Annotated in this window: 53 protein-coding genes and 1 pseudogene (1 of these 54 only partly in view); 27 read left to right on the top strand and 27 right to left on the bottom strand. The window is 63.8% G+C overall.

The features are described 5' to 3' along the window. Positions 1–58: 58 nt before the first annotated feature. From ABE456_RS05345 to pilM, 10 genes are all read right to left on the bottom strand, one after another. A complete protein-coding gene (locus tag ABE456_RS05345) occupies positions 59–1,477 on the bottom strand; it encodes an FAD-dependent oxidoreductase (RefSeq protein ID WP_003249156.1) in 1,419 nt (472 codons plus the stop codon). 106 nt (positions 1,478–1,583) lie between these two features. Further along, on the bottom strand, positions 1,584–6,029 hold the full coding sequence (gene gltB / locus ABE456_RS05350) for a glutamate synthase large subunit (RefSeq protein ID WP_346643029.1): 4,446 nt from the start codon (positions 6,027–6,029) through the stop codon (positions 1,584–1,586). 19 nt (positions 6,030–6,048) lie between these two features. Further along, complete coding sequence (locus ABE456_RS05355) at positions 6,049–6,273, bottom strand: hypothetical protein (RefSeq protein WP_141729057.1); 225 nt, start codon at positions 6,271–6,273, stop codon at positions 6,049–6,051. 128 nt (positions 6,274–6,401) lie between these two features. Further along, positions 6,402–8,015, bottom strand: a complete 1,614-nt coding sequence (locus tag ABE456_RS05360) for an AAA family ATPase (protein WP_346643030.1) — start codon at positions 8,013–8,015, stop codon at positions 6,402–6,404. A gap of 15 nt (positions 8,016–8,030) precedes the next feature. Next, positions 8,031–9,128 carry a 3-dehydroquinate synthase gene (gene aroB, locus ABE456_RS05365; protein ID WP_346643031.1) on the bottom strand — a complete coding sequence of 366 codons (1,098 nt, stop codon included), beginning with the start codon at positions 9,126–9,128 and terminating at the stop codon, positions 8,031–8,033. Between the two features lie 97 nt (positions 9,129–9,225). Then, on the bottom strand, positions 9,226–9,744 hold the full coding sequence (gene aroK / locus ABE456_RS05370) for a shikimate kinase AroK (RefSeq protein ID WP_346643032.1): 519 nt from the start codon (positions 9,742–9,744) through the stop codon (positions 9,226–9,228). A gap of 4 nt (positions 9,745–9,748) precedes the next feature. Continuing rightward, positions 9,749–11,017 carry a type IV pilus secretin PilQ family protein gene (locus ABE456_RS05375; RefSeq protein WP_346643033.1) on the bottom strand — a complete coding sequence of 423 codons (1,269 nt, stop codon included), beginning with the start codon at positions 11,015–11,017 and terminating at the stop codon, positions 9,749–9,751. Further along, positions 10,941–11,942: a pilus assembly protein PilP gene (locus ABE456_RS05380; protein ID WP_346643111.1), complete on the bottom strand. Its 1,002-nt coding sequence runs from the start codon at positions 11,940–11,942 to the stop codon at positions 10,941–10,943. Before ABE456_RS05380 ends, ABE456_RS05375 begins: the two co-directional genes overlap by 77 nt. Before the next feature lie 11 nt (positions 11,943–11,953). Further along, positions 11,954–12,490 (bottom strand): PilN domain-containing protein, encoded by a 537-nt coding sequence (locus ABE456_RS05385; protein ID WP_346643034.1) that lies wholly within the window; start codon positions 12,488–12,490, stop codon positions 11,954–11,956. Next, positions 12,487–13,368: a pilus assembly protein PilM gene (pilM, locus tag ABE456_RS05390; protein WP_346643035.1), complete on the bottom strand. Its 882-nt coding sequence runs from the start codon at positions 13,366–13,368 to the stop codon at positions 12,487–12,489. The genes ABE456_RS05385 and pilM overlap by 4 nt, the downstream gene beginning before the upstream one ends. Positions 13,369–13,522: 154 nt before the next feature. Between pilM and ABE456_RS05395 the strand changes: the two genes are divergently transcribed. After that, the gene (locus ABE456_RS05395) at positions 13,523–15,976 is read left to right on the top strand and encodes a penicillin-binding protein 1A (RefSeq protein ID WP_346643036.1); all 2,454 of its coding nucleotides are present in this window, start codon (positions 13,523–13,525) and stop codon (positions 15,974–15,976) included. Positions 15,977–16,125: 149 nt separating this feature from the next. Here the strand turns inward: ABE456_RS05395 and ABE456_RS05400 are convergent, their stop codons facing one another. The 3 genes from ABE456_RS05400 to rpmE form a co-directional block, all read right to left on the bottom strand. Beyond that, positions 16,126–17,394 (bottom strand): malic enzyme-like NAD(P)-binding protein, encoded by a 1,269-nt coding sequence (locus ABE456_RS05400; RefSeq protein WP_346643037.1) that lies wholly within the window; start codon positions 17,392–17,394, stop codon positions 16,126–16,128. 178 nt (positions 17,395–17,572) lie between these two features. Then, positions 17,573–18,394: a thermonuclease family protein gene (locus tag ABE456_RS05405; protein ID WP_346643038.1), complete on the bottom strand. Its 822-nt coding sequence runs from the start codon at positions 18,392–18,394 to the stop codon at positions 17,573–17,575. Positions 18,395–18,396: 2 nt separating this feature from the next. Next, complete coding sequence (gene rpmE / locus ABE456_RS05410; protein WP_027920990.1) at positions 18,397–18,612, bottom strand: 50S ribosomal protein L31; 216 nt, start codon at positions 18,610–18,612, stop codon at positions 18,397–18,399. 167 nt (positions 18,613–18,779) lie between these two features. On the opposite strand from rpmE, the gene ABE456_RS05415 reads away from it, so the two are divergent. From ABE456_RS05415 to ABE456_RS05425, 3 genes are all read left to right on the top strand, one after another. Next, the gene (locus ABE456_RS05415) at positions 18,780–20,999 is read left to right on the top strand and encodes a primosomal protein N' (protein ID WP_346643039.1); all 2,220 of its coding nucleotides are present in this window, start codon (positions 18,780–18,782) and stop codon (positions 20,997–20,999) included. A 187-nt stretch (positions 21,000–21,186) separates the two neighbouring features. Further along, the gene (gene argS / locus ABE456_RS05420; protein WP_346643040.1) at positions 21,187–22,923 is read left to right on the top strand and encodes an arginine--tRNA ligase; all 1,737 of its coding nucleotides are present in this window, start codon (positions 21,187–21,189) and stop codon (positions 22,921–22,923) included. 1 nt (position 22,924) lies between these two features. After that, a complete protein-coding gene (locus ABE456_RS05425; protein ID WP_346643041.1) occupies positions 22,925–23,623 on the top strand; it encodes an SPOR domain-containing protein in 699 nt (232 codons plus the stop codon). A gap of 88 nt (positions 23,624–23,711) precedes the next feature. Here the strand turns inward: ABE456_RS05425 and ABE456_RS05430 are convergent, their stop codons facing one another. After that, positions 23,712–24,128, bottom strand: coding sequence for a TM2 domain-containing protein (locus ABE456_RS05430; protein ID WP_346643042.1), 417 nt, complete (start codon positions 24,126–24,128; stop codon positions 23,712–23,714). A 166-nt stretch (positions 24,129–24,294) separates the two neighbouring features. Here ABE456_RS05430 and ABE456_RS05435 point away from each other — a divergent pair, with 166 nt between their 5' ends. After that, positions 24,295–24,924 (top strand): C40 family peptidase, encoded by a 630-nt coding sequence (locus ABE456_RS05435; protein WP_346643043.1) that lies wholly within the window; start codon positions 24,295–24,297, stop codon positions 24,922–24,924. A 127-nt stretch (positions 24,925–25,051) separates the two neighbouring features. Here the strand turns inward: ABE456_RS05435 and ABE456_RS05440 are convergent, their stop codons facing one another. Further along, entirely contained in the window at positions 25,052–26,050 is a 999-nt protein-coding gene (locus ABE456_RS05440; protein ID WP_346643044.1) for a PilT/PilU family type 4a pilus ATPase, read from the bottom strand. 65 nt (positions 26,051–26,115) lie between these two features. On the opposite strand from ABE456_RS05440, the gene ABE456_RS05445 reads away from it, so the two are divergent. From ABE456_RS05445 to ABE456_RS05485, 9 genes are all read left to right on the top strand, one after another. Beyond that, on the top strand, positions 26,116–26,802 hold the full coding sequence (locus tag ABE456_RS05445; protein WP_346643045.1) for a YggS family pyridoxal phosphate-dependent enzyme: 687 nt from the start codon (positions 26,116–26,118) through the stop codon (positions 26,800–26,802). 38 nt (positions 26,803–26,840) lie between these two features. Next, entirely contained in the window at positions 26,841–27,659 is an 819-nt protein-coding gene (gene proC / locus ABE456_RS05450) for a pyrroline-5-carboxylate reductase (RefSeq protein WP_346643046.1), read from the top strand. A 10-nt stretch (positions 27,660–27,669) separates the two neighbouring features. Continuing rightward, positions 27,670–28,260 carry a YggT family protein gene (locus tag ABE456_RS05455; RefSeq protein WP_346643047.1) on the top strand — a complete coding sequence of 197 codons (591 nt, stop codon included), beginning with the start codon at positions 27,670–27,672 and terminating at the stop codon, positions 28,258–28,260. 99 nt (positions 28,261–28,359) lie between these two features. Then, entirely contained in the window at positions 28,360–29,499 is a 1,140-nt protein-coding gene (locus ABE456_RS05460; protein WP_306381475.1) for a homoserine O-acetyltransferase, read from the top strand. 7 nt (positions 29,500–29,506) lie between these two features. Next, entirely contained in the window at positions 29,507–30,127 is a 621-nt protein-coding gene (gene metW / locus ABE456_RS05465) for a methionine biosynthesis protein MetW (protein ID WP_346643048.1), read from the top strand. A gap of 22 nt (positions 30,128–30,149) precedes the next feature. Continuing rightward, positions 30,150–30,584, top strand: coding sequence for a DUF4426 domain-containing protein (locus tag ABE456_RS05470; protein ID WP_346643049.1), 435 nt, complete (start codon positions 30,150–30,152; stop codon positions 30,582–30,584). Next, positions 30,581–31,177, top strand: coding sequence for an RdgB/HAM1 family non-canonical purine NTP pyrophosphatase (rdgB, locus tag ABE456_RS05475; RefSeq protein ID WP_046613545.1), 597 nt, complete (start codon positions 30,581–30,583; stop codon positions 31,175–31,177). Before ABE456_RS05470 ends, rdgB begins: the two co-directional genes overlap by 4 nt. Continuing rightward, positions 31,174–32,349: a radical SAM family heme chaperone HemW gene (hemW, locus tag ABE456_RS05480; RefSeq protein WP_346643050.1), complete on the top strand. Its 1,176-nt coding sequence runs from the start codon at positions 31,174–31,176 to the stop codon at positions 32,347–32,349. Before rdgB ends, hemW begins: the two co-directional genes overlap by 4 nt. Positions 32,350–32,358: 9 nt before the next feature. After that, complete coding sequence (locus tag ABE456_RS05485) at positions 32,359–32,685, top strand: DUF3392 family protein (protein WP_346643051.1); 327 nt, start codon at positions 32,359–32,361, stop codon at positions 32,683–32,685. A 624-nt stretch (positions 32,686–33,309) separates the two neighbouring features. Here the strand turns inward: ABE456_RS05485 and trmB are convergent. The 4 genes from trmB to ABE456_RS05505 all read right to left on the bottom strand — a co-directional run bounded on the left by trmB (position 33,310) and on the right by ABE456_RS05505 (position 35,583). Next, positions 33,310–34,032: a tRNA (guanosine(46)-N7)-methyltransferase TrmB gene (gene trmB / locus ABE456_RS05490; RefSeq protein ID WP_346643052.1), complete on the bottom strand. Its 723-nt coding sequence runs from the start codon at positions 34,030–34,032 to the stop codon at positions 33,310–33,312. A 9-nt stretch (positions 34,033–34,041) separates the two neighbouring features. Then, complete coding sequence (locus ABE456_RS05495) at positions 34,042–34,854, bottom strand: thiazole synthase (RefSeq protein ID WP_201201348.1); 813 nt, start codon at positions 34,852–34,854, stop codon at positions 34,042–34,044. A gap of 54 nt (positions 34,855–34,908) precedes the next feature. Continuing rightward, the gene (gene thiS / locus ABE456_RS05500) at positions 34,909–35,109 is read right to left on the bottom strand and encodes a sulfur carrier protein ThiS (RefSeq protein WP_346643053.1); all 201 of its coding nucleotides are present in this window, start codon (positions 35,107–35,109) and stop codon (positions 34,909–34,911) included. Between the two features lie 102 nt (positions 35,110–35,211). Beyond that, positions 35,212–35,583 carry a DUF423 domain-containing protein gene (locus tag ABE456_RS05505; RefSeq protein ID WP_060498067.1) on the bottom strand — a complete coding sequence of 124 codons (372 nt, stop codon included), beginning with the start codon at positions 35,581–35,583 and terminating at the stop codon, positions 35,212–35,214. A gap of 64 nt (positions 35,584–35,647) precedes the next feature. On the opposite strand from ABE456_RS05505, the gene mtgA reads away from it, so the two are divergent. Beyond that, entirely contained in the window at positions 35,648–36,358 is a 711-nt protein-coding gene (mtgA, locus tag ABE456_RS05510) for a monofunctional biosynthetic peptidoglycan transglycosylase (RefSeq protein WP_346643112.1), read from the top strand. Positions 36,359–36,445: 87 nt separating this feature from the next. On the opposite strand, the gene rpoH is transcribed toward mtgA, so the two are convergent. The 4 genes from rpoH to ftsY form a co-directional block, all read right to left on the bottom strand. Continuing rightward, a complete protein-coding gene (gene rpoH / locus ABE456_RS05515; RefSeq protein WP_016502070.1) occupies positions 36,446–37,300 on the bottom strand; it encodes an RNA polymerase sigma factor RpoH in 855 nt (284 codons plus the stop codon). Positions 37,301–37,411: 111 nt separating this feature from the next. Next, positions 37,412–38,437 carry a permease-like cell division protein FtsX gene (gene ftsX, locus ABE456_RS05520; protein ID WP_346643054.1) on the bottom strand — a complete coding sequence of 342 codons (1,026 nt, stop codon included), beginning with the start codon at positions 38,435–38,437 and terminating at the stop codon, positions 37,412–37,414. After that, the gene (ftsE, locus tag ABE456_RS05525) at positions 38,434–39,105 is read right to left on the bottom strand and encodes a cell division ATP-binding protein FtsE (RefSeq protein WP_056794328.1); all 672 of its coding nucleotides are present in this window, start codon (positions 39,103–39,105) and stop codon (positions 38,434–38,436) included. The genes ftsX and ftsE overlap by 4 nt, the downstream gene beginning before the upstream one ends. A 2-nt stretch (positions 39,106–39,107) precedes the next feature. After that, entirely contained in the window at positions 39,108–40,637 is a 1,530-nt protein-coding gene (gene ftsY, locus ABE456_RS05530; protein ID WP_346643055.1) for a signal recognition particle-docking protein FtsY, read from the bottom strand. 231 nt (positions 40,638–40,868) lie between these two features. Here ftsY and ABE456_RS05535 point away from each other — a divergent pair, with 231 nt between their 5' ends. The 5 genes and pseudogenes from ABE456_RS05535 (at position 40,869) to ABE456_RS05555 (ending at position 45,974) form a co-directional block, all read left to right on the top strand. Next, positions 40,869–42,224, top strand: a complete 1,356-nt coding sequence (locus ABE456_RS05535) for a pitrilysin family protein (protein WP_346643056.1) — start codon at positions 40,869–40,871, stop codon at positions 42,222–42,224. After that, positions 42,217–43,707 (top strand): pitrilysin family protein, encoded by a 1,491-nt coding sequence (locus ABE456_RS05540; protein WP_346643057.1) that lies wholly within the window; start codon positions 42,217–42,219, stop codon positions 43,705–43,707. Before ABE456_RS05535 ends, ABE456_RS05540 begins: the two co-directional genes overlap by 8 nt. After that, positions 43,707–44,309 carry a 16S rRNA (guanine(966)-N(2))-methyltransferase RsmD gene (gene rsmD / locus ABE456_RS05545; RefSeq protein WP_346643058.1) on the top strand — a complete coding sequence of 201 codons (603 nt, stop codon included), beginning with the start codon at positions 43,707–43,709 and terminating at the stop codon, positions 44,307–44,309. The genes ABE456_RS05540 and rsmD overlap by 1 nt, the downstream gene beginning before the upstream one ends. A 93-nt stretch (positions 44,310–44,402) precedes the next feature. Next, positions 44,403–44,837, top strand: a pseudogene (locus ABE456_RS05550) (insulinase family protein); the annotation flags it as partial. Between the two features lie 144 nt (positions 44,838–44,981). Then, entirely contained in the window at positions 44,982–45,974 is a 993-nt protein-coding gene (locus ABE456_RS05555) for a hydrolase (protein ID WP_346643059.1), read from the top strand. 134 nt (positions 45,975–46,108) lie between these two features. Here ABE456_RS05555 and ABE456_RS05560 read toward each other — a convergent pair whose 3' ends face one another. Together ABE456_RS05560 and ABE456_RS05565 are read right to left on the bottom strand one after the other, a co-directional pair. Beyond that, positions 46,109–46,963, bottom strand: coding sequence for a sulfurtransferase (locus ABE456_RS05560; RefSeq protein WP_346643060.1), 855 nt, complete (start codon positions 46,961–46,963; stop codon positions 46,109–46,111). 35 nt (positions 46,964–46,998) lie between these two features. Next, the gene (locus tag ABE456_RS05565) at positions 46,999–47,664 is read right to left on the bottom strand and encodes a TetR/AcrR family transcriptional regulator (RefSeq protein ID WP_346643061.1); all 666 of its coding nucleotides are present in this window, start codon (positions 47,662–47,664) and stop codon (positions 46,999–47,001) included. Positions 47,665–47,815: 151 nt separating this feature from the next. Here ABE456_RS05565 and ABE456_RS05570 point away from each other — a divergent pair, with 151 nt between their 5' ends. The 5 genes from ABE456_RS05570 (at position 47,816) to ABE456_RS05590 (ending at position 52,312) form a co-directional block, all read left to right on the top strand. After that, on the top strand, positions 47,816–49,246 hold the full coding sequence (locus ABE456_RS05570) for a coniferyl aldehyde dehydrogenase (RefSeq protein WP_346643062.1): 1,431 nt from the start codon (positions 47,816–47,818) through the stop codon (positions 49,244–49,246). A 10-nt stretch (positions 49,247–49,256) separates the two neighbouring features. After that, positions 49,257–49,742: a twin-arginine translocation pathway signal protein gene (locus tag ABE456_RS05575; protein WP_346643063.1), complete on the top strand. Its 486-nt coding sequence runs from the start codon at positions 49,257–49,259 to the stop codon at positions 49,740–49,742. 20 nt (positions 49,743–49,762) lie between these two features. Further along, positions 49,763–51,361 (top strand): GMC family oxidoreductase, encoded by a 1,599-nt coding sequence (locus tag ABE456_RS05580; RefSeq protein WP_346643064.1) that lies wholly within the window; start codon positions 49,763–49,765, stop codon positions 51,359–51,361. 112 nt (positions 51,362–51,473) lie between these two features. Then, positions 51,474–51,953 (top strand): pantetheine-phosphate adenylyltransferase, encoded by a 480-nt coding sequence (coaD, locus tag ABE456_RS05585; protein ID WP_014861498.1) that lies wholly within the window; start codon positions 51,474–51,476, stop codon positions 51,951–51,953. A 107-nt stretch (positions 51,954–52,060) separates the two neighbouring features. Next, the gene (locus tag ABE456_RS05590; protein ID WP_085621653.1) at positions 52,061–52,312 is read left to right on the top strand and encodes a YfhL family 4Fe-4S dicluster ferredoxin; all 252 of its coding nucleotides are present in this window, start codon (positions 52,061–52,063) and stop codon (positions 52,310–52,312) included. 94 nt (positions 52,313–52,406) lie between these two features. On the opposite strand, the gene mutM is transcribed toward ABE456_RS05590, so the two are convergent. Together mutM and ABE456_RS05600 are read right to left on the bottom strand one after the other, a co-directional pair. Continuing rightward, positions 52,407–53,219 carry a bifunctional DNA-formamidopyrimidine glycosylase/DNA-(apurinic or apyrimidinic site) lyase gene (gene mutM / locus ABE456_RS05595; protein ID WP_346643065.1) on the bottom strand — a complete coding sequence of 271 codons (813 nt, stop codon included), beginning with the start codon at positions 53,217–53,219 and terminating at the stop codon, positions 52,407–52,409. Positions 53,220–53,222: 3 nt separating this feature from the next. Then, complete coding sequence (locus ABE456_RS05600) at positions 53,223–54,041, bottom strand: HDOD domain-containing protein (RefSeq protein ID WP_346643113.1); 819 nt, start codon at positions 54,039–54,041, stop codon at positions 53,223–53,225. A gap of 258 nt (positions 54,042–54,299) precedes the next feature. Between ABE456_RS05600 and ABE456_RS05605 the strand changes: the two genes are divergently transcribed. Beyond that, a complete protein-coding gene (locus ABE456_RS05605; RefSeq protein ID WP_346643066.1) occupies positions 54,300–55,496 on the top strand; it encodes a class I SAM-dependent rRNA methyltransferase in 1,197 nt (398 codons plus the stop codon). Positions 55,497–55,767: 271 nt separating this feature from the next. Continuing rightward, a protein-coding gene (gene ilvD, locus ABE456_RS05610; protein ID WP_346643067.1) for a dihydroxy-acid dehydratase crosses the window boundary here: on the top strand, positions 55,768–57,174 show its 5' portion. 435 nt of this gene lie beyond the right edge of the window; 1,407 of the gene's 1,842 nt are visible here — the first part of the coding sequence; it begins with the start codon at positions 55,768–55,770; its stop codon lies off the right edge, out of view.

Raw genomic sequence — 57,174 nt, forward strand, 5'->3', positions numbered from 1 at the left:
GCTCCCACCGGTTCCGCGCGATTCCTGTAGGAGCGGGCTTGCCCGCGAATGCGAACTATCAGACTTCGAGATAGTCGAGGATACCCTCGGCAGCCGTACGGCCCTCGAAGATAGCCGTCACCACCAGGTCCGAACCGCGCACCATATCGCCACCGGCAAACACTTTCGGGTTGCTGGTCTGGTGCTTGAACTTGCCCTTCTCCGGCGCCACTACACGGCCCTGGCTGTCCAGCTGGATACCATGCTGCTCGAACCACGGTGCCGGGCTCGGGCGGAAGCCGAAGGCGATCACCACGGCATCGGCCGGCAGGATCTCTTCGGAACCCGGGATCGGCTCGGGGCTACGGCGGCCACGGGCATCCGGCTCACCCAGGCGGGTCTCCACCACTTTGACGCCTTCGACCTTGTCCTCGCCGACAATGGCGATAGGCTGGCGGTTGTAGAGGAACTTCACGCCCTCTTCCTTGGCGTTCTTCACCTCTTTGCGCGAACCCGGCATGTTGGCTTCGTCACGGCGATAAGCACAGGTCACGGCTTTGGCGCCCTGGCGGATCGAGGTGCGGTTGCAGTCCATCGCAGTGTCGCCACCGCCCAGTACCACGACCTTCTTGCCCTGCATGTCGACGAAGTCTTCCGGCGACTTCTCGAAGCCCAGGTTGCGGTTGACGTTGGCGATCAGGAAGTCCAGCGCGTCATGCACGCCCGGCAGGTCCTCGCCCGGGAAGCCGCCCTTCATGTAGGTGTAGGTACCCATGCCCATGAACACTGCGTCGTACTCGGCGAGCAGTTGTTCCATGGTCACGTCCTTGCCCACCTCGGTGTTCAGGCGGAACTCGATGCCCATGCCGGTGAACACTTCGCGGCGGTTGCTGAGCACGGTCTTTTCCAGCTTGAACTCGGGGATGCCAAAGGTCAGCAGGCCGCCGATTTCCGGGTTCTTGTCGAACACCACCGGGGTCACACCTGCGCGCACCAGCACATCAGCGCAGCCCAAGCCGGCCGGGCCGGCGCCGATGATGGCGACGCGCTTGCCGGTTGGCTTGACCTTGGACATGTCCGGGCGCCAGCCCATGGCAAAGGCAGTGTCAGTGATGTACTTCTCCACCGAGCCGATGGTCACCGCGCCGAAGCCGTCGTTCAGGGTGCAGGCACCCTCGCACAGGCGGTCCTGCGGGCACACGCGGCCGCACACTTCCGGCAGGGTGTTGGTCTGGTGCGACAGCTCCGCCGCGGCCAGGATGTTGCCTTCGGAAACCAGCTTCAACCAGTTGGGGATGAAGTTGTGTACCGGGCACTTCCACTCGCAATACGGGTTACCGCAGCCCAGGCAGCGGTGTGCCTGCTCCACGGACTGCTGCGGCTTGAACGGCTCGTAGATTTCCACGAACTCCTTCTTGCGCTGGCGCAGCAGCTTTTTCTTCGGGTCCTTGCGGCCCACTTCGATGAACTGGAAGTCGTTGTTCAGACGTTCAGCCATTTTTCAAAACCTCTTTACCGCAGTTGCCAGCCTCAGGCTGCAAGCTGCAAGACGATCACTTGAGCACGACGGGCCCCGCGCACGGGGCCGTCACTTGCAGCTGTACTTACTGCGGGTTGGCACGGGTGCTGGACAACAGTTGCTTCAGGTTGGCCGCCTTCGGCTTGACCAGCCAGAAGCGCCGCACATAGTCGTCCAGGTTCTCCGAGAGCTCACGCCCCCACTCGCTGCCGGTCTCTTCCACATACTCGGCAAGGACCCGCGCCAAGTGGCTGCGGTAGGCCTCCATCGCTTCACCACTGATACGCTGGATTTCCACCAGTTCGTGGTTGAGCTTGTCGACGAAGCTGTTGTCCATGTCGAGCACGTAGGCGAAGCCGCCAGTCATGCCAGAGCCGAAGTTGTAACCGGTCTTGCCCAGCACGCAGACAAAGCCGCCGGTCATGTATTCACAGCAGTGATCGCCAGTGCCCTCGACAACAGCGTGGGCGCCGGAGTTACGCACAGCGAAGCGCTCGCCCGCAGTACCCGCGGCAAACAGCTTGCCGCCAGTGGCACCGTACAGGCAGGTGTTGCCGACGATGGCGCTGTGCTGGGTGGCGAACGGGCTGCCGGCTGGCGGCACGATGGTGACCTTGCCACCGGTCATGCCCTTGCCGACGTAGTCGTTGGCGTCGCCTTCCAGGTGCAGGTTCAGGCCTCCGGCGTTCCACACGCCGAAGCTCTGGCCAGCAGTGCCTTTGAAGCGGAAGGTGATTGGCGCCGCGGCCATACCCTGGTTGCCGTGCAGGCGAGCGATTTCACCCGACACGCGCGCACCGATGGAACGGTCGCAGTTGCAGATGTCGAGGCTGAACTCGCCACCGGCCTGGTCGCGAATGGCCGGCATGGCCATGTCCACCATCTTCTCGGCCAGCTCGCCCTGGTCGAACGGCGGGTTCTTGTCGACTTCGCAGAACTGCGGCTTGTCGGCCGGAATGTGCGAGCTGCCCAGCAGCGGCGACAGGTCCAGGTACTGCTGGCGCTCGGTGTCGCCTGGCAGCACGTCGAGCAGGTCAGTGCGGCCGATCAGCTCGCCGAGGCTGCGCACGCCCAGCTTGGCCAGCCACTCACGGGTCTCTTCGGCGACGAAGGTGAAGAAGTTGATCACCATGTCGACGGTGCCGATGTAGTGGTCCTTGCGCAGCTTGTCGTTCTGCGTGGCCACGCCGGTGGCGCAGTTGTTCAGGTGGCAGATGCGCAGGTACTTGCAGCCCAGGGCGATCATGGGTGCGGTGCCGAAGCCGAAGCTTTCGGCGCCGAGGATGGCCGCCTTGATCACGTCCAGGCCGGTTTTCAGGCCGCCGTCGGTCTGTACCCGTACCTTGCCACGCAGGTCGTTGCCGCGCAGGGTCTGGTGGGTTTCAGCCAGGCCCAGTTCCCACGGGGCGCCGGCGTACTTGATCGAGGTCAGCGGCGAAGCGCCGGTACCACCGTCGTAACCAGAGATGGTGATCAGGTCGGCATAGGCCTTGGCCACGCCAGCGGCGATGGTGCCCACGCCGGCTTCTGCCACCAGCTTGACCGATACCAGCGCCTGCGGGTTGACCTGCTTGAGGTCGTAGATCAGCTGGGCCAGGTCTTCGATCGAGTAGATGTCGTGGTGCGGCGGTGGCGAGATCAGGGTCACACCCGGCACGGCGTAGCGCAGCTTGGCGATCAGGCCGTTGACCTTGCCGCCCGGCAGCTGGCCGCCTTCGCCAGGCTTGGCGCCCTGGGCAACCTTGATCTGCAGCACTTCGGCGTTGACCAGGTACTCCGGGGTCACGCCAAAGCGACCGGTGGCCACCTGCTTGATCTTCGAGCTACGGATGGTGCCGTAGCGCGACGGGTCTTCACCGCCCTCACCGGAGTTGGAGCGTGCGCCCAGGCGGTTCATGGCCTCGGCCAGTGCTTCATGGGCCTCTGGCGATAGCGCGCCCAGCGAGATACCGGCGGAGTCGAAGCGCTTGAGGATCGCTTCCAGCGGTTCGATCTGATCCAGCGGCAGGGCCTCATCGGCCACTTTCACCTTCAGCAGGTCACGGATCATCGACACCGGGCGCTGGTCGACCAGCGTGGTGTATTCCTTGAACTTGGCATAGTCGCCCTGCTGCACGGCGGCTTGCAGGGTGTTGACCACGTCCGGGTTGTAAGCGTGGTACTCGCCACCGTGGACGAACTTCAGCAAGCCACCTTGCTGGATCGGCTTGCGTGCGCTCCAGGCCTCGGCTGCCAGCAGCTTCTGGTCGCTTTCCAGGTCTTCGAAACGCGCACCCTTGATACGGCTGGACACACCCTTGAAGCTCAAGCCGACCACTTCCTCGGCCAGGCCGATGGCTTCGAACAGCTGCGCACCACGGTACGAGGCAATGGTGGAGATACCCATCTTCGACAGGATCTTCAGCAGGCCCTTGGAGATGCCTTTGCGGTAGTACTTGAAGACTTCATCCAGGTCGCCCAGTACTTCGCCGGTGCGGATCAGGTCTGCCAGTACTTCATAAGCCAGGTACGGGTAAACGGCCGAGGCGCCGAAGCCCAGCAGCACAGCGAAGTGGTGCGGGTCACGGGCGGTGGCGGTTTCCACCAGGATGTTGCTGTCGCAACGCAGGCCCTGCTCGGTCAGGCGGTGGTGCACTGCACCAACGGCCAGCGAAGCGTGCACCGGCAGCTTGCCCGGGGCGATGTAGCGGTCGCTCAGCACCAACTGGGTCTTGCCCGCACGCACGGCTTCTTCAGCCTGGTCGGCGATGTTGCGGATGGCCGCTTCCAGGCCGACGCTCTGCTCATAGTTGAGGTCGATCAGCTGGCGGTCGAAGCCTTCGCGCTCCAGGTTCATCAGCGAACGCCACTTGGCGGGCGAGATCACCGGCGAACTGAGGATTACCCGCGAAGCGTGCTCCGGGGACTCCTGGAAGATGTTGCGCTCGGCACCCAGGCAGATTTCCAGCGACATGACGATCGCTTCGCGCAGCGGGTCGATCGGCGGGTTGGTCACCTGGGCGAACTGCTGGCGGAAGAAGTCGTACGGCGAACGCACGCGCTGCGACAGCACAGCCATCGGCGTGTCGTCACCCATCGAACCAACGGCTTCCTGGCCCTGCTCACCCAGTGGGCGCAGCACCTGGTCACGCTCTTCGAAGGTGACCTGGAACATCTTCATGTATTGCTTGAGCTGGTCAGCATCGTAGCTGGCCACACCCTGGTCGTCGGTCAGCGTCGCCTGGATGCGCGTGGCGTGCTGACGTAGCCAGCGCTTGTACGGGTGGCGCGACTTCAGGCGGTTGTCGATGGCGTCGGTGTCGAGGATCTGCCCGGTTTCGGTGTCCACGGCAAGGATCTGGCCCGGGCCGACACGGCCCTTGGCCAGTACTTCCTCAGGCTGGTAGCCCCATACGCCGATTTCCGAGGCGATGGTGATGTAGCCGTTGGTGGTAGTCACCCAGCGCGCCGGGCGCAGGCCGTTGCGGTCGAGCAGGCACACCGCGTGGCGGCCTTCGGTCATGACGATACCGGCCGGGCCGTCCCACGGCTCCATGTGCATGGAGTTGTATTCGTAGAAGGCACGCAGGTCGGCATCCATGGTCTCGACGTTCTGCCAGGCTGGCGGTACCAGCATGCGCACGCCACGGAACAGGTCGATGCCGCCGGTAACCATCAGCTCCAGCATGTTGTCCATGCTCGAGGAGTCGGAACCGACGCGGTTGACCAGCGGGCCGAGCTCTTCGAGGTCGGGGATCTGGTCGTTGGCGAACTTGGTGCGACGGGCCATGGCCCAGTTGCGGTTGCCGGTGATGGTGTTGATCTCGCCGTTGTGGGCGAGGAAGCGGAACGGCTGCGCCAGCGGCCATTTCGGCAGGGTGTTGGTGGAGAAGCGCTGGTGGAACACGCAGATAGCGGTTTGCAGGCGCTCGTCACCCAGGTCTGGGTAGAACGCCGCGAGATCGCGCGGCATCATCAGGCCTTTGTAGATGATGGTCTTGTGCGAGAAGCTGCAGATGTAGTGGTCGGCGTCGTGGGCGTTGGCCACGGACGAACGGCGACGGGCACTGAACAGCTTGATGGCGAATTCCTGGTCGCTCAGGCCTTCACCGCCGATGAACACCTGCTCGATCTGCGGCAGGCGCTCCAGGGCCAGGCGGCCGAGCACGCTGGTGTCGATCGGCACCTTGCGCCAGCCGACCAGCTTCAGGCCAGCGGCGAGGATCTCGCGGTCCATGTTGGCGCGGGCGGCTTCGGCTTTGACCGGGTCCTGGTTGAAGAACACCATGCCGACGGCGTACTGCTTGGGCAGCTCGACGGCGAAGTGCTCCTGGGCCACGGCACGCAGGAATTGATCGGGCTTCTGCATGAGCAGACCGCAACCGTCACCGGTCTTGCCGTCGGCGTTGATGCCGCCGCGGTGGGTCATGCAAGTCAACGCCTGCATGGCGGTTTGCAGAAGGTGGTGGCTCGGTTCACCCGTCATATGGGCGATCAGGCCAAAACCACAGTTGTCCTTGAATTCTTCGGGATGGTACAGACCTGTTTTCATAGACACATTCTCACCAGGTTCACCTCTCAACGGAGGCAAATCTCTTTTTTAACAACCACTTACCATCCACGCCGATCAAACGCCAGCTTTTTTGCGGTGGCCATGGAAAACCATTGTTGCACAGCGACAGCGATGCCCACAAATTTTCATGTCTCACCATTGAAAATTTATGTCGCAATTTTGAATGTTTTTGCGCCATGCGCCGTGATAGCGGCTTGGCTTGAGTCTGAAGCGTTTCAGCCATGACTGCAACTAGGGGCTTGTGGCCGGCAGTCTGGGACAGAAAAGCCTGCCGCGCTCAGGCGCAGCAGGCTAGTCGAATGTCGTTATCGCTCAGCAACTGGGCGGCGGGGTGGTGCCGCCCGGCAGGTATCAGCGGGCCGAGGCCAGCTCTTGTTGGACGCTGGCGACGGTACGTGGCCAAGGTTTACCAGCCTGGACCTTCGCTGGCAAGTTCTTGATTGCCGCAACCGCTGCATCGCGGCTGGCGAAGCTACCGTAAGTGACTACGTACAGCGGCTTGCCCTGCAAGTTTTTCTTGAAGTAGCGATAGTCGCCACCCTGGGCCTTGACGAACGCCTGGGCCGAAGCTTCGGAGCTGGTACCGAGGATCTGCACCACGTAATTGCCCGGCTTTTGCCCAGAGTACCAGCCACCATTACCGCTGCCAGCAGCCGCAGGCTTCTCGGCAGGCTTGGCTACCGGCTTGGCCACCGCGACTTGAGTCGGCGCTGGTGCAGGCTTGGCTGGCGCAACCGGTTTGGCTGGCTGGGTTGCGACAGGTTTTGGCGCAGGCGCAACCGGCTGCACTGGCTGAGCAGGTGCACTGGCTACTGGCTGGGCCGGCGCAGGTGCCGGGCCAGCCGGCACGCCTTGCGGCGGCGCGATGGTGGTCACGGTTGGCGGCGGGTTGCCAGGCTGCAGTGCGGTGTCGCCCGCCGGGCTGCCTTCTTCACCCTCGCCCATGCCTGCGGCCTGGGCCAACGGTTCGCGCATCACCGGCTGCGACTGGCCAACCAGTGGCAACGGCATCGGCTGCGACGAGCCAGAGAACTCGATGTTAGCCCCCTGCTTGCCCTCGCCAAGCGGCAGCTGGGCCTGGGCAGCTGGCGCCTCAGCCGGTGCCTTGTCGCCTTTCTTGGGCATCAACACCGCAGCCGCAACGGCGACCACGACCACAGCGGACAGCGCGAGCACATGTTTTTTAGGCATCTTGAACCCCATGGATGGTCGCTTGGCCGTTGTACGGCTGGCGATCATGGCTTCGATCAAAGTGTCACGGGCGACCTGGTTGATGTTGCCAGGCCAGCCGTCGGAGTTTTCATGGATATCGGCGATCTGTTCACGGCTGAACACCTCGATGCCCCGGCCAGCCCCTTCCAGGCGCTGCTCCAGGTACTCGCGGGTTTCTTCTTCACTGTAGGGGGCAAGTTCGATGATGTGGAAGCGTTCTTCCTCGACATTGAGCTCATCCAGCCCGGCAATCAGCGAAGGCTCACCAAACAGGAACACATGCGGGCGCCCTTCCGGTACCCCCGCCGCCAACTCCAGCAACGCTTGGAGTGCCGACTCGTCGAGTTGTTCCGCATCGTCCACCAGCAAATACACTTCCTGCCCGGTCAGTGCCAGCTGCACCACCCTGGACAGGATCGCCTGCATTTCAGCCTGGGCGACGTCCAGCTCCTGCGCAACCTGGGCAAGCATACTGGAAGCATCGCTGGCACTGCGGGCAGACACCACCACGCTTTGCACAGCCTGCTTGTTGGTGCTGGCTACCAGGGCCTGGCGCAGCAGCGACTTGCCACTGCCCAACGGCCCGCTGACAACCAGCATCAACTGGCTGTAGCGCGCCAGGTGGTGCAGCTGGCCAAGCACGGGCTTGCGCTGGGCCGGGAAGAACTTGAAGCCGGGCACGCGGGGCGCGAACGGATCGTGGCTCAACTGGTAATGGTCGAGAAAGGCCTCATCGGCATGCAAACTGGTCATTGCGCTGTCACAACCTCAAAGCTGGGCCACGATCGCGCGGTAATCCGCCGACAGCGTGGCCTGTAGAATCTCTTTCGGATAGTCGTCGGTCACCACGGCCTCGCCCATCTGGCGCAGCAGCACCAGACGCAGACGACCGTCGAGCACCTTCTTGTCGACCGCCATGTGCTCCATGAAATGCGCCGGGGTCATTTCCTGTGGTGGCACCACCGGCAAACCTGCGTCCTGCAACAGGCGGATTCCGCGATCGCGCTCGACCTGGTCGATCCAGCCAAGGCGCATGGACATTTCCAGGGCCATTACCGTGCCCGCCGCCACGGCTTCGCCGTGCAGCCACACGCCATAGCCCATGTGGGTCTCGATGGCATGCCCAAAGGTATGCCCCAGGTTCAGCGTGGCCCGTACGCCAGACTCGCGCTCGTCGGCACCCACCACGGCAGCCTTGGCTGCGCAGGAGCGGCGGATAGCTTCGGTCAGGGCCACCGAGTCGAGGGCACGCAGGGCCTGCATATTGTCTTCGAGCCAGGCGAGGAACGGTTTGTCGCAGATCAGGCCGTACTTGATCACTTCGGCCAGGCCAGCCGACAGCTCGCGCGCAGGCAAGGTCTTCAGGCTGGTGGTGTCGATCAGCACCGCATTGGGCTGGTAGAAGGCACCGACCATGTTCTTGCCCAACGGGTGGTTGATGCCGGTTTTGCCGCCCACCGAGGAATCGACCTGCGACAACAAGGTGGTCGGCACCTGGATGAAGTCGACACCGCGCTGGTAGCAGGCGGCGGCGAAGCCGGCCATGTCACCGATCACGCCGCCGCCCAGGGCAACCACGGTGGTGCGACGGTCATGCCGGGCCGTCAGCAGGCCATCGAAGATCAGTTGCAGGGTTTCCCAGTTCTTGTGGGCTTCGCCATCGGGCAATACCACCGGCAGCACCGAGTAGGCCCCGAGGGTCTTGCTCAGGCGCTCGAGATACAGGGGCGCGACGGTCTCGTTGGAAACGATGGCGACCTGCCGCCCGGCAATGTGCGGCGCCAGCAGCTCGGGCTGGTCCAGCAGGCCTTCGCCAATGTAGATCGGGTAGCTACGCTCGCCCAGGTCGACCTTTAGTGTCTGCATGTATCCCCACAATGTACTTGGGCGCGGCGCCGTTCGGGCGACCTGCGCGGTAACGTTGAACCTCGCCTCGGCGCTGGTGGCCGAGAATAGTCCCGGGTTAACGGGGCGGCAACTGCTGCAGGCGCTCGAGAATATCGATCACCACCATGCGTGGCGGCCGCTCGTCGGTTTCCACCACTACGTCGGCGATCTCGCGGTAGAGCGGGTCGCGGGTTTCCAGCAGGGCGCGCAGGGTCGCCTCGGGGTTGGCGGTGCGCAGCAGCGGGCGATTGCGGTCGCGCGCGGTACGGCCAACCTGCTGTTCCACCGAGGCATGCAGGTAAATCACCCGGCCACCCTGGTGCAGCGCCTGACGGTTGGCTTCGCGCATGACCGCGCCACCACCGGTGGCCAGGACCACGCCATCAAGTGCGCACAGCTCGGCAATCATCGCCTGCTCGCGATCACGGAAACCCGGCTCGCCTTCCTTGTCGAAAATCCACGGGATGTTGGCGCCGCATCGCAGTTCGATTTCCTTGTCGGAATCCTTGAACAGCAGGCGCAGCTCTTTGGCCAATAGGCGTCCAATGGTGCTTTTTCCAGCGCCCATGGGCCCCACAAGTATCAAATTTCGCACAGAATCAACGACTCACAGCAATCGCCTGGTCACTCATGATACGCGGAGTCAGGAAGACCAGCAGCTCGGATTTTTTCTCTTGTAATGCATCGCGTCGAAACAGCCGCCCAACATACGGCAGATCGCCGAAAAATGGCACCTTGTCGACCACATTGTTTTGCGAAGTCGAGTAGACGCCACCGATCACGATCGTTTCGCCGTCAGCCACGCGAACCTTGGCATTGACCTCGTTCTTGCGGATCGGCGGTACGTTGTTCAAGGCATTGACGTAGTCCGGCTCGTCCTTGGTCACCCTGACGGCCATGATTACCTTGTTGTCCGGGGTGATCTGCGGGGTTACCTCCAGCGACAGCGAGGCTTCGCGGAAAGCAACCGACGTGGCGCCGCTCTGGCTGGTTTCCTGGTATGGCACCTCGGTGCCCTTGAGGATCCTGGCCGTTTCCTTGTCCGCTGTAACCACCTTGGGCTGCGAGATGATCTCGCCATTGCCGCTTTTTTCCATGGCACTGAGCTCAAGGTCGAGCAGCACGTCCCCGCGCAGCAGGCCCAGGCCGATGCTGCTAGCAGCGCGCTCCACCCCGAGGTCGACGAACAGCTCCTTGCCCAGGCGCGGACTCTCCCCGTACAAAGGCCCGCCCCAGCGGACCCCCAGGCTCCTCTCGTAATCGACGTTGGCCTCGACAATACGCGCCTCGATCGCCACCTGGCGTACAGGCACATCCAGCTGTGCCACCAACTGCCGCAACTCGGCAAGCCGGTCGGCAGGCTGGTACACCACCAGGGTATTGGTGCGCTCATCGACACTCAGGCTGCCCCGCCCGGCCAGGGTGCCGTCATCCGCCAGGCTCGCCCGCAACAACTCCGCCAGCTCGGCGGCCTTGGCGTGGTGGATGGGCAGCAGTTCCCGACGCAACGGTTGCAGCTGCGCGCCCAGCGCCTGGCCCACGCGGGTATCGAACGGCTGCGCGGCAAACTCCGCTGCAGGTGCCACCAGCAGCACATTGCCGTCCTGGCGACGGGCCAAGCCCTTGCTGTGCAGCACCAGGTCAAGGGCCTGGTCCCACGGCACATCCTGCAAGCGCAAGGTGACACGACCCTGTACCGCATCACTGGCAACCAGGTTGACGCCAGCATAGTCGGCCAGCACCTGCAGCACCGAACGCACCTCCACATCCTGGAAGTTCAGCGACAGGGGCTCACCCTGATAGGGCGTCGCCGAGGCCAACGGGATCGACAGCAGCGCTGCCAGCGCCCACTTCATCAATGTTTTCATCCTGCTCCAGGGCCTCCTTGCCCAAGCGCTTTGCAAGGTTGATGAACGCCGTGCGTTCATGCCACAACCCCGCCATGAACAGCCGTTCGCGTACTTCGACCTGGCGTTGATCAACCCGCACCACCACACCCTGGTCGCGCCCGACCCGATCGCCCGGGCGCACACGATGGAGCCTGCCAGCCGCCATCAGCAGTGCTTCATGCACTGCCCCACGCGACAGGCTGCCGACCATTTCCAGCTGCACCAACGGCACACTGGCCAGCCCGGAGTTCGCCAATCGGGCCGCCCCAGGCGCAAATGGGTCGACCGCAGGCGCTGCCGTTGCGGCCCTGGCCGGCATCCGTGCAAGCACAGCCGGTGCCGGCATGGGCGCAGATGCCTGGAAGGCATCGACATGCAACTGCAGGCGCAGCAGCCCCGGCTGGGCATCGGCGGCAGTCAGGCTCATGTCACCGCTTTGCAGTACACGCACCTGGCCCAACCAGTCGTCCAGCCACTGGCGCAAGGCTGCATAACGCCCTACCACCTGCAGCTGCAGCGGCACTTTGCGAAAACCGGCCTGTTGCTGCTCTTCATGCACATCGAGCCGCTCTATCAGCAAGCCATGGGCATGCCCAGAGGCTGCCAGGCGGTCGAGCAAGTCACTCATGCCCTCCCCGGCCGCCAGTTGCCACTGCGCTTCCTGCAACCGCTGCTCAGCAGCAGCCAGCACCCCCTGAAGCTCCTGCAGCTCGGCCAGTTTCCTCATGCCAGCTGAATGCTGTTCGCCCAAGTCGGCGTGCCTGGCATCCGCCTGCGCCTGCTGCTGAAACACTGCCGGCAAGCGCATGGCGCAGCCCAGGCCGAACACCACCATGGCCAACAGCACTGGCGCCAGCCGCCTGAAACGACTGGAATGCTCGGCAACTGCCAGCCAGGTGAGGATCGCCGCTACATTCACGACCAGAACGCCGAAACACGCGCGCTCAGCAAAAACTCATCGCCGCCCGGCAGGCTCCTGATGCGCTTGAGTTCCAGGCCAAGCAAAGCACTCGATCGATCCAGGTCACGCATGAACTGAGCAACCAGTGCGCCGGACTCGGCCAACCCAGTCACTTGCAGACGGCCGCTATCAAGGGTGAGGTCAAGCAGCTGAATCCCCACTGGCAATGCCCCCTCAAGGTCAGCGAACACACCCGGCAGAACGCCCTGATGGGCCTGCAAGGCCTCCAACTCCTTCGCGCGGGTGAGCAACGCTTCATGCTGCGCACGCACATCGGCCAGCGGCTGCAATTGGGCGCTCAGCTGTTCGAGGGCTGCCTGGTACTGGGTATTGGCCAATGCCTGCTGCTGCCCGCGCTGGCGGGCCAACTGGTCGACCAGCGTCACAGCGCACAGCGCCAGCAGCGCACTGGCAACCAACTGGCGACGAAAACGCCGCAGCGCCGCCTGACGTTGCCGCTCACGCCAGGGCAGAAGGTTGAGCCGTATCATGGGCGCAACCCTCCAATTGCCAGGGCGCAAGCCAGAAGCATCGAGCCATCGGCGTGCTCAAGGCCCGCCACGCCGGGCAGTTGCCGACACGGCACGTTCAAGCGGGTGCCAAGGTTTTGCAACCAGCCCAGGTCGATCGACGAACTGCTGGCAATCCACAGGCCCGAAGGCAAGTGCTGGTCGGCCAGCAACGCGTGCAGGCGCTCTGGCAACTGCGCTGTCAAATTCAACCCCTGCAGCTGCAGTTCACGGCGCTGGTACGGCCGGCCCGGTTGCCAATCATAGAGGGTCGCGCCGTGGGCTTCGACACGCAACAGTGCCGACCCCTGAAGGCCACCCTGCGGCAACATGCGGCACAGGGCAATGTTGTCGACCTCGACCGCCTCCAGCTGCAAGCCGGCTTGCTCGACGACTGTTTCCAGCAACGCCAGCGCACTCTGTCGACAGGCAGCGACCATTACCTCGGAGCAACCCGGTTGAACGCTTGAAGCCCCCATGACCTGAAAATCCAGGGCCAGGTCTTCCAGCGGGAATGGAAACAACCGTTCAGCATCGGCCAGCAACTGCGCCTCCATTTCCGCCCCGCCCTGTGCCACTGGCAGGTGGCACAGCTTGCAGATCACCTGGTTGGCCGGCAGTGCCAGCGCTACCCGACGCTGCCTGAGGCCGCTGCGCCGATAGGCGCGCTGCAATGCAGCCGCCACCAAGGCAGGCTCATTTACCCAGTCATTGCCAGCTGGCGGCTCGAAGGGTTCTTGTGCCGAACCAAGCACCCTGCAGCGTCGGTTGCGCCGCTGCAGTTGCACAATTCGAACGGCATCAGGGGCGATTTCCACCCCCACGAGTGAACCGGCATCCTTGCCGAAGCGTCCTAACATCGCGGCTTCCTTGTTGTCTGTCGCAGCTGCCCATCAAGGCGACGGGCAGCCTGGCCGGTAACCCGGAGAGGCGAAAAAATGCTTATAATGCCCAGCGTTTTTTGGTCCGCCGGACCTGCGTGCAATCCACTCCCAACCTGGACACCGAAAAGCCTTGATACGTCTGCTGAAGTTCTTCTGGTGGTCTTCCGTCGCAGTCATTTGCGCGCTCGTACTCGGTGTGAGCGGTGCGTTTCTGTATCTTAGCCCCAGCCTTCCCTCGGTCGAGTCGCTCAGAAGCATCCAGTTGCAGATCCCCCTCAGGGTGTACAGCAGCGACGGCAAGCTGATTGCCGAATTCGGCGAAATGCGCCGCTCGCCGATCCGTTTCGCGGAAATTCCGCCACAGTTCATTCAGGCGCTTCTGTCAGCCGAGGACGACAATTTCCTCAACCACTACGGTGTTGACCCCAGCAGCCTGATGCGCGCCGCGACCCAGCTGGTGAAAACCGGGCACATCCAGACCGGCGGCAGCACCATCACCATGCAGGTGGCGAAGAACTTCTTCCTCACCAGCGAGCGCAGCTTCTCGCGCAAGACCAACGAAATCTTGCTGGCCCTGCAGATCGAACGTGAGCTGACCAAGGACGAAATCCTCGAGCTGTACGTAAACAAGATCTACCTGGGCAACCGCGCCTATGGCATCGATGCCGCCGCGCAGGTGTACTACGGCAAGTCGATCCGCGATGTAAGCCTGGCGCAGATGGCGATGATCGCTGGCCTGCCCAAGGCACCGTCGCGCTTCAACCCGCTGGCCAACCCGGTGCGCGCCAAAGAGCGCCGCGACTGGATCCTCGGTCGCATGTACAAGTTGGGCAAGATCGACCAGGCCAGCTACGAGGCCGCCCTGGCCGAGCCGCTCAATGCCAGCTACCACGTGCCGACGCCTGAGGTGAATGCGCCTTACATCGCCGAAATGGCCCGTGCCGAAATGGTCGGCCGCTACGGCAGCGATGCCTACACCGAAGGCTTCCGCGTCACTACCACAGTGCCCAGCGACATGCAGGAGATGGCCAACAAGGCTGTCCTCAACGGGCTGTCCGACTACGACGAACGCCACGGCTACCGTGGCCCCGAAGCACGCTTCCCGGGGCGCACCCAGGCAGCCTGGCTGCAGGAGCTGGGCAAGCAGCGCACCCTTGGCGGCCTGGAACCCGCCATCGTCACCCAGGTTGAAAAAACCGGCCTCAAGGTGCTGACCCGTAGCGGCCAGCAAGAACTGGTCGCCTGGGACACGATGAAATGGGCCCGCCCGTTCATCAACAGCAACTCCCAGGGCCGCGCCCCACAATCGCCGGCAGATGTGGCACAGGTCGGCGACCTGGTGCGCCTGCAGCGCCTGGAGGATGGCAAGCTCAAGTTCAGCCAGGTGCCGGGGGCGCAAAGCGCGCTGGTTACCCTCGACCCCTATAACGGCGCCATTCGTGCACTGGTCGGCGGCTTCTCGTTCGAACAGAGCAATTACAACCGCGCCATGCAGGCCAAGCGCCAGCCGGGTTCGAGCTTCAAGCCGTTCATCTACAGCGCCGCCCTGGACAGCGGCTACACCGCGTCCAGCCTGGTCAACGATGCGCCGATCGTGTTCGTCGACGAGTACCTGGACAAGGTCTGGCGGCCGAAGAACGACACCAACACCTTCCTGGGCCCGATCCGCATGCGCGAGGCGCTGTACAAGTCGCGCAACCTGGTGTCGATCCGCCTGCTACAGGCCATGGGCGTGGACCGCACCATCGACTACATCGCCAAGTTCGGCTTCAACAAGCAAGACTTGCCACGCAACCTGTCGCTGGCCCTGGGCACCGCCACCCTGACCCCAATGGAAATCGCCACTGGCTGGAGCACCTTTGCCAACGGCGGCTACAAGATCAACCCGTACCTGATCGACCGTATCGAAAGCCGCAGCGGCGAAACGCTGTTCACCGCCAACCCGGCTCGCGTACCGCAAGGTGCCCAGGACCAGGCTGGCCTGGCCGCCCCTGAGCAGCCGATCAGCACTGCAGCCATGCCAGGCGAGGCACCCTCTGCCTTCAGCGAGGTAGCAGCCGCACCGCAGGCGCCGGCAGTGGCCGAACAGATCATCGACGGGCGCACCACCTACATCCTCACCAGCATGCTGCAGGACGTAATCAAGCGTGGTACCGGCCGCCGGGCACTGGCCCTGGGCCGTACCGACCTGGCGGGCAAGACCGGTACCACCAACGAGTCCAAGGACGCCTGGTTCTCCGGCTACAACGCCGATTACGTGACCACTGTGTGGGTTGGCTTCGACCAGCCGGAAACCCTCGGCCGTCGCGAGTACGGCGGCACTGTGGCGCTGCCGATCTGGATGACTTTCATGGGCGCTGCGCTCAAGGACAAGCCTGCGCATGCACCTGCAGAGCCAGAAGGCATCCTCAGCCTGCGCGTCGACCCGGTTAGCGGCCGCGCCGCCTCGCCGAGCACGCCGAATGCCTACTTCGAGCTGTTCAAGGCCGAAGACTCGCCGCCATCGGTGGATGAGCTGGGCAACGGCGCGGCACCGGGCAGCCCGCTGCCAGCCGACGAAGCAGCGCCGATGGATCTGTTCTGAGGCAGGGTGCCTGGTTCGGATTTTGCGTGGGCGCGTAAATCGAGCGCCGCCCGCGCGGCGCTCGATCTCACAGGCGCTGGCACTCCATCGGCAAACAAAAAGCCCCGGCTCTTGCGAGCCGGGGCTTTTTTATGTCGCTACAGCGGCAATCAGCCGTTGAAAACGTCATCCACGCTGGTCAGCGGGTAGTGCTTCGGATACGGCAGGGTAGCCACGCCGGATTCGATGGCGGCCTTGGCCACAGCGTCGGAAACGACAGTGATCAGGCGTGCGTCCAGCGGCTTCGGAATGATGTACTCACGGCCAAACTCGAGGCCTTCGACGCCGTAGGCATCGCAGACTTCCTTCGGCACTGGCAGCTTGGCCAGGTCTTTCAGGGCGACGGCGGCGGCAATCTTCATTTCTTCGTTGATGCGCTTGGCGCGAACGTCCAGGGCACCACGGAAGATGAACGGGAAGCCCAGTACGTTGTTGACCTGGTTCGGGTAGTCGGAACGACCGGTAGCCATGATCACGTCGCTGCGAGTGGCGTGAGCCAGCTCTGGCGAAATTTCCGGGTCCGGGTTCGAGCAGGCGAACACGATCGGGTTGGCAGCCATCGACTTCAGGCCTTCCGGGCTCAGCAGGTTCGGGCCAGACAGGCCTACGAACACGTCAGCGCCGTCGAGGGCGTCAGCCAGGGTGCGCTTGTCGGTAGCGTGGGCGAACTGCGCCTTGTACTGGTTCAGGTCGTCACGGCCAGCGTGAATCACGCCGCTACGGTCGATCATGTAGATGTTCTCGACCTTGGCACCCATGCTCACCAGCAGCTTCATGCAGGAGATGGCAGCAGCGCCGGCACCCAGGCAGACGATCTTGGCGTCTTCGAGCTTTTTGCCAGCGATTTCCAGGGCGTTGATCATGCCGGCCGCGGTCACGATAGCGGTGCCGTGCTGGTCATCGTGGAATACCGGGATGTCGCACTGTTCGATCAGGGTGCGCTCGATTTCAAAGCACTCTGGCGCCTTGATGTCTTCAAGGTTGATGCCACCGAAGGTAATCGAGATGCGGCGAACGGTGTCGATGAAGGCTTGCGGGCTTTCCGATTCGACTTCGATGTCGAACACGTCGATACCGGCGAAACGCTTGAACAGAACACCCTTGCCTTCCATGACCGGCTTGGAAGCCAGTGGGCCGAGGTCACCCAGACCGAGGATGGCGGTGCCATCGGAAATCACCGCAACCAGGTTGCCTTTGCCGGTGTACTTGTAAGCCAGCTCTGGATCACGGCCGATTTCACGCACGGGCTCAGCAACACCTGGGCTGTAGGCCAGGGCGAGGTCACGGGCGGTGGCAGTGGGCTTGGAAAGTTCGACGCTCAGTTTCCCCGGACGAGGTTGAGCGTGGTATTCGAGAGCGGCGGTTTTCAGGTCTGACATGGTGGGCATTCCGCTATTTACTGTTCTGACGGACCGCCGAGGATACGCAAAGAGCCGGGGAGTCACAAGACTGGTCGGTCACTTGTGTCAAGGCCTTTAGCCTACGACTTTACGCTATAACCCACGGGGGCATACGGCTCACAGTGTGTACAATCTAATAGCGGAATGTCTACATCTTTTAGCCTGAAATGCGCTCCAACATGCTCGGATCGGTCAACGGCAACACCCAGCGTCGCTGCCCGGGCTTGAGCCCACCCTTGCGGGAACGATCCAGCACCCAGCCACGCGCTTCGACCTGGCGTCCCTTGAGGTTATCGAAGAAGCTGGCGGGGAAGTTGCGTTGCAGACGAGCGGGAACCTGCAGCACCACGGCATTTTCCAGGGTGAGCCAGACCCCACCACGATTGCGCTCGATGCCTTCTATGCGGCCACCGACAACAGCAAAACCCGACTGCCTTACATCAGCCGCACGCACCACCGGCGAACGGTGCCACAAGCCGGCACCGGCCTTGCGCGCCGCCTGTTCGGCAAGCTGCTGGCAACCGCTGAGGCGCACATTGGGGGCCACCGCAACGCGGTAGCCCAAGCCCTCGCTGAGCAGTTGTGCTTCTAGATTGTCGCCATTACGGCCATAGATATGCGCCAGTGTGCGGCCGTATTTGTCTTTGGCCTCGATACCCGGCACCAGCCCGACACGCCCGTCACTGGTCTTGACCAACGCCTGCAGGCGCTGCTTGGCCGCCTCGGCATAGGGTTCGCTGGTGCGCCCGTTGCGGCCAATTTCCGGGGCATTGATGCCAATCAGCCGCACGCTGCGGCCATCGACCAGGCGCAAGGTATCGCCATCCACCACCTGGCGCACCGCCACCTGCTGCGGCTGCTCCGGCAGCGGGCAAAACGCCAGGGCCGGGAAATTCCAGATGACGCCCATAAAAAAAGCGCCCACAAGGGGCGCCTTTTTTTGCAGCAATGCGAAACCCGAGGGGTTCGCCATGCGCATGATTACTTCTTGGTACCGAACATGCCGAAGCGATCGGCGAACTTCTGTACGCGACCACCGGTGTCCAGGACTTTCTGCTTACCGGTGTAGAACGGGTGGCACAGGTTGCAAACGTCGATCGCCAGGGTGTTGCCCAGGGTCGAACGAGTTTCGAACTTGTTGCCGCAGCTGCAGGTGACTGCAACTACTTCGTAGTTCGGGTGGATACCTTCTTTCATGGTCACTTCCTCGAGCTGCGTGCCGCCACCCAACACCAATTGTTGAATACCGCACGTAATTAGGCGGCGAATAATACCAGAGCGCCGCGCCAGTGCAAGTTGTCGCTTGCACCGACCGTCGTCTGCTAGGCTCGCCAGTTCTTGTAATACCCTCCGAGACTTTCCGCGTGTCCGACGTCATCCTGCGCCTTGCCCTACCCTCCCCGCTGCGCCGCCTGTTCGACTACAAGGCGCCGGCGAGCATGGCGCGCCAGGCCTTGACCCCAGGCATGCGCATTCGCGTGCCATTCGGCCGCCGCGAAATGATTGGTGTGCTGGTGGAGGTTTGCGCACAAAGCGAAGTACCCGCCGACAAGCTCAAACCGGCCAGCGTCCTGCTCGACCCGGTGTCGCCAATCCCTGCGTCGCTGTTCAAGCTCTGCTTGTGGACCGCCCAGTACTACCAGCACAGCTTGGGCGACACCCTGAGCTGGGCCTTGCCAACGCTGCTGCGCCAGGGCGAACCCGCCGAAATGCGCCAGGAGCGCTTCTGGCACATGGCCCCCGGCGCCCGCCTGGAAGACCCGCGCATCGCCCGTGCGCCGCGCCAGCGCGACGCCCTCAAGACCCTGGCCCAGCACCCGCACGGCGTGGCCCACAGCTTGCTGGCCAAGCTCAACCTGAACAAGGACAGCCTCGACCTGCTGCTGGCCAAGGACCTGGTGCAGATCGAGGTCCGCCGCCAACTGCCGGCGATACGCCATGAACACTGGCTGGCGCAGCCGGAACTGCCGCTGAACGAGGAGCAACGCGACGCTTTCGACGCCGTACGCGAAGGCTTTGGCGGCTTCGGCGCGTTTCTGCTGGCCGGCGTTACCGGCAGCGGCAAGACCGAGGTTTACCTGCAGCTGATCCGCGAAACCCTGGAAGCCGGCAAGCAGGCGCTGGTACTGATCCCCGAGATCAACCTCGGCCCGCAAACCCTGGCGCGCTTCGAACAACGCTTCAACGCCCGCATCGCCCTGCTGCATTCAGCAGTCAACGACCGCGAGCGCCTGGACGCCTGGCTGGCGGCGCGGGACGGCGAAGCCGACATCATCATCGGCACCCGCTCGGCCTTGTTCACGCCGATGAAAAACCCTGGCCTGATCATCATCGACGAAGAGCACGACGGCTCCTACAAGCAGCAGGAAGGCCTGCGCTATCACGCCCGCGACCTGGCGCTGGTGCGCGCCCACCAGGAGAACATCCCGATCCTGCTCGGCTCCGCCACGCCGTCACTGGAGACCTTGCACAACGCCCTCACCGGCCGCTACCGCCTGTTGCGCATGAACCAGCGCGCCGGCGGTGCGCGCCCGCCGCGCATGCTGCGCCTGGATGTGAAAAGCCTGCCGCTGGACAGCGGCATCAGCGGCCCGCTGCAGCAGGCCATTCGGCAGACCCTGGAAGCCGGCCAGCAAGTGCTGGTGTTCCTCAACCGCCGCGGTTTCGCGCCAACCTTGCTGTGCCACGATTGCGGCTGGCTGTCCGAATGCCCGCGCTGCGATGCGCGCATGACCGTACACCAGCGCTCCGGCGTGCTGCGCTGCCACCACTGCGGCTATGACGAGCGCCTGCCGCACCAGTGCCCGCAATGCAACCACGTTGACCTGCGCCCGGTCGGCGCAGGTACCGAGCGCGCTGAAGAGCGCCTGAAAGTGCTGTTTCCGGATTACCCGATCCTGCGCGTGGACCGCGACAGCACGGCGCGCAAGGACGCCATGCACAACCTGTTCAACACCATCCAGCGCGGCCAGCCAAGCATCCTTGTCGGCACCCAGATGCTCGCCAAGGGCCACCACTTCCCGCGGGTGACCCTGGTGGCCATCCTCGATGCCGATGGCGGGTTGTTCTCCGGTGATTTCCGCGCCAGCGAACGCATGGCGCAGCTGATCGTGCAGGTGGCCGGGCGTGCCGGGCGTGCCGAAGAGCCTGGCAAGGTGATTATCCAGACCCACCTGGCCGACCACCCGCTGCTGGTACAGCTCACCGAGCAGGGCTACTTCGCCTTTGCCGAACAGGCCCTGGACGAACGCCGCGCCGCCGGGCTGCCACCTTACTCGCACCTGGCCTTGCTGCGCGCCGAAGCGCACAAGCCGGGGCAGGCTGAAGGCTTCCTTGACGAAGCCTGTGCCGCCGCCGAGCGCCTGCTGGCCGAACAGCGCCTGCCGGGCATCGAGCTGCTGGGCCCGGTACCGGCGCCCATGGAACGCCGTGCCGGGCGCTTCCGCGCACAACTATTGATACAGGCCAACACCCGGGCGCCTTTGCATCGACTGATCAGCGCCTGGTTGCTAGTGTTGGAACAGATACCGAGCGGGCGCCAGGTGCGCTGGTCGCTGGATGTCGACCCGGTCGACCTTTATTGATTTCAGCAGACGCATACCTCCTGCGGGAGCGGCCTTGCGTCGCGAAAGGGCCGCAGGCCGGCCCCGGCATTCTGAAGCCAGGCAAGCCCCAAAGGTTGGCAACCCGCTCCCAGCCACGGATAATGCCCAGTTTTTCCACCTGCGCATCCAAGCGCTCCACCGCGCTTGCGGTCGAAAAGAGATCCCCATGAAAGACACCATTCGCCAGCTGATCCAGCAAGCCCTCACCCAACTCGTCACCGACGGTGTGCTGCCTGAAGGGCTGTCGCCGGCGATCCAGGTGGAAAACGCCCGGGACAAGACCCACGGCGACTTCGCCAGCAACATCGCCATGATGCTGGCCAAGCCGGCCGGCATGAAGCCGCGCGACCTGGCCGAAAAACTGATCAACGCCCTGCCGGCCAGCGCCGACATCAGCAAGGTCGAAATCGCCGGCCCCGGCTTCCTGAACTTCTTCCAGAACACCGATGCCCTGGCCAACCGCCTGGATGCCGCCCTGGCCGACGCCCACCTGGGTGCGCGCAAGGCCGGCCCTGCGCAAAAGGTGGTGATCGACATGTCGGCACCCAACCTGGCCAAGGAGATGCACGTCGGCCACCTGCGCTCGACCATCATTGGCGACAGCGTGGCGCGCGTGTTGGAGTTCCTCGGCGACAACGTGATCCGCCAGAACCACGTGGGCGACTGGGGCACCCAGTTCGGCATGCTGATGGCCTACCTGCAGGAAAACCCGATCACCAGCGACGAACTGTCGGACCTGGAGAACTTCTACCGCGCCGCCAAGAAGCGTTTCGACGAGTCCGAAGAGTTCGCTACCCGTGCACGTGGCCTGGTGGTCAAGCTGCAGGCTGGCGACCCTGATTGCCTGGCCCTGTGGACGCGCTTCAAGGACATCTCGCTGTCGCACTGCCAGAAGACCTACGAACTGCTCAACGTCAAGCTGACCATGGCCGACGTGATGGGTGAAAGCGCCTACAACGACGACCTGGCCAACGTGGTGGCCGACCTTAAGGCCAAGGGCCTGCTGGTCGAAGACCAGGGTGCCCAATGCGTGTTCCTCGAAGAGTTCAAGAACAGCGACGGCGACCCGCTGCCGGTGATCGTGCAAAAGGCCGACGGCGGCTACCTGTACGCCACCACCGACCTGGCTGCGGTGCGCTACCGCAGCAACGTGCTCAAGGCCGACCGCGCCCTGTACTTCGTTGACCAGCGCCAGGCGCTGCACTTCAACCAGGTGTTCGAAGTAGCACGCCGCGCCGGCTTCGTCGGCCACCCGATGCAGATGGAACACATGGGCTTCGGCACCATGAATGGCGCCGACGGCCGCCCATTCAAGACCCGTGACGGCGGCACCGTGAAGCTGATCGACCTGCTCACCGAAGCCAAGGAACGCGCTTATGCACTGGTCAAGGAAAAGAACCCGAGCCTGGCCGACGAAGACCTGCGCCACATTGGCGAAGTGGTGGGCATTGGCGCGGTGAAATACGCCGACCTGTCCAAGCACCGCACCAGCGACTACAGCTTCAACTTCGAACTGATGCTCAACTTCGAAGGCAACACCGCACCGTACCTGCTGTACGCCTACACCCGCGTGGCCGGCGTGTTCCGCAAGCTGGGCAAGGGCTTTGACGAAGTCGACGGCAAAATCGTGCTGCAGGCTGCCCACGAGCAGGACCTGGCTGCGCGCCTGGCGCAGTTTGGCGAAATCCTCAACAACGTCGCCGAGAAGGGCACGCCACACGTGCTGTGCAGCTACCTGTACGACCTGGCCGGCCTGTTCTCCAGCTTCTACGAGAACTGCCCGATCCTCGCCGCCGAAACCCCAGAGCAGCAGCAGAGCCGCCTGCGCCTGGCTGCCCTGACTGGCCGCACCCTCAAGCAAGGTCTGGAACTGCTCGGCCTGGAAACCCTGGAGCGCATGTAAGTTGGCTGCCAAGAAAAAACCTGCCCCCAAACGCGGCGCCAGCCGCCAGACGGCGCCGGCCAAGCAGCCGATACCCGGTTGGGTATGGCTGGCGGTCGGCCTGACCGTAGGCGCGTTCATCGTCTTCCTGATGAAGCTCGAACCAGGCAGCGAAGACATCAAGCGCGCCAATCCCGAGCAGCAGAAGCCGGAGAAAGTGGCCGAAGCCAGCAAGCCTGCGCAGGCTACCGCGCAGCAGCCGGTGAAGCCGAAATACGACTTCTACACCCTGCTGCCGGAGTCCGAGGTCATCGTGCCGCCAGAGGCCGTGCCCGAGAAGACGCCACCGGTACCGGCCCAGCCGGTTACCCCGGTGACGCCGGCAGAAGCGGCGAAAATCGACACGGCGCGGGCCCAGGCAGCGCTGCTGGGCCAAACCCCGCCACCGGCGCCACCAGTGATCAAGCCGGCGGCGACCACCCAGTTCTTCCTGCAGGCCGGCTCGTTCCGCAAGCAGGCCGATGCCGACAAAGTGCGCGCGCAGATCATCCTGCTGGGCCAGTCGGTTAAGGTGGAGTCGGGCACGGTCAAGGATGAGACCTGGTACCGCGTACTGGTCGGGCCGTTCAGCAACCGTGAACAGCTGACCGGGGCACAGAAGCAGCTGGCCGGGGCAGGTTTCAGCAACCTGTTGCTGCAACAGCGGCAGACCCGTCAGTAACAAATAAGGCCTTGCCGCTTCGGTGCGACAAGGCCTTTTTCATGGGCGCTTCTAGCCTATTTGCGGCGGTTCGACGCCTCGAAGCATTTCAACGCAAGGCATTGCGCTCGGAAACCTGGGTGTTCAGCGTCCAGAAGTCATACAGCACCCCCACCAGGAACAGCCCGCCGGTAAAGAAGTAGATGATCGCCGTCACCCACTTGCCCTGATACAGCCTGTGCAGGCCAAACACCCCCAGGAAGGTCAGCAGAATCCAGGCAATGTTGTAGTCGATGCGCCCGGGCTGGAACCTCAGGTCGGCTTCACGGTCCATGGACGGGATCAGAAACAGGTCGATCAGCCAACCGATGCCCAGCAGGCCGAAGGTGAAGAACCAGATCGTGCCGGTAACCGGCTTGCCGTAATAGAAACGATGCGACCCGGTGAAGCCGAAAATCCATAGCAGGTAACCAATGGTCTTGCTGTGCGTGTCATGCAAGGGCGCCCCCTGTTGATAACTGTTCATTCATAGCCCCTTTGGGTTATCCAAAAATTTTCTAAAAAAAAATGTGACTTTCTTGTCGCAGGCCGACGTACGGCGCTAGGGCAATCGACCAACGGATCAAAGATTGATCAAAAAGCTGTTATAAAGTTGCGCGCCCAACACATAACTATTCATAAGAGCTTCATCTATGCCGCCTTTGTTCAAGACATGGCTGACCCTCTGCCTATTATTGCCCCTGGCCGCCCACGCCACCAATCGTGAGCAACGTCTTCCTAACGGTTTCACTGGCTACACCACCAACGCCTCGGTGAAACACGCACCGCTAAAGCAGGCCGCGCTACGCGCCCGCCCGAGCAATGCCGCCAGCAGCAGCCGCGGCATGCCGGTCGCCGCCATGTCGCCGAAGCAGAGCAGCGATGTGCTCAGCCGTGCGGTGAATGTGCTCGGCACCCCATACGTGTGGGGTGGCAGTAGCCCGAAGAAGGGCTTCGATTGCAGCGGGCTGGTCAAGTACGCCTTCAACGATGTCGCCGACGTCGACCTGCCGCGCACCTCCAACGCCATGGCCCAGGGCCACGGTGTCAAGGTGGCCAAGGATGACCTGAAGCCTGGCGACCTGATCTTCTTCAACATCAAGAGCCGCCGGGTGAATCACGTTGCCATCTACCTGGGCAACGACCGCTTCATACACGCCCCACGGCGTGGCAAGCGGGTGAGCATCGACACCCTGAGCAAGCCTTACTGGCAGAAGCATTACGTAGTGGCCAAGCGCGTGCTGCCCAAAGAACAGCAGCAGCTGAGCCTGGCCAAGCGCTGATCTGATCGGCGCTCTCCTGTGCCGGCCTCTTCGCGGGTAAACCCGCTCCCACAGATACGGCGTCGCTCTCGCGGGCAACGCTATACCTGTGGGAGCGGGTTCACCCGCGAAGAGGCCGGCACAGGCACTAAAGATCCCTGATCAGCCCTTTCTCTCGCAAACCCCGCAAAGCCCCCTCCATCGTCCGCATCCCGTCCCCACCACCCGCCTGCATCACCGAACACAACTGCGCCAGCCGCCCTTCGCGAATCAGGTTTCGCACCGCCGGCGTCGCCACCAGCACTTCCCGCGCCGCAACCCGCCCACCGCCCACACGTTTGACCAGCACCTGTGCCACCACCAGCCGCAACGACTCGGCCAGCATCGCCCGCACCAGCGGCTTTTCCTCGGCAGCGAACACTTCCACCAAGCGGTCAATGCTGCTGGCCGCTGAACGTGTATGCACGGTCGCCAGCACCAAGTGCCCGGTTTCGGCCGCGCGCAACGCCAGGCGAATGGTTTCCAGGTCGCGCAACTCGCCAATCATGATCACATCCGGGTCCTGGCGCAGCGCGCTGCGCAGCCCCTGAGCGAAACCGCTGCTATGGCGACCGACTTCACGCTGGTTGACCAGGCTGCGCTGGCTGCTGTGGATAACTTCAACAGGGTCTTCCAGGGTAATGATGTGCAACGCCCGCTCGCGGTTGAGCTGGTCGAGCAGCGTCGCCAGCGTGCTGGACTTGCCACTGCCGGTTGGCCCACCCACCAGGATCAAGCCTTCACGGCACTGCGCAACAGCTTGAAACACATCCGCCAGGTCGAGCTCATCCAGCGTGGCGATCCGCCCCGGGATCAGGCGAAAGGTGACTGCAGGGCCATTCAACTGGCGAAACAGGTTCAAGCGAAAGCGCCCAAGCACAGGCAACGCCAAGGCCAGGTCCAGTTCATCACCCTGTAGCCACTGCCCGCACTGCTCGCCTTCCAGCACGGTCGCCATGCTTTCGATCAAGGCATCCGCCACCAAGGGTGGCAAAGCCATGCGCTGCAACTCGCCATCCAGGCGCAACAATGGTTTCTGGCCCGCCGCCAGGTGCAGGTCCGAAGCCCCCGCCTCCACAGCCCGGGCCAACAGGTCGGTCACATCCATGAGACTCCCCAAAGGCCTTCAAGTAGGTAAAATGCCGAAAACCCTACAGCTGCCGGCATCCGTCCATGTCCACCCTAGCAGACAACCTTTCCGCGATTTCCGCCCGTATCGCCAGTGCTGCCCAGGCCGCCGGGCGCGAGCCGGCCAGCGTCCAGCTGCTGGCCGTGAGCAAGACCAAGCCCGCCAGCGCCATCCGCGAGATCCACGCCGCTGGCGTGTCCGATTTTGGGGAAAACTACCTACAGGAAGCGCTGACAAAGCAGCAAGCGCTTGGCGACTTGCCCTTGATCTGGCACTTCATCGGCCCCATTCAGTCGAACAAGACCAAAGCCATCGCCGAGCATTTCGACTGGGTACATTCCGTGGACCGCCTGAAAATTGCCCAACGCCTGTCGGAGCAGCGCCCTGCCGGGCTGGCGCCGTTGAACATCTGCCTGCAGGTGAACGTCAGCGGCGAAGACAGCAAGTCCGGCTGCGCCCCCGCCGACCTGCCAGCCCTGGCCAAGGCCGTGGCCGCATTACCCAACCTGCGCCTGCGCGGGCTGATGGCCATCCCGGAACCCACCGATGATCGCGCCGCCCAGGAAGCCGCCTTTGCCAGCCTGCGCCAGTTGCAGGAAGGCCTTGGCCTTGGCCTGGACACGCTGTCCATGGGCATGAGCCACGACCTGGAAGCAGCCATTGCTCAGGGTGCGACCTGGGTGCGTATCGGTACCGCCCTGTTCGGTGCCCGCGACTACGGGCAGCACTGATTGCATGCTTTACTCACTCTTTCCCACAAGGACCTGACATGAGCAAGACTCGTATTGCCTTTATCGGCGCCGGCAACATGGCCGCCAGCCTTATCGGTGGTCTGCGTGCCCAGGGCCTGGACGCCTCGCAGATCCGCGCCAGCGACCCGGGCGCCGAGACCCGCAGCCGCATCCAGGCCGAACACGGCATCGAAGCCTTTGAGAACAACGCCCAGGCCATCGACGGCGCCGACGTGATCGTGCTGGCGGTCAAGCCGCAGGTCATGAAAGCCGTGTGCCAAGCCCTGCAACCCGACCTGCAGGATGGCCAGCTGATCGTCTCGATCGCCGCTGGCATCACCTGCGCCAGCCTGCAGAGCTGGGTCGGCGCTCGCCCGGTGGTGCGCTGCATGCCCAACACGCCGGCGCTGCTGCGCCAGGGCGTGAGCGGCCTGTACGCCACCGCTGAAGTGTCCAGCGCACAGCGCCAGCAGGCCGAGCAACTGCTGTCGGCTGTGGGCACCGCCCTATGGCTGGAGCAAGAGCAACAACTGGACGCCGTAACTGCCGTGTCCGGCAGCGGCCCGGCCTATTTCTTCCTGCTGATCGAAGCCATGACCGCAGCCGGTGAAAAACTTGGCCTGCCACGTGAAACCGCCTCCCAGCTGACCTTGCAGACAGCCCTGGGCGCCGCGCGCATGGCGGTTGCCAGCGATGTCGATGCCGCCGAGCTGCGCCGCCGCGTCACCTCGCCTGCCGGTACCACGGAGGCTGCGATCAAGTCGTTCCAGGCCAGCGGCTTCGAAGCCATCGTCGAGCAGGCACTGCAGGCTGCGGCCACGCGCTCCGCCGAGCTGGCCGAACAACTGGGCAAATAAGGAGCTCTAGATGAATGCAATGTCCGGTGCCGCGATCTTCGTGGTGCAAACCTTGGTCAGCCTGTACCTGGTGATCGTCCTGCTGCGCTTCGTGCTGCAGCTGGTCAAGGCCAACTTCTACAACCCGCTGTGCCAATTCGCGGTGCGTGCCACCCAGCCACTGCTCAAGCCGATCCGCCGGGTAATACCCAGCATCGGCGGGCTGGACACCTCGTCGCTGCTGCTGGCGGTGGTCATCCAGGCGCTGCTGATGGGCTTTGTGCTGATGGTCACCTACGGCACCTTCGGTGACATCCTGCACCTGCTGATGTGGGCGATCATCGGCATCACCGCGCTGTTCCTGAAGATTTTCTGGGTAGCGATGATCGTCATGGTGATCGTCTCCTGGGTTGCACCCAACAGCCACAACCCGGCCGCCGAGCTGGCCTACCAGATCAGCGAACCGGTGCTGGCACCGTTCCGCCGCATCGTGCCCAACCTGGGCGGCATGGACATTTCGCCGATCTTCGCCTTCCTGGCGATCCAGGTGATCCAGTCGTTCGTCATGCCCCCGCTGGCCGCTTACGCCGGTATGCCACAAGAGCTGTGGCGGATGATCTAGACCTCGCCAGAGCCTGCTTGCAACCAGCGGCAAGCCTTTGCTTGCCGCTGGGGGTAGCGCTCTTTAGACTTACGCCTCCGTCAAGCGTGAGCAGGGTCGATGTCCACTGTCTTTCCCGAAGATTCCGTCGGTCTGGTAGTACCGCAAACCGCCCGGTTCGATGAACCGCTGGCACTGGCCTGTGGCCGCTCCCTGGCCAGTTATGAACTGGTCTACGAGACCTATGGCACCCTGAACGCCAGCGCGAGCAATGCCGTGCTGATCTGCCATGCCCTGTCTGGCCACCACCATGCCGCTGGCTACCATGCCGCCACCGACCGCAAGCCGGGCTGGTGGGATAGCTGCATTGGCCCGGGCAAGCCGATCGACACCAACCGCTTCTTCGTGGTCAGCCTGAACAACCTCGGCGGCTGCAACGGCAGCACCGGCCCCAGCAGCGTCAACCCGGCCACCGGCAAGCCATATGGCGCCGACTTCCCGGTGCTGACCGTGGAAGACTGGGTACACAGCCAGGTGCGCCTGGGCGAGCGCCTGGGCATCCAGCAATGGGCCGCAGTGGTCGGCGGCAGCCTGGGCGGCATGCAGGCACTGCAATGGACCATCAGCTACCCCGAGCGCGTGCGCCACTGCGTCGACATTGCCTCGGCACCCAAGCTGTCGGCGCAGAACATCGCCTTCAACGAAGTGGCACGCCAGGCCATCCTCACCGACCCCGAATTCCACGGTGGTTCGTTCCAGGACCAGGGCGTGATCCCCAAGCGTGGCCTGATGCTGGCGCGCATGGTCGGCCACATCACCTACCTGTCCGACGACTCGATGGGTGAAAAATTCGGCCGCGAGCTGAAGAGCGACAAGCTCAACTACGACTTCCACAGCGTCGAATTCCAGGTCGAAAGCTACCTGCGCTACCAGGGCGAGGAGTTTTCCGGCCGTTTCGATGCCAACACCTACCTGCTGATGACCAAGGCGCTGGACTACTTCGACCCGGCCGCAGCCCAAGGCGGCGACCTGGCGGCGACCCTGGCCCACGTCAAGGCGGACTACTGCATCATGTCGTTCACCACCGACTGGCGCTTCTCGCCGGCCCGTTCGCGCGAGATCGTCGACGCCCTGATGGCCGCGCGCAAGAACGTCTGCTACCTGGAGATCGACTCGCCTTATGGGCACGATGCCTTCCTGATCCCCACACCTCGCTACATGCAGGGTTTTTCGAACTACATGAACCGCATTGCCATCTGAGGACAGCATGAGAGCCGATCTGGAAATCATCCACGACTGGATCCCCGCCGGCAGCCGGGTACTCGACCTGGGCTGCGGCAGCGGCGAACTGCTGGCCTCGCTGCGTGACCGCAAGCAGGTCACCGGCTATGGCCTGGAAATCGACGCCGACAACATCGCCGCCTGTGTGGCCAAAGGCGTCAACGTCATCGAGCAGGACCTGGATAAAGGCCTGGGCAACTTCGCCAGCAACAGTTTCGACGTGGTGATCATGACCCAGGCCCTGCAGGCCGTGGAGTACCCCGACCGCATCCTCGACGAGATGCTGCGCGTGGGCCGCCAGTGCATCATCACCTTCCCCAACTTCGGACACTGGCGCTGCCGCTGGTACCTGGCGACCAAAGGCCGCATGCCGGTATCGGACTTCATGCCGTATACCTGGTACAACACGCCGAACATCCACTTCTGCACCTTCGCCGACTTTGAAGAGCTGGTGCACGAGCGGCGCGCCAAGGTGCTCGACCGCCTGGCCGTCGACCACTTGCACCGCAACGGGTGGGGTGGCCGGCTTTGGCCTAATCTTCTAGGTGAAATCGGCATCTACCGCGTCAGCAGCCCAGGCCTGCAAGAGCACCGCCTCGCGGTCTGACGCCCACCGGAGGAATCGCCCCATGCGTCGCCTAGCCCTGTTCCTGATCAGCCTGTGCCTGGCCCTGCCAGTATTGGCTGCCGATGCCGCCCGCCCCGAGCGCAAGGAAGTGTTTGGCGACGTGACGGTGCACTACAGCGCTTTCACTTCGAGCATGCTCACACCCGAGGTGGCCGCGGCCACCGGCCTGGTGCGCAGCAAGAACCAGGGCGTGCTCAACATTGCCGTGCTCAAGGCCAACAAGCCCACCACGGCGCTGGTCAGCGGCACGGTCAAGGACCTGACCGGGCGTAGCAGCCCGCTGTCGTTCAAGCAGATCACCGAACAAGGCGCGGTGTACTACATCGCCCAGTTCAAGATCGACCAGCCAGATACCGTCACCTTCGACCTGAATATCGAAACCGGCGGCATCAGCAATTCCCTCAGTTTCAACCAGGAAGTTTTCCCCGGCGAATGATGAATTTCCAGCAACTCGTATTGGCCAGCCACAACGCTGGCAAACTCAAGGAACTCCAGGCCATGCTCGGCGCGTCCGTGCAACTGCGCTCGATCGGCGAGTTCAGCCAGGTCGAGCCGGAAGAAACCGGCCTGTCGTTCGTCGAGAACGCCATCCTCAAGGCGCGCAATGCCGCTCGCATTTCCGGCCTGCCGGCCCTGGCCGACGATTCCGGCCTGGCGGTGGACTTCCTCGGTGGCGCGCCGGGCATCTACTCGGCACGTTATGCCGACGGCAAGGGTGACGCGGCGAACAACGCCAAGCTGCTTGAAGCCCTGAAAGACGTACCTGAAGCCGAGCGTGGCGCGCAGTTCGTCTGCGTACTGGCGCTGGTGCGCCATGCCGACGACCCGCTGCCGATCCTGTGCGAAGGCCTGTGGCACGGGCGCATCATGTTCGAAGCCAGCGGCGAGCACGGTTTTGGCTACGACCCGCTGTTCTGGGTACCGGAGCGCAACTGCTCCAGCGCCGACCTGGCGCCGGTGGACAAGAACCAGCTCAGCCACCGCGCCCGCGCCATGGCCCTGCTGCGCCAACGTCTGGGCCTGGCATGATCGCAACGCTGTCTACCCCCGGCGCGGCGGGCTTTACCAGCCTGCCGCCGCTGGCGCTGTACATCCACATTCCGTGGTGCGTACGCAAATGCCCTTACTGCGACTTCAACTCCCATGCTGCCGGGCCTGAACTGCCGGAAGACGCCTACGTCGCCGCCCTGCTGACCGACCTCGACCAGGAACTGGCCGCCGTGCAAGGCCGGCCGATCAGCTCGATCTTCTTCGGTGGCGGTACGCCCAGCCTGTTCAGTGCCGACGCCCTTGGCCGGCTGCTGCGCGGCGTGGAGCAGCGCATCCCGTTCGCGCCAGATATCGAGATCACCCTGGAAGCCAACCCGGGCACCTTCGAGCAGGACAAGTTCAAGGCCTACCGGCAAACCGGCATCAACCGGCTGTCAATCGGCGTACAGAGCTTCCAGCCGGCCAAACTGCAGGCGCTGGGGCGTATCCACAATGGCGATGAAGCGGTCCGCGCCGCCGGCATGGCGCGCGCAGCCGGCTTCGACAACTTCAACATGGACCTGATGCACGGCCTGCCCGACCAGTCACTGGACGACGCGCTGGGCGACCTGCGCCAGGCCATCGACCTGGGGCCGACCCACCTGTCGTGGTACCAGCTGACCGTGGAACCGAACACGGTGTTCTGGAACCAGCCGCCAGAGCTGCCCGAGGACGACATCCTCTGGGATATCCAGGAAGCCGGCCAGGCACTGATGGCCGAGCACGGCTTCCGCCAGTACGAGGTCTCGGCCTACGCCCAGGCGGGCCGTGCCGCTCAGCACAACCTCAACTACTGGCGCTTTGGCGACTTCATCGGCATAGGCGCTGGCGCCCACGGCAAGCTGACCTTCGCCGACGGGCGCATCCTGCGCACCTGGAAGACCCGCCTGCCCAAGGATTACCTGAACCTGGCCAAACCGTACAAGGCTGGCGAAAAGCTGCTGCCGGTCGATGAGCTCCCGTTCGAGTTCCTGATGAACGCCCTGCGCCTCACCGATGGCGTGGAAGCCGAACTGTTCACCCAGCGCACCGGATTGCCGCTGGAACAACTGCGCGAAGCACGCCGCGCCGCCGAACAAAAGGGCCTTTTGCAGGTCGAACCGGATCGACTGGTGGCCACGCCAAGGGGCCAGTTGTTCCTCAATGACCTGCTGCAGTATTTCTTGACCTAAGGATGACCCATGGATCTGGTACTTGATCTGCTCGCGACGGTTTCCCGCTGGAGCCGCAGCAACCTGTCGGAGATTTCACTGGCCTTGGTAGGCTGCCTGCTGGTGCTGTTCGGCACCGATGTCAAAGCCTGGGCCGAGCAACGCCTTGGCAACCTGGCAGGCGCCCTGCGCGTGCCGTTCATGGCCGTAATGGTGATGGTTGGCAGCGGTGCGGCGCTGATCTACGCCACGCCGTGGGTGGTGAAGGGGTTGAGCCAGTTCAACAACTACGCACTGGCGCCAGTGTTGCTGGTGGTGGTCGTGTTGATTGGCGTGGTGGCGGACCGCCGCGGCTGAGCCTGCTAAAAGCTGCCCCGGCAAACCAGGGCAGCCCTACCACCTGACTAGCCCTTAGCGGGCATCATCGAAGTGGTCGCGCATGAAGTCCCGAACGGTCTTGAACACAATCAAGATCCGGACAAGCTTCCAGACGCGGCTCAGCGCATCAAGCAAACGCTTCATATGCCTTGGCCTCCGTATTGGCGGGCCAGTCTTCCAGCATCTAACCGGTACTTCGATGCCTTCGAAAACTGTGGGATATTTTCGGTGAAGTGGCCAGGTTAATGGCCCTTCGAAGTCAGTCACCGGCACGGTTCTCAGGCGGTGAAGGGGCCGAAAAGCAGAATTCTTCTCCTACCCGGCCCATCACAGGTCAAACCCCCACAGGAGCAGCGCGATGATAATTGGGATATGTGATGAAAGCTGTTATTCGCGCCGACACACGTGATGCTGGATATTTCTGATCGTTGACGCACCTTTGCTGGCTGCCTATGATCCACTGACTGTGGGGTGTTTTCGGTGAAGTCCCAGAGCGAAGGATACTCAGTCCTGTCGCTCACAAAAAAACCGCCTTTCTCAAGGCGGTTTTTTTTCGCCTGCATTTCTGCAAGCACTAGCACATCGAAAGGCCAGATCAGTCGATCAATCCACCTTCTCGAACTTCAAGTCCCACACCCCATGCCCCAGCCGCTCGCCGCGGCGTTCGAACTTGGTGATCGGGCGCTCTTCCGGGCGTGGCACGTAGGTGCCGTCTTCAGCACGGTTGCGATAGCCCGGGGCAGCGCTCATCACTTCCAGCATGTACTCGGCATACGGTTCCCAGTCGGTGGCCATGTGGAAGACGCCACCGGGCTTGAGCTTGCGCCGTACCAGCTCGGCGAACTCCAGCTGGACGATGCGGCGCTTGTGGTGGCGCGCCTTGTGCCATGGGTCGGGGAAGAACAGCATCAGGCGGTCGAGGCTGTTGTCCGCCACGCAGCGGTTCAGCACTTCAATGGCATCGCAGTCATACACCCGCAGGTTCTTCAGCCCTTGGGTCAGCACGCCGTTGAGCAGCGCGCCAACACCCGGGCGGTGCACTTCTACACCGATGAAGTCCTGCTCAGGCGCGGCAGCAGCCATTTCCAGCAGGGAATGGCCCATGCCGAAGCCGATCTCCAGGGTGCGCGGCGCCGAACGGCCGAACACCTGGTCGTAGTCCACCGGGCTGTCAGCCAGCGGCAGGATAAACAGCGGGCCGCCTTGGTCCAGGCCACGTTGCTGGCCTTCGGTCATGCGCCCGGCGCGCATCACGAAGCTCTTGATGCGGCGGTGCGGGCGCTGGTCGCCGTCGGCGGCGATCGGCGTATCTTGCGAGTCAGTCATCTGGGGCTCTTACTTGATCAGACCATCCAGCGGCGAGGAAGCGCTGGCATAGAGTTTTTTCGGCATACGGCCGGCCAGGTAGGCCATGCGGCCGGCGACAATGGCGTGCTTCATGGCTTCAGCCATCAGCACCGGCTGCTGGGCGTGGGCAATGGCCGAGTTCATCAGCACTGCCTCGCAACCCATTTCCATGGCGATGGTGGCGTCGGACGCGGTACCCACACCGGCATCGACCAGCACCGGAACCTTCGATTCTTCGAGGATGATCTGCAGGTTGTACGGGTTGCAGATACCCAGGCCGGTGCCAATCAGGCCAGCCAGCGGCATCACCGCGATGCACCCGGCTTCAGCCAGCTGACGGGCGATGATCGGGTCATCGCTGGTGTACACCATCACGTCGAAACCTTCCTTGACCAGTACTTCGGCAGCCTTGAGGGTCTCGATCACGTTAGGGAACAGGGTTTTCTGGTCGGCCAGCACTTCCAGCTTTACCAAGGTCCGCGACTCATGGGACTTGTAGCCCTCGAGCAGCTCACGGGCCAGGCGGCAGGTACGCACAGCCTCGACGGCGTCAAAGCAACCGGCGGTATTGGGCAGGATGGTGTACTTGTCGGGCGACAGCACATCGAGCAGGTTCGGCTCGCCCGCATTCTGGCCAAGGTTGGTCCGGCGCACGGCGACGGTGACGATCTCGGCACCCGAGGCCTCGGTTGCCAGGCGGGTTTCTTCCATGTCACGGTACTTGCCGGTGCCGACCAGCAGGCGCGACTGGAAAGTGCGCCCGGCCAGGATGAAGGGCTTGTCGCTACGAACGTTGCTCATCGTTGTTCCTCGGGAAAAGGTTGCAGGGCTTGCTTGTGAACCGCCGGGCTGCTGTCAGCCGCCACCAATGGCGTGGACCACTTCAACCTGGTCGCCGTCGTTCAGCAGCGTGCTGTCGTGCTGGCTGCGCGGCACAATATCCAGGTTCAGTTCCACGGCAATGCGGCGCCCGGTCAGCTCCAGGCGTGCCAGCAGGGCTGCAACGCTCTCGCCAGCAGGCAGTTCGTAAGGTTCACCGTTCAGTTGAATGCGCATGCGCACGGCCACCATTGTTCTTTGGGGCCCGCATTCTAGCGCCGAACCGCCCTGTAACCCAAGGGCGGTACGCGCCATTAGTCGCGATAGTGGACCACTCGGTCAGCCCAGCCGCCAGGCTGCCAGGCCCAGGCACAGCCAGCCGGCCAGGAAGCACAGGCCGCCGATCGGAGTGATGATGCCCAGCTTGCCCAGGCCGCTGAGGGTCAGCAGGTACAGGCTGCCGGAGAACAGCACGATACCCAACGCAAACAATCCGCCGGCCCAGCCGACCAGGCGCCCAGGCAGGTGCGCCGAGAGCACGGCGACGCCGAAGATCGCCAAGGCATGCACCAGCTGGTAGGTCACGCCGGTGTGGAAGATTGCCAGGTAGTCGGCCGTCAGCCGGTTTTTCAGGCCATGGGCGGCGAAGGCGCCGAGGGCGACCCCGGTAAAGCCGAAAAAGGCGGCAAGCATCAGGAAGCTGCGAAGCATGGGACGACTCCTTGTATCGGGTCTGTATAATGGCCCCTTCCACCCGTACGGCCAAGCCATCGTCATGCTGCCAACCCTTCTCCGCCGCCTTTCCCGCGCCCTGCTCTGGTTCGCTGCCGGCAGCATCGTGCTGGTGCTGGTGTTTCGCTGGGTGCCACCACCCGGTACGGCGCTGATGGTCGAGCGCAAGGTGCAGTCCTGGGTGAGCGGTGAGCCGATCGACCTGCAGCGCGATTGGGAGCCATGGGAGAACATCTCCGACGAACTCAAGGTCGCGGTCATCGCAGGCGAGGACCAGAAGTTCGCCAGCCACTGGGGCTTCGACATCCCGGCCATCCAGGCGGCGCTGGCCTACAACGAGCGCGGCGGCAGCATTCGCGGGGCCAGCACCCTGACCCAACAGGTGGCCAAGAACCTGTTCCTGTGGTCCGGGCGTAGCTGGTTCCGCAAAGGGCTGGAGGCCTGGTTTACCGCGCTGATCGAGCTGTTCTGGTCGAAGGAGCGAATTCTCGAGGTCTACCTGAACAGCGCCGAGTGGGGCAAGGGCGTGTTTGGTGCGCAGGCGGCGGCGCGTTATCACTTCGGCGTCGATGCCAGCCGGCTCAGCCGCCAGCAGGCGGCGCAACTGGCGGCGGTACTGCCAAGCCCGATCAAGTGGAGTGCCAGCCGGCCAAGCGCCTATGTGGCCAGCCGGGCCGGGTGGATTCGCCGGCAGATGAGCCAGCTGGGTGGGCCTAGCTACCTGATGCAGCTCGATTCTTCGCGCAAGCTTTGAGGGCCCTTTCGCGGGCATCGCCAGCACAAATAAAAAAGCCGCTCACCCAGTCAGGGCCAGCGGCTTTTTTGTGCAACCAAGGCTCGATCAGATTGCGATCAGCGCCTTGACCTTGTTCATCGCATTCTTCTCCAGCTGGCGAATCCGCTCAGCCGAAACGCTGTACTTGTCCGCCAGCTCATGCAACGTGGCCTTCTCTTCCGCCAGCCAGCGCTGGTACAGAATGTCGCGGCTACGCTCATCCAGCCCTTGCAGCGCTTCGTGCAGGTTGCTGGTGGAGTTGTCACTCCAGTCGGCATCCTCTAGCTGCACCGCCGGGTCGTAACGGTGGTCTTCCAGGTAATGCGCAGGCGACTGGAAGGCGCTGTCGTCGTCAGCTTCCGCTGCCGGGTCGAAGGCCATGTCCTGGCCGCTTAGGCGGCTTTCCATCTCACGCACTTCACGCGGCTCGACGCCAAGGCTTTCTGCCACGCGATGCACTTCGTCGTTGTTCAGCCAGGCCAGGCGTTTCTTCTGGCTGCGCAGGTTGAAGAACAGCTTGCGCTGGGCCTTGGTGGTCGCCACCTTGACGATGCGCCAGTTGCGCAGGATGAACTCGTGAATCTCTGCCTTGATCCAGTGCACGGCGAAGGACACCAGACGCACGCCCATTTCAGGGTTGAAGCGCTTGACGGCTTTCATGAGGCCGACGTTGCCTTCCTGGATCAGGTCGGCCTGGGCCAACCCGTAGCCGGCATAGCTACGGGCGATATGTACGACGAAACGCAGGTGGGCCATCACCATTTGACGAGCGGCCTCGACATCCTGCTCATAATAGAGACGCTCGCCCAGATCACGCTCCTGCTCGACCGTCAGCAGCGGGATGCTGTTGACCGTGTGCACGTAGGCTTCCAGGTTTGCACCGGGTACCAGGGCATAGGCAGGTTGCAACGATGTGGTCATTCAAGAACCTCCGACTTACAAAACTCGCGCCTTGTGGGCGCTGCCAACATTGACCTGGAACGACGGTACAAGTTCCGCAGTGAAGAAAATGTCAATGCTGGCACGTAAAAACTATCGCGGCGCCAGCTCGTTCAGGTGGCGGGCGACTGCAATCCATGCACCGATATACCCCAACAGCACTGCTCCGATCAAGAGCGACAGACCATCGGACGCCGGCACCCCGCCCAGGGCGAAGTCACTGCCGTACAGCCCGGAAAGCCCTACCACCGCCTCATTCAGCCAGTTCAGGCCAAATGCCAGGATGCCCCACGCCAGCAGGCCCGCACCCAGGCCATACAGGGCGCCCATGTACAGGAAAGGCCGGCGCACGTAGGCGTCGGTGCCGCCTACCAGCTTGATCACTTCGATCTCGATACGGCGGTTTTCAATGTGTAGACGAATTGTGTTACCGATTACTAACAGCAGCGCAGAAATCAGCATCACGGCCAAGCCGAAGACGAAACGGTCACCCAGCTTGAGGATGGCGGCCAGGCGCTCGACCCACACCAGGTCCAGCTGCGCCACGTCCACCCGCGGCAGCTCGGACAGGCGCTGACGCAAAGCTTCCAGAGCCGCTTTGTCGACCTCGGCCGGGGTTACCACCACCACGCCAGGCAGCGGGTTGTCGGGCAACTCACGCAACGCTTCGCCCAGGCCGGACTGCTGCTGGAACTCCTCCAGCGCCTGCTCGCGGCTGACATACTGCGCGTCGGCCACCCCAGGCATACCCTTGATCTCGTCGCGCAGCGCCTCGCCATCGCGGCTGCCGGCATCGAGCTTGAGGTACAGCGAAATCTGCGCAGCGCGCTGCCACGAGCCGCCAAGCTGCTCGATGTTCTTCAGCAGCAACGACAGGCCCATGGGCATGCTCAGTGCCACTGCCATCACCAGGCAGGTGAAGAAACTGCCGATCGGCTGCTTGCCCAAGCGACGCAGGCTGTCGGCCATGCTGGCACGGTGGCTTTCCAGCCAGGCATGCAGCAACGTGCGAAAATCCGGGCCGTCATCGTCTTCGCCGCGTTTTTTCTTCGCCGGTTGTGTGTCGGCCGGTTTCGGTGCAACCCGCTCGGAAACCTTCGGCGTTCGTGTAGTGCTCATTGCCCGGCCTCCCCATCGCCGATCAAGCGACCGCGCTGCAAGGTCAGCATGCGGTGGCGCATGCGCGCAATCAGTGCCAGGTCGTGGCTGGCGATCAATACCGTGGTACCCAGGCGGTTGATGTCCTCGAACACGCCCATGATCTCTGCAGCCAGGCGCGGGTCGAGGTTACCGGTGGGTTCGTCGGCCAGCAGCAGGGCCGGCTGATGGACGATGGCACGGGCGATACCCACCCGCTGCTGCTGGCCGGTGGACAGGTCGGCCGGGAACAGCTCGCCCTTGTCGGCCAGCGACACACGCTCCAGGGCCGAGTCCACCCGCTTGGCGACCTCAGCCTTGGACAGGCCGAGTATCTGCAGTGGCAAGGCGATGTTGTTGAACACCGTGCGGTCGAACAACAGTTGGTGGTTCTGGAACACCACGCCGATCTGCCGGCGCAGGAACGGGATCTGCGCGTTGCTGATCTGGCCCAGGTCCTGCCCGGCCAGCATCAGTTTGCCGCTGGTCGGGCGCTCCATGGCCAGCAGCAGGCGCAGCAAGGTGCTCTTGCCTGCGCCCGAGTGGCCGGTGACGAACAGGAATTCGCCCCGGCGCGCCCGGAAACTCAGCTCATGCAAACCCACATGACCATTGGGATAGCGCTTGGCAACCTGTTCGAATCGGATCATGGTCAGTCTCGCTCGGCGAACAGAGCCTTGACGAACGGCTCGGCTTCGAAAGTGCGCAGGTCGTCGATGCCTTCACCAACACCGATGAAGCGGATCGGGATGTTGAACTGCTTGGCCAGGGCGAAGATCACCCCGCCCTTGGCGGTGCCGTCCAGCTTGGTCAGGGCCAGGCCGGTCAGTTCGACGCTCTGGTTGAAGTACTTGGCCTGGCTGATGGCGTTCTGGCCAGTGCCGGCATCGAGCACCAGCAGCACCTCGTGCGGCGCCTCGGCGTCGAGCTTGCCGATGACCCGGCGGACCTTCTTCAGCTCTTCCATCAGGTTGTCTTTGGTGTGCAGGCGGCCGGCGGTGTCGGCAATCAGCACATCGGCGCCACGGGCCTTGGCAGCCTGCACCGCATCGAAGATCACCGAGGCGGAGTCGGCGCCAGTGTGCTGGGCGATAACCGGGATCTGGTTGCGCTCGCCCCACACCTGCAGCTGCTCGACAGCCGCAGCACGGAAGGTATCACCGGCAGCCAGCATTACCTTCTTGCCTTCCAGTTGCAGCTTCTTGGCCAGCTTGCCGATGGTGGTGGTCTTGCCAGCGCCGTTCACGCCAACCACGAGGATCACATAGGGTTTGTTCTGCGCCTGCACCTTCAGCGGCTGCTCGACCGGGCGCAGCAGCGCGGCCAGTTCTTCCTGCAGCGACTTGTACAGTGCATCGGCGTCTGCCAGCTGCTTGCGGGCGACCTTCTGGGTAAGGTTCTGAACGATGGCCGAAGTGGCCTCCACGCCGACGTCGGCGGTCAGCAGGCGCGTTTCGATTTCGTCGAGCAGGTCGTCATCGATGACCTTCTTGCCGAGGAACAGGCTGGCCATACCTTCGCCAATGCTGGCACTGGTCTTCGACAGGCCCTGTTTAAGGCGGGCGAAAAAGCCGAGCTTGGCCTGCTCGGCCTGCGCGGGCGCTGCTGCAGGAGCAGGCTCGACCGGCGCAGCGACCGGTGCTGGGCGTTCCGGGATGGCAGGCGGTGCTTTCGGCTCCAGGTCCGGCACCAGGGCCACGGGCTCTTCGGCAACCGGCAGTACCAGGTTGCTGACCGGCGCGGCCGCTTCGGCGACCGGGGCGGCCTCGACACGGGCAACCTCGACCGGTGCTGCCTGCAAAGGTGCGGAGGCGACTGGCTGCGGCGCTGGTGCCACCAGCGGCTGGGAAGCCACCGGCTCGGGCTGAGGGGCCTGCAACGGCTGGGAAGCCACCGGCTCGGGCATTGGAGCCTCAACTACCGGGGATGGAGCTGGCTCGGCAACCTGCTGCGGCTCAATCTGCGGTGGGACCGCAGGGGCCTGAATGGGCTCGGGGGCTTGCGGCGCTTCAGCAGTGGGTGCCTCGACCGGAGCAGTTACAGGTTGCTCGACGGCGGGGGCTTCAGTCGCGGGCTCGCCCGCGCCCACAGGTTGCTGCGGCTTCTTGCGAAACCAGCTGAACAGGCCTTTCTTTTCGCCAGCCTCGGCCGGCGCTTTTTTGTCGTCGTTGGAACCAAACATGGAAGACGGCTATCTCAGGGTAGCGATGGGCCAGCAATGGCCCATCGGGAATTCTCTCTACGCAGAACAGACTATCTTGAAGCCGGCTGGTTCATGCGCAACGTTTTGTCTTAGTGTCCTGTGGGCCAGAACGGCGACAGGCATGGTCGCCAGGCAACCGGATCAGTATCCTAGCACCTCCTGGCCCGCCGACGCTAAACCCAGCGGGCCGCCGAACAGGTTAAACACCTTATGAATGCTCTAGCCCGCCGCGCCGCTGGCCTGTTGCTCGGCACGCTCTGCCTGCCGCTCGCGGCCTTCGCCGCCGATGTGCAACCCACCCACGAATTCATCCTCGACAATGGCCTGAAGGTCGTCGTGCGCGAAGACCACCGCGCGCCGGTGGTGGTCTCGCAGATCTGGTACAAGGTCGGTTCCAGCTACGAAACCCCGGGCCAGACCGGCTTGTCGCACGCGCTGGAGCACATGATGTTCAAGGGCAGCGCCAAGCTCGGCCCCGGCGAGGCCTCGCGCGTGCTGCGTGACCTGGGCGCCGAAGAAAACGCCTTCACCAGCGACGACTACACCGCCTATTACCAGGTGCTGGCCCGCGACCGCCTGCCAGTAGCCCTGGAGCTGGAGGCCGACCGCCTGGCCAGCCTGCGCCTGCCAGCCGACGAGTTCAGCAAGGAAATCGAGGTAATCAAGGAAGAACGCCGCCTGCGCACCGACGATCAGCCCAACTCCAAGGCATTCGAGCTGTTCCGTGCCATGGCCTACCCGGCCAGCGGCTACCACACCCCGACCATCGGCTGGATGGCCGACCTCGAACGCATGAAAGTCGAGGAGCTGCGCCACTGGTACGAATCCTGGTACGCCCCGAACAATGCCACCCTGGTGGTGGTCGGTGACGTCACCGCCGACGAGGTAAAAGGCCTGGCGCAGAAATACTTCGGCAGCATCCCCAAGCGCGCCGTGCCGCCAGCCAAGCTGCCACTGGAACTGGCCGAGCCTGGCCAGCGCCAGCTGACGCTGCACGTACGCACCCAGCTGCCCAGCCTGATCTACGGTTTCAACGTACCTGGCCTGCCAACCGCCAAGGACCCGCGCACCGTGCAGGCCCTGCGTCTGATCTCGGCGCTGCTCGATGGCGGCTACAGCGCCCGCATGCCAGCACGCCTGGAGCGTGGCCAGGAGCTGGTGGCCGGTGCTTCGTCCAGCTACAACGCCTTCACCCGTGGCGACAGCCTGTTCCTGATCTCGGCCACGCCGAACGTGCAGAAGCAGAAAACCCTCGCCGATGTCGAAAAGGGCGTGTGGCAGTTGCTTGACGAACTCAAGACCACCCCGCCCAGCGCCGAAGAGCTGGAACGCGTACGCGCCCAGGTCATCGCCGGCCTGGTCTACGACCGCGACTCCATCAGCAGCCAGGCCACCACCATCGGCCAGCTGGAAACCGTCGGCCTTTCCTGGAAGCTGATCGACAGCGAGCTGGACGAGCTCAAGCGTGTAACCCCGCAGGACATCCAGAACGCCGCGCGCACCTACTTCACCCGCGAACGCCTGAGCGTTGCCCATGTACTGCCTGAGGAGTCCGCTCATGAGTGATCGTCGCGCACCACGCCCAACCCTGCTGGCCACGGGCATCCGCGCCCTGGCGCTGGCGGCAGTGCTGGCCGCCCCGGCCATGGCCGACAACGCCGTCAAGGCCGACAACAGCGCAGCCCGCCCGGCCAACACCTTGCAGTCGCTGGCCGAGCTGGATGGCAAGGCGCCCAGCCGGCGCCAACTGAACATCCAGAACTGGACCACTGCCGAGGGTGCCCGGGTGCTGTTCGTCGAAGCCCGTGAATTGCCAATGTTCGACCTGCGCGTCACCTTCGCCGCCGGCAGCAGCCAGGATGGCAGCACACCTGGGGTGGCTGCCCTGACCAACGCCATGCTCAACGAGGGCGTGGCCGGCAAGGACGTGACCGCCATCGCCGAAGGCTTCGAAGGCCTCGGCGCAGACTTTGGCAACGGCTCCTACCGCGACATGGCCGTGGCCTCGCTACGCAGCCTCAGCGCCAAGGACAAACGCGAGCCAGCGCTCAAGCTGTTCACCGAGGTAGCCGGCAAGCCGAGCTTCCCCGAGGATGCCCTCAAACGCATCAAGAACCAGATGCTGGCCGGCTTCGAATACGACAAGCAGAACCCCGGCAAGATCGCCGGCAAGGCGCTGTTCGGCAAGCTCTACGGCGACCACCCCTACGCCCACCCGAGCGACGGCACCGCCGAAAGCATCAACGGCATCACCCTGGCCCAGCTGCGCGCCTTCCACGCCAAGGCCTACACTGGCGGCAACGCGGTCATCGCCCTGGTCGGCGACCTCAGCCGCGCCGAGGCCGAGGCCATTGCCGCCCAGGTGTCCGCCGGCCTGCCCAAGGGCCCAGCACTGGCCGCACCGGCGCAACCCGCTGATGCCAAGGCAGGTTTGACCCACATCGACTTCCCGTCCAAGCAGACCCACTTGATGCTGGCCGAGCTCGGCATCGACCGCCAGGACCCGGACTGGCCAGCGCTGTCGCTGGGCAACCAGATCCTCGGCGGCGGTGCCTTCGGTACCCGGCTGATGAGTGAAGTGCGCGAGAAGCGCGGGCTGACCTACGGCGTGTACTCGGTGTTCAGCCCGATGCAAGTCCGCGGCCCGTTCATGATCAACCTGCAAACCCGTGCCGAGCTCAGCGAAGGCACGCTCAAGCTGGTGCAGGGCATACTTGCCGACTACCTCAAGGCCGGCCCCACCCAGCAGGAGCTGGACGACGCCAAGCGCGAGCTGGCCGGCAGCTTCCCGCTGTCCAATGCCAGCAACGCCAGCATCGTCGGCCAACTGGGCGCCATTGGCTTCTACAACCTGCCGCTGACCTGGCTGGAAGACTTCATGCAGCAGTCCCAGGCCCTCACCGTCGAGCAGGTCAAGGCGGCCATGAACAAACACCTGTCAGCCGATAAACTGGTGATCGTCACCGTTGGCCCGAAAGTGCCACAAAAACCGCTGCCAGCACCCACTGACAAGCCCTCCGAGCAACCGCTCGGGGTACCGGAGCACTAATGCCAAGATCCACCCCTCCCGCCCGCCCGCAAGCGGGCCAAAGCAAGGGCCAGGGCCACCTGCGCATCATCGCCGGCGAATGGCGCAGCCGCCGCTTGGCGGTGCCGGAAGGCGAAGGCCTGCGGCCAACGCCTGACCGCGTGCGTGAAACCGTGTTCAATTGGCTGGCGCCCTATATCGAGGGCGCCCGCGTGCTGGACGCCTTCACCGGCAGCGGCGCACTGGTGCTCGAGGCCCTGTCCCGCGGGGCCGAGGACGCCGTGGCGCTGGACAGCAACCCGGCGGCCATCGCCAACCTGAAGAACAACCTGGAGATCCTGCGCTGCCCGCGCGGGCAGATCCTGCAAACCGACGCACTGCGCTACCTGCAGAACCCGGCCAAGCAGCAGTTCGACGTGGTGTTCCTCGACCCGCCATTCCACCAGGACCTACTGGCCAATACCTGCAACCTGCTGGAGCAGAACCAGTGGCTGAGCGAACAGGCCTGGGTCTACACCGAAAGCGAGGCCGCACCATCGACCTTGCAATTGCCAGGCAACTGGCGCCTGCACCGCGAGAAGAAGACCGGCCAGGTGCACTACGCGCTCTGGCAGCGGGGCTGACCACATAACCCCGGGCTGGCGTACTTGGTTACCGCCAGCCCGCCTGCAGCATGGCTAAAGCTGCTCCTTCGTTTATGCAGGAGCACTTCAACCATGACCCAACGCCCCTCCCCGCCCATACCCGCAAGCGCTGTAAGTGCTTTCTCCCTCGCCAACGGCCTGCGCGTCTACCTGCGCGAAGACCACCGCGCGCCACTGGTCAGCGTGCAACTGTGGTACCACGTCGGCTCCAGCTACGAACCTGAAGGCCACACCGGCCTCTCCCATGCCCTGGAACATCTGCTTTTCGAAGGCAGCAGCAAGCTGGATGCGGGCCAACATTCAGCCCTCATGACCCGCGTGGGCGGCGACCCGAATGCATTCACCTACACGGACGCCACGGTCTTTCCGTTGACGCTGCCCGCCAAGCGCCTGGAAATTGCCCTGGAGGCCATGGCCGACGTCATGGCCAGCGCCACCCTCAGCGATACGCCATTTGCCCGTGAGCTGGCAGTGGTCATGGCCGAACGACGCGAGGATGTCGACAGCGCCGGCTCGACCTGAGCCACAAGGTACTGGCCAGTGGCGGCCCACAGGACGACCAGCAACCGCTGCCAGCCACCGACCAATAGCGCAGGTACAGTGGCGCTGTTTCATGGCACTCTAGGCAGGCACATCACGAGTCGCCCCAGCATGCCCAGCACCAGCGCCCCTTTCCGCCCGGCCATCGGCCTGTCCAACCCCCACCTGCAAACCTTGTGGGGGCCGCTGTGGCGCAAGCTGCCTGCACTGCAACGCAACCGCGAGCGGCTGTGGCTGGCCGACGGTGACTTCATCGACCTGGACTGGCATGGTCCACACCAGCCGCATGCCCCGTTGGTACTGGTGCTGCATGGGCTGACCGGCTCGTCCCATTCACCCTACGTGAAAGGCTTGCAGCAAACGCTGCAAGCGCGCGGCTGGGCCAGCGTGGCAGCGAACTGGCGCGGCTGCTCGGGCGAACCCAACCTGTTGCCACGCAGCTACCATTCCGGCGCCAGCGAAGACCTGGCCGAAATCATCAGCCACCTGCGCGCCCAGCGCCCGTTGGCGCCGCTGTATGCGGTGGGGTACTCGCTGGGGGGCAATGTACTGCTCAAGTACCTGGGCGAGAGTGGCGTCGCCAGCCAGTTGCAAGCTGCGGTTGCGGTGTCGGTGCCGTTTCGCCTGGACCACTGCGCCGACCGCATCGGCCAGGGCTTTTCGAAGGTGTACCAGGCGCATTTCATGCGCGAGATGCTGGCGTATGTGCAACTCAAGCAGCGGCACTTCCACGACAACGGCCAGCATGAATGCCTGGCGACGCTGCAGCGCTTGGGGCCACTGACAAAGCTGCGCACGTTCTGGGAGTTCGACGGCAAGGTTACCGCACCTTTGAACGGCTTTCGCGATGCGCACGACTATTATCGCCGCTCATCGAGCCATTTCTTTCTTGGCCAAAACCGCACGCCGACGCTGATCATTCACTCCAGCGATGACCCGTTCGTCTCCGGCCATAGCCTGCCTACTGCCCGCGAACTGGCGCCGCTGACTCGCTTCGAACTGCACCGCCGTGGCGGCCATGTGGGCTTTGTCGATGGCAGTCTGCGCAACCCGGGGTATTACCTGGAGCGGCGGATTCCGCAGTGGTTGGTGGAAGGTAGCTAGTCTCAAGTGTCCTCAGCCTGCGCGATCCCTGTGGGTTACCCGCGAACACCGGCGAAGCCGGTGCCATCCTCCACGCAGGATTCTTCGCGGGTGAACCCGCTCCCACAGAGTCCCTGCTAAAACCACCGATATTGTTACTCGCCCGTGGCCACGCCATGCTCCGGGTTGTTGATCCATTCGCTCCACGACCCGGCATACAGCTTGCCCAACGGGTAGCCCGCCAGTGCCAGAGCAAACAGGTTATGGCACGCCGTCACCCCCGACCCGCAATACGCCACCAGTTGCTCCGGCGCCCGCCCGGCCAGTTTTTCGGCAAAGCGATGCTTGAGCTGATCCGCCGGCAAAAAGCGCCCGTCAGCACCCAGGTTGTCGGTAAACGCCGCGCACTGGGCCCCGGGAATATGCCCCGCCACCGGGTCGATCGGCTCCACTTCGCCACGAAAACGCGGCAAGGCACGCGCATCGATCAAGGTCAGGTCAGTACTACCCAGGCGCTTGCCCAGGTGCTCGGCATCAATCAGTAGCTTGGCGTCCGGCTCACCGCTGAAGGTGCCTTCACGTTTGGCCGGCGGGTCCAGGCTCAGCGGCAGGTGCGCCGCATGCCAGGCCTTCAGGCCGCCATCGAGAATCGCCACACCACTGCGCTTGCCCAGCCAGGCCAGCAGCCACCAGGCACGGGCGGCAAAGGCGCCGGGGCCGTCGTCGTACAGCACCACCTCGCTATCATTGTCCAGGCCCCACTCACGCAGGCGCTCGACCAGCCGCCGTGCATCGGGCAGTGGGTGGCGCCCGGTGCGTCCCTTGCTCACCGGCCCGCTGAGGTCGCGCTCCAGGTCGGCAAAATGCGCCCCGGCAATATGCCCCTGGGCATAGCTGCGTTGGCCATAGTCCACATCCTCGAGGGCAAAGCGGCAGTCGAGGATCACCAAACCGGGCGAGTCCAGACGCTCGGCCAACTGCTGCGGGGTGATCAATTGCGCAAGGGGCATGACAATCTCCTGATCGATGGCACTAGAACCCTGGGCTACTGCTCCAGGGCCTGATTGAACGGTACATGGAATTCCTGGCACAGGGCGTCCACGGCATGGCGGGCGTTGTCGGTGACGAAGCCGAGCTCCAGCACCAGTACCTGGTAGACGCCGCGCTTGAAGGCTTCTTCACCCAGGTGCGCGGAATGTTCACGCGTGGTGCTGAGAAAACGTACCCAGGACGTCAGCACGATCCAGGCATTGATGGTCAGCGATTCGATCTGCGCCGGCGCCATGGTCAGGATGCCTGCCTCGACGAACCCGCGGTAGATCGCCTGACCCTGGCGCAGGCAGCGCTCTGAAAAGCGCCGGTAACGGGCAGCCAGCTCCGGGTCGCTGTCCAACAGGTGTTCCAGGTCGCGGTGCAGGAAGCGATAGTTCCACATCGCCGCCAGCAGGGCCTTGAGGTAGAAACGCTTGTCCTCAACGGTCGCCGTGCGGCCCTGCGGCGGGCGCAGGAAGCTGTCCACCAGCTCTTCGTACTGGCTGAACAACAGGGCGATGATCGCCTGCTTGTTGGGGAAGTGGTAATACAGGTTGCCGGGCGAGATTTCCATGTGCGCGGCAATGTGGTTGGTACTGACGCTGCGTTCGCCCTGCTGGTTGAACAGCTCCAGGCTGCTCTGCACGATGCGCTCTCGGGTCTTCATGCGCGGGGCCATGCTCAGCTCCCAGTCTGCGGGCTTTCGATAAAGGGCCATCTTACGGCGATTCACCCTACTGATGCACCGTTCTCTGCTGCGAAAATAGTCGCACCATGGTACGAATTAGAGTATAGGCTCTAGAGACTTCAAGCCCAGCCGGGAGACCGCCGTGACCTCGCCCATCGCCTTGCCTCCTGTGCACTCCGCCATCGATCTTGAAGCCACGTTCGCCGCCCAGCGCCTGGCCTTTGCCGGCAACCCCATGCCGCCTGCGGCACAGCGCCGGCAATGGCTGAAAAGCCTGCGTGAGGCGCTGCTTGCAGACCAGCAGCAGTTGATCGAGGCCATCGATGCCGACTTCGAGGGGCGCAGCGCCGATGAAACCCTACTGGCCGAACTACTGCCATCGGTACAAGGCATCCGCCATGCCGAACGCCACTTGCAGCGCTGGATGCGCCCGGCCAGGCGCGCGGTGGGCCTGGCATTCCAGCCGGCCAGCGCGCGGGTGCTGTACCAGCCATTGGGCGTGGTGGGCATCATCGTGCCGTGGAACTACCCGCTGTTCCTCGCCATCGGCCCGCTGACCTGTGCCCTGGCCGCCGGCAACCGGGTCATGCTCAAGCTCAGCGAGGCAACACCGGCCAGTGGCCTGGCCCTGAAGGCACTGCTGCAACGGGTGTTCCCCGAGGACCTGGTCAGCGTGGTTCTTGGCGAGGTCGAGGTTGGCCAGGCATTCGCCCACCTGCCCTTCGATCACCTGCTGTTCACCGGCGCCACCAGCATCGGCCGCCAGGTCATGCTGGCTGCCGCGCAAAACCTGACGCCGGTCACCCTGGAGCTGGGCGGCAAGTCCCCGGCTGTCGTATCGTCCAACGTGCCGCTGGAGGCTGCCGCCGAGCGCATTGCCTTCGGCAAGACCCTCAACGCCGGCCAGACCTGCGTCGCCCCCGACTATGTGCTGGTGCCGCGTGAGCGCCTGAACGACTTCGCCGATGCCTACCGCAACGTCGTGCGGCGCATGTACCCACGCATCGCCGACAATCCCGACTACAGCGCCATCATCAACCCTCGGCAGCTCAAGCGCCTGGAGCACTTGCTGGATGACGCCCGCGCCAAGGGCGCGCAGGTGATTGATCTGTACCCCGACGAAGCGCGCCAAGGCCGGCGCCTGCCACCGCAGTTGCTGACGAAAGTGAACGACAGCATGCAGGTGATGCAGGATGAAATCTTCGGCCCGCTGCTGCCGCTGGTGCCTTACGACAGCCTCGATGACGCGCTGGCCTACATCAACCAGCGGCCGCGGCCTTTGGCGCTGTACTACTTCGGCTACGACCGCAGCGAGCAGCAACATGTGCTGAAGTACAGCCATTCCGGCGGCGTATGCCTGAACGACACCTTGCTGCACGTGGCCCAGGATGACCTGCCATTCGGTGGCATCGGGCCTTCCGGCATGGGGCACTACCACGGCCATGAGGGCTTCCTGACCTTCAGCAAAGCCAAGGCGGTGCTGGCCAAACAGCGCTTCAATGCCGCCCGGCTGATTTATCCGCCTTATGGCAAAGCCTTGCAGCGCCTGGTCTACAAGCTGTTCATCCGCTGAGGGCCAGGCCATGCACCGCCGTGACCTGCTGCGTTTCAGCCTTGGTGCCAGCGCCTTCCTGGCCGGCGCCAGCCTGGTCGGCTGTAGCGCGCAAACCGCTGCTGCCGGCTATCAGGTGCTGCGCGACGACGACCTTCCGCTGCTGCGTGCGCTGATCCCGGTAGTACTGGCCGGCACGCAGGCCACCGAGACGCTGGTGCTGCACAGCCTCGACCACAAGCTGGCGGCACTGTCGCCGCAAATGCTCAAGCTGACCCGGCAATTGTTCGACGTGCTCAGCCTGCCGCTCACCCGTGGCCCGCTGACGGGCATCTGGGCCGCCTGGGGGCAAGCCAGCCCCACACAGCTCACGGCCTTCCTGCAGCGCTGGCAGGACAGCTCACTGAACCTGCTGCGCATGGGTCACGCCTCGTTGCTGCAATTGCTGCAGATGGCCTGGTACGAACGCCCCGAGTCCTGGGCCGCCTGCGGCTACCCAGGGCCACCGAAAATCTGAAAACAACAAGAGCATTGCCAATGCCTGTACCCGACCCGTTTCGCCAAGGCCTCGAACGCGGCTGGCTCACCCACGACGCTTCACGCCTGGAGCACGACCTTGTCTTGGAAGCTGACGTTGCCGTGATCGGCAGTGGTGCCGGCGGTGCTACCAGCGCACAGATGCTCAGCGCCGCTGGCTTCAAGGTACTGCTGATCGAAGAAGGCCCGCTGAAGACCAGCAGCGACTTCCACCTGCTGGAAAACGAAGCCTACGCCAGCCTGTACCAGGAAGGCCTGGGCCGTATGAGCAAGGATGGCGCCATCACCATTCTGCAGGGCCGCGCCGTAGGTGGCACCACGCTGGTCAACTGGACCTCGAGCTTTCGCACCCCGCCGCAGACACTGGCGCACTGGGCCTCGGCCCACGGCGTGAGCGGCCTGAGCGAGGTTGAGCTGCGCCCCTGGTTCGAACGCATGGAGCAGGACCTGGGTATCACCCCCTGGGCCCTGCCACCGAATGCCAACAACGACGTATTGCGCCGTGGCTGCGAACAGCTGGGTTACCGCTGGGCGGTGATCCCGCGCAACGTGCGCGGCTGCTGGAACCTGGGCTACTGCGGCATGGGCTGCCCGGTGAATGCCAAGCAATCGATGCTGGTAACCCGTATACCCGCCACCCTCGAGCAAGGTGGCGAACTGCTGTACCTGGCCCGGGCCGAGCGTTTCCAGCACAACGGCGAGCGCATCCAGGGCCTGACATGCCAAGCCCTGGATGCCCAAGGCATACACCCCACGGGCAGGCAGGTCAGCGTGCTCGCACGCCATTACCTGCTTGCCGGCGGCGGTATCAACAGCCCGGCCCTGCTGCTGCGTTCTGACGCGCCCGACCCACATGGCCGCCTGGGCAAACGCACCTTCCTGCACCTGGTGAACTTCAGCTCTGCGCGCTTCAAGGACCGTATCGACCCCTACTACGGCGCCCCCCAGTCCATCTACAGCGACCACTTCCAATGGCAAGATGGCAGCGACGGCGCGGTGGGCTACAAACTGGAAGTACCGCCGCTGCACCCCGCCCTGGCCAGTACCCTGCTGGGCGGCCACGGCCACGACAATGCCCAGCGCATGGCCGAACTGCCGCATACCCATGTGATGCTGGCGCTGCTGCGCGATGGTTTTCACCCCGAAAGCCAGGGTGGGGCCGTGGAACTGCGCGGCGATGGCTCGCCGGTGCTCGATTACCCGCTTACCGATTACCTGCGCGACGGCTTGCGTCGCGCCTACCGCAGCATGGCGCAGATCCAGTTCGCCGCTGGCGCCAGCCAGGTAACCCCTGTGCACAGCGATGCCAGCGCCGCATCCAGCCTGGAGCAGGCCCTGGCCATGATCGACAACTTGCGCCTGGAACCCTTCCGCACACGCCTGGGCAGCGCCCACGTGATGGGTGGCTGCGCCATGGGCGAAGACCCGCGCCAGGCGGTGTGCGACAGCCTGGGCCGCCATCATCAGCTGGAAAACCTGTCGATTCACGACGGCTCGCTGTTCCCCACCAGCATCGGTGCCAACCCACAACTGTCGGTGTATGCCATCAGCGCCAGGCTCAGCGAGGCGCTGGTCGCCCGCCTGGCACACAGTGCATGACAACGAATACGGCCCCTGTCTATAGTGCCATCAGCCGGCCGCATGACTTGGCCGGGGCGCCGTCGCTGCGCTACCATCCGACTCCCCAACGCACTCCAGCCAGGATGACGCGATGAACCGAGTGTTGTACCCGGGTACTTTCGACCCCATTACCAAAGGCCATGGCGACCTGGTCGAGCGCGCTTCGCGGCTGTTCGACCACGTGATCATCGCGGTGGCGGCCAGCCCCAAGAAAAACCCTCTGTTCCCACTGGAGCAACGGGTCGAGCTCGCCCGTGAGGTCACCAAGCACCTGCCCAATGTCGAAGTCATCGGCTTCTCTTCCCTGTTGGCGCATTTCGCCAAGGAACAGGGCGCCAACGTCTTCCTGCGTGGCCTGCGTGCGGTTTCCGACTTCGAGTACGAGTTCCAGCTGGCGAACATGAACCGACAACTGGCCCCCGATGTCGAGAGCCTGTTCCTCACGCCTTCGGAGCGTTATTCGTTCATTTCCTCGACCCTGGTCCGGGAAATTGCCGCACTGGGCGGTGATATCAGCAAGTTCGTCCACCCGGTGGTGGCCGAGGCGCTGACCGAACGGTTCAAGAAGTAAGCCATACGCCTGATTGTCGCGCCCGCGTGCACTGCGGGCGCGAATGCGGCACAATTGTGCCCATTGCGTTGAACATGCCCGGGCGGTGAGCCCCGGCCGGAGTCCCCATGTCCCTGATCATCACCGACGATTGCATCAACTGCGACGTCTGCGAACCCGAGTGCCCGAACGAGGCTATCTCCCAAGGCGAAGAGATCTACGTGATCGACCCTAACCTGTGCACCCAGTGCGTGGGCCATTACGACGAGCCGCAGTGCCAGCAGGTCTGCCCGGTCGACTGCATCCCGCTGGATGAAGCACACCCGGAAACCGAAGAACAGCTGATGGAAAAGTACCGCCGTATTACCGGCAAGGCCTGAGAACGCTCAAGCCTGCCTCTGCGCGGCCTTTGTGGGAGCGGCCTTGCGGCCCAGCGCGACGCAAGGCCGCTCCCACAGGGGACAGCGAAACACCTCAGCGCTGGCAACGCGGGCAGAACACGCTCGCCCGTTGCCCCAGCTTCACCTCGCGCAATTCCGTGCCACACACCTTGCACGGCTGCCCGCCCCGCCCGTAGACGAACAACTCCTGCTGGAAATACCCCGGCTGCCCATCACCCCCGATAAAGTCGCGCAGGGTAGTGCCGCCCTGCTCGATCGCCGCCGCCAGCACCCGCTTGATCTCGATCGCCAGCTTCAAATAACGCGCCCGAGAAATGCCTCCCGCCTCGCGGCGTGGGTCGATGCCCGCGGCAAACAGCGCCTCGGTGGCGTAGATGTTGCCCACTCCCACCACCACCGCGTTGTCCATGATGAACGGTTTGACCGCCATCGACCGCCCGCGGGACAGCTGGAACAGCCGCTCACCGTCGAACAGGTCGGTCAGCGGCTCCGGCCCCAACCGCAGCAGCAGCTCGTGGTTCAGCGGGTCCAGGCTCCACAGCATGGCGCCAAACCGGCGCGGGTCGGTGTAGCGCAGCATCAGCCCCGACTCCAGCTCGATATCGACATGCTCATGCTTGGCCGCCGGCAAGCCCAGTTCGACCAGGCGCAGGTTGCCCGACATGCCCAGGTGGCTGATCAGGGTACCGACCTCGGCATTGATCAACAGGTACTTGGCGCGCCGCTCGACGCTGACGATGCGCTGCCCCGACAGGCGCACATCGAGGTCTTCGGGGATCGGCCAGCGCAGGCGCCGGTCGCGCACCACCACCCGACTGACGCGCTGGCCCACCAAGTGCGGCGCGATACCGCGCCGGGTGGTTTCTACTTCTGGCAATTCCGGCATCTGTCAGTGCCCGCCCAGCTCGCGAATGTTCTGTTTGAGGTTTTCGAAATCGTATTCCGACAAGCCAATGTAATCGAGCACCAGCGGGCCGACCACATGCCACTCGTGGTCCACTGCCTGGTTGCCCAGCACGCGGTAGGAGGCGCAGATGTGCTCGGCCATCTTCAACACCGCCAACAGGTTTTTCAGCTGGCTCTGGGTGTTACGGCAGCTCTCGTCGCGGAACACCGCCAGGGCATTGTGGTGGTTGGCGATGGCCGCGCTGAGGTGCTCGGGCAGGCGCCAGGACTTGGCGGTGAAATAGCCGACCACCGAATGGTTGGTGTTGAACGCACGGTTTTCCGTATCGACTACCCGCGTGTCCCCGTCGGCTTTGGCATAGGCCTCTTCCAGCACATCCATGTAGTTGGGGAAGCGCTTGAGCATCAGCGGCACGCCACAGTCATGGAACAGGCCGAGGGTATAGGCCTCGTCCGCCGCCTGGATGCCGGTGCGCTTGGCCAGGGTCAGGCAGGTCATCGCCACGTCCTGGGCGGTGTCCCAGAAGCGGTTGAGGGTGACGATGGTCTCGTCGCTCATCTCGCCCTTGATCGACTGAGCGTTGATCAGGTTGATGATCGAACGGCTGCCCAGCAGGTTCACCGCGCGCTGGATCGAGCCAATCTTGTTGGAAAGGCCGAACTGCGGCGAATTGACCAGCTTGAGCAAGGCACCGGAGAGGCCCGGGTCCTGCGAAATCAGCTTGGCGATGGTTTCCAGGTCCGGGTCAGGCATGTACTGCTCGAACTGCAGGTCGACCATGATCTGCGGTTGAGGTGGGATGGTGATGCCTTGCAAGGCTTGCTGGATCTGTTCGGCGCTGAGTTCTTGGGACATTCGTGCACACTCGTTTAGGACCGGCGATTTTAACCCTCTAACGCGCAGTGAGACCAAACACAGAATCGTTGCGGGAGGTATTTACCTTGATCGGCACAGACCTGGCCCCTGTGAGCGGCCTTGGCGCCTGGCAACTGGTCGAGCCCGGCACCGAAAACAAAGCAGACACGCTATAATCCCGCTCTTTTTTCCCGGAGCGACGTCATGTCCCTGCCCAGCCTTCGCCTCAAAGCCAATGCCGACCGCCGCCTGCGCGCCGGCCACCTGTGGGTCTACAGCAACGAAGTCGATGTCAGCGCGACCCCACTGCAAGGCTTTCAGGCCGGTCAGCAGGCCATTCTCGAGGCCGCCAATGGCAAGCCGCTGGGCATCGTCGCACTGAGCCCGAACAACCTGATCTGCGCCCGCCTGCTGTCGCGTGACATCAAGCTGCCGCTGGACAAGTCGCTGCTGGTGCACCGCCTGAACGTCGCCCTGTCGCTGCGCGAGCGCCTGTTCGACCAGCCATGCTACCGCCTGGTCTACGGCGACTCCGACCTGCTGCCAGGCCTTGTGGTCGACCGTTTCTTCGACATCCTCGTGGTGCAACTGGCCTCGGCCACCATGGAAGCGCACAAGGACGACGTGATCGCCGCCCTGATCCAGGTGCTCAAGCCAAGCGGCATCCTGTTCAAGAACGACTCCGCCGCGCGTGACGCCGAAGGCCTGCAGCGCTATGTCGAGACCGTCTACGGCGAAGTGCCGGACTGGGTGCCGCTGGAAGAGAACGGCGTCAGGTTCGAGGCCCCGGTCCGCGAAGGCCAGAAAACCGGCTGGTTCTACGACCACCGCATGAACCGTGCACGCCTGGCCCCTTACGTGAAGGGCAAGCGCGTACTCGACCTGTTCAGCTACATCGGTGGCTGGGGCGTGCAGGCCGGTGCCTTCGGCGCCAGCGAAGTATTCTGCGTCGATGCCTCGGGCTTTGCCCTGGATGGCGTGGAGCGTAACGCTGCACTGAACGGCATCAGCGAGAAGCTGACCTGCATCGAAGGCGACGTGTTCGAAGCCCTGCGCGAGCTGAAAGCCGCCGAAGAGCGCTTCGACGTGATCATTGCCGACCCACCCGCCTTCATCAAGCGCAAGAAGGACCTGAAAAACGGTGAAGCGGCCTACCGCCGCCTGAACGAACAGGCCATGCGCATGCTGAGCAAGGACGGCATCCTGGTCAGCGCCTCGTGCTCGATGCACCTGCCCGAGGACGACCTGCACAACATCCTGCTGACCAGCGCCCGCCACCTGGACCGCAACCTGCAGCTGCTCGAGCGCGGCGGCCAGGGCCCAGACCACCCGGTCCACCCGGCCATCGCCGAAACCCGCTACATCAAGAGCATCACCTGCCGCTTGCTGCCAAACAGCTGATATCTGCCAAAAAGGGCCGCCCAGCGGCCCTTTCCTGCTGCAATCTCCCCGCCAACCATCCACATCTGCATTCCCTCGCCGCGCCAGCGGTGTAGAATCGGCCTATTCATCGCCAGTCATCCCCGGCGGGTTTATGAGCTCTGGCCAAGCACGCGGCGATCCCGCGCGGTCTTCGGCCCCATCCGTGCCAGTGGCAACCGGCCTGCGGTACAAAGGACAAGAGAAGCTCACTCCCCTTTTTGTGACCTGATTAAGCCGCCAGGAGTGTTTCATGCCTGATTATCGTTCCAAGACTTCCACCCAAGGCCGCAACATGGCCGGCGCCCGTGCCCTGTGGCGCGCTACCGGGATGAAGGACGAAGACTTCAAGAAACCGATCATCGCCATCGCCAACTCGTTCACCCAGTTCGTCCCGGGCCACGTGCACCTGAAGGACCTGGGCCAGCTGGTCGCCCGCGAAATCGAACGCGCCGGTGGCGTGGCCAAGGAATTCAACACCATCGCGGTCGATGACGGCATCGCCATGGGCCACGACGGCATGCTGTACTCGCTGCCAAGCCGCGAGATCATTGCCGACGCCGTGGAATACATGGTCAACGCCCACTGCGCCGACGCCATCGTGTGCATCTCCAACTGCGACAAGATCACCCCCGGCATGCTGATGGCCGCCCTGCGCCTGAACATCCCGGTGATCTTCGTTTCCGGCGGCCCGATGGAAGCCGGCAAGACCAAGCTGGCCAGCCACGGCCTGGACCTGGTCGACGCCATGGTCATCGCTGCCGACTCCACCGCTTCCGACGAAAAAGTCGCCGAATACGAGCGCAGCGCCTGCCCGACCTGCGGTTCGTGCTCCGGCATGTTCACCGCCAACTCGATGAACTGCCTGACCGAAGCCCTGGGCCTGGCCCTGCCGGGCAATGGTTCGACCCTGGCCACCCACGCCGACCGCGAGCAGCTGTTCCTCACCGCCGGCCGTACCATTGTCGAGCTGTGCAAGCGCTACTACGGCGAGAACGACGAATCGGTACTGCCACGCAGCATCGCCAACTTCAAGGCGTTCGAAAACGCCATGATGCTCGACATCGCCATGGGCGGCTCGACCAACACCATCCTGCACCTGCTGGCTGCAGCCCAGGAAGGTGAAGTCGAGTTCGACCTGCGCGACATCGACCGCCTGTCGCGTAAAGTGCCGCAGCTGTGCAAAGTGGCGCCGAACATCCAGAAGTACCACATGGAAGACGTGCACCGCGCTGGCGGCATCTTCAGCATCCTCGGTTCGCTGGCCCGTGGCGGCCTGTTGCACACCGACCTGCCGACCGTGCACAGCCGCAGCATGGAAGAAGCCATCGCCAAGTGGGACATCACCCAGACCGATGACGAAGCCGTGCACACCTTCTTCAAGGCAGGCCCTGCCGGCATCCCGACCCAGACCGCGTTCAGCCAGTCGACCCGTTGGGAAACCCTGGATGACGACCGCGAGAACGGCTGCATCCGCAGCTTCGAGCACGCCTACTCGCAAGAAGGCGGCCTGGCCGTGCTGTACGGCAACATCGCGCTGGATGGCTGCGTGGTGAAAACCGCTGGCGTCGATGAGTCGATCCATGTATTCGAAGGCACCGCCAAGATCTTCGAGAGCCAGGACAGCGCCGTGCGCGGCATCCTCGCCGACGAAGTGAAG

The organism is Pseudomonas sp. TWI929, from assembly GCF_039673335.1.
Lineage (GTDB): Bacteria > Pseudomonadota > Gammaproteobacteria > Pseudomonadales > Pseudomonadaceae > Aquipseudomonas.

Coding starts and splice junctions, on each gene's coding strand:
- ABE456_RS05345 (WP_003249156.1), bottom strand. CDS start 1,477: ATGGCTGAACGTCTGAACAACGACTTCCAGTTCATCGAAGTGGGCCGC.
- gltB (WP_346643029.1), bottom strand. CDS start 6,029: ATGAAAACAGGTCTGTACCATCCCGAAGAATTCAAGGACAACTGTGGT.
- ABE456_RS05355 (WP_141729057.1), bottom strand. CDS start 6,273: ATGGCTGAAACGCTTCAGACTCAAGCCAAGCCGCTATCACGGCGCATG.
- ABE456_RS05360 (WP_346643030.1), bottom strand. CDS start 8,015: ATGACCAGTTTGCATGCCGATGAGGCCTTTCTCGACCATTACCAGTTG.
- aroB (WP_346643031.1), bottom strand. CDS start 9,128: ATGCAGACACTAAAGGTCGACCTGGGCGAGCGTAGCTACCCGATCTAC.
- ABE456_RS05375 (WP_346643033.1), bottom strand. CDS start 11,017: ATGAAAACATTGATGAAGTGGGCGCTGGCAGCGCTGCTGTCGATCCCG.
- ABE456_RS05385 (WP_346643034.1), bottom strand. CDS start 12,490: ATGATACGGCTCAACCTTCTGCCCTGGCGTGAGCGGCAACGTCAGGCG.
- pilM (WP_346643035.1), bottom strand. CDS start 13,368: ATGTTAGGACGCTTCGGCAAGGATGCCGGTTCACTCGTGGGGGTGGAA.
- ABE456_RS05400 (WP_346643037.1), bottom strand. CDS start 17,394: ATGTCAGACCTGAAAACCGCCGCTCTCGAATACCACGCTCAACCTCGT.
- ABE456_RS05405 (WP_346643038.1), bottom strand. CDS start 18,394: ATGCGCATGGCGAACCCCTCGGGTTTCGCATTGCTGCAAAAAAAGGCG.
- rpmE (WP_027920990.1), bottom strand. CDS start 18,612: ATGAAAGAAGGTATCCACCCGAACTACGAAGTAGTTGCAGTCACCTGC.
- argS (WP_346643040.1), top strand. CDS start 21,187: ATGAAAGACACCATTCGCCAGCTGATCCAGCAAGCCCTCACCCAACTC.
- ABE456_RS05430 (WP_346643042.1), bottom strand. CDS start 24,128: ATGAACAGTTATCAACAGGGGGCGCCCTTGCATGACACGCACAGCAAG.
- ABE456_RS05435 (WP_346643043.1), top strand. CDS start 24,295: ATGCCGCCTTTGTTCAAGACATGGCTGACCCTCTGCCTATTATTGCCC.
- ABE456_RS05440 (WP_346643044.1), bottom strand. CDS start 26,050: ATGGATGTGACCGACCTGTTGGCCCGGGCTGTGGAGGCGGGGGCTTCG.
- ABE456_RS05445 (WP_346643045.1), top strand. CDS start 26,116: ATGTCCACCCTAGCAGACAACCTTTCCGCGATTTCCGCCCGTATCGCC.
- proC (WP_346643046.1), top strand. CDS start 26,841: ATGAGCAAGACTCGTATTGCCTTTATCGGCGCCGGCAACATGGCCGCC.
- ABE456_RS05455 (WP_346643047.1), top strand. CDS start 27,670: ATGAATGCAATGTCCGGTGCCGCGATCTTCGTGGTGCAAACCTTGGTC.
- ABE456_RS05460 (WP_306381475.1), top strand. CDS start 28,360: ATGTCCACTGTCTTTCCCGAAGATTCCGTCGGTCTGGTAGTACCGCAA.
- metW (WP_346643048.1), top strand. CDS start 29,507: ATGAGAGCCGATCTGGAAATCATCCACGACTGGATCCCCGCCGGCAGC.
- ABE456_RS05470 (WP_346643049.1), top strand. CDS start 30,150: ATGCGTCGCCTAGCCCTGTTCCTGATCAGCCTGTGCCTGGCCCTGCCA.
- rdgB (WP_046613545.1), top strand. CDS start 30,581: ATGATGAATTTCCAGCAACTCGTATTGGCCAGCCACAACGCTGGCAAA.
- hemW (WP_346643050.1), top strand. CDS start 31,174: ATGATCGCAACGCTGTCTACCCCCGGCGCGGCGGGCTTTACCAGCCTG.
- ABE456_RS05485 (WP_346643051.1), top strand. CDS start 32,359: ATGGATCTGGTACTTGATCTGCTCGCGACGGTTTCCCGCTGGAGCCGC.
- trmB (WP_346643052.1), bottom strand. CDS start 34,032: ATGACTGACTCGCAAGATACGCCGATCGCCGCCGACGGCGACCAGCGC.
- ABE456_RS05495 (WP_201201348.1), bottom strand. CDS start 34,854: ATGAGCAACGTTCGTAGCGACAAGCCCTTCATCCTGGCCGGGCGCACT.
- thiS (WP_346643053.1), bottom strand. CDS start 35,109: ATGCGCATTCAACTGAACGGTGAACCTTACGAACTGCCTGCTGGCGAG.
- ABE456_RS05505 (WP_060498067.1), bottom strand. CDS start 35,583: ATGCTTCGCAGCTTCCTGATGCTTGCCGCCTTTTTCGGCTTTACCGGG.
- mtgA (WP_346643112.1), top strand. CDS start 35,648: ATGCTGCCAACCCTTCTCCGCCGCCTTTCCCGCGCCCTGCTCTGGTTC.
- rpoH (WP_016502070.1), bottom strand. CDS start 37,300: ATGACCACATCGTTGCAACCTGCCTATGCCCTGGTACCCGGTGCAAAC.
- ftsX (WP_346643054.1), bottom strand. CDS start 38,437: ATGAGCACTACACGAACGCCGAAGGTTTCCGAGCGGGTTGCACCGAAA.
- ftsE (WP_056794328.1), bottom strand. CDS start 39,105: ATGATCCGATTCGAACAGGTTGCCAAGCGCTATCCCAATGGTCATGTG.
- ftsY (WP_346643055.1), bottom strand. CDS start 40,637: ATGTTTGGTTCCAACGACGACAAAAAAGCGCCGGCCGAGGCTGGCGAA.
- ABE456_RS05535 (WP_346643056.1), top strand. CDS start 40,869: ATGAATGCTCTAGCCCGCCGCGCCGCTGGCCTGTTGCTCGGCACGCTC.
- ABE456_RS05540 (WP_346643057.1), top strand. CDS start 42,217: ATGAGTGATCGTCGCGCACCACGCCCAACCCTGCTGGCCACGGGCATC.
- rsmD (WP_346643058.1), top strand. CDS start 43,707: ATGCCAAGATCCACCCCTCCCGCCCGCCCGCAAGCGGGCCAAAGCAAG.
- ABE456_RS05555 (WP_346643059.1), top strand. CDS start 44,982: ATGCCCAGCACCAGCGCCCCTTTCCGCCCGGCCATCGGCCTGTCCAAC.
- ABE456_RS05560 (WP_346643060.1), bottom strand. CDS start 46,963: ATGCCCCTTGCGCAATTGATCACCCCGCAGCAGTTGGCCGAGCGTCTG.
- ABE456_RS05565 (WP_346643061.1), bottom strand. CDS start 47,664: ATGGCCCCGCGCATGAAGACCCGAGAGCGCATCGTGCAGAGCAGCCTG.
- ABE456_RS05575 (WP_346643063.1), top strand. CDS start 49,257: ATGCACCGCCGTGACCTGCTGCGTTTCAGCCTTGGTGCCAGCGCCTTC.
- ABE456_RS05580 (WP_346643064.1), top strand. CDS start 49,763: ATGCCTGTACCCGACCCGTTTCGCCAAGGCCTCGAACGCGGCTGGCTC.
- coaD (WP_014861498.1), top strand. CDS start 51,474: ATGAACCGAGTGTTGTACCCGGGTACTTTCGACCCCATTACCAAAGGC.
- ABE456_RS05590 (WP_085621653.1), top strand. CDS start 52,061: ATGTCCCTGATCATCACCGACGATTGCATCAACTGCGACGTCTGCGAA.
- mutM (WP_346643065.1), bottom strand. CDS start 53,219: ATGCCGGAATTGCCAGAAGTAGAAACCACCCGGCGCGGTATCGCGCCG.
- ABE456_RS05605 (WP_346643066.1), top strand. CDS start 54,300: ATGTCCCTGCCCAGCCTTCGCCTCAAAGCCAATGCCGACCGCCGCCTG.